This window comes from Faecalibacterium sp. IP-3-29, assembly GCF_023347335.1.
Taxonomy (GTDB): domain Bacteria; phylum Bacillota; class Clostridia; order Oscillospirales; family Ruminococcaceae; genus Faecalibacterium; species Faecalibacterium duncaniae.
In genome coordinates, this window is the sequence record NZ_CP094471.1 from 575,255 (window position 1) to 632,925 (window position 57,671).

Annotated in this window: 44 protein-coding genes, 4 tRNA genes, 3 rRNA genes and 1 other annotated feature (2 of these 52 running past the window's edge); of the genes, 32 read left to right on the top strand and 19 right to left on the bottom strand. The window is 57.7% G+C overall.

What is annotated here, in order from left to right:
- Positions 1-33, bottom strand: the 5' portion of a protein-coding gene (locus MTP40_RS02670) for an AraC family transcriptional regulator (RefSeq protein WP_154256248.1). 1,056 nt of this gene lie to the left of the window's left edge; the window shows 33 of its 1,089 coding nt (coding positions 1-33); the start codon lies at positions 31-33; the stop codon falls past the left edge of the window.
- Between the two features lie 234 nt (positions 34-267).
- On the opposite strand from MTP40_RS02670, the gene MTP40_RS02675 reads away from it, so the two are divergent.
- Both MTP40_RS02675 and MTP40_RS02680 read left to right on the top strand, forming a co-directional pair.
- The gene (locus tag MTP40_RS02675; RefSeq protein WP_249259768.1) at positions 268-1,659 is read left to right on the top strand and encodes a PTS transporter subunit EIIC; all 1,392 of its coding nucleotides are present in this window, start codon (positions 268-270) and stop codon (positions 1,657-1,659) included.
- An 88-nt stretch (positions 1,660-1,747) separates the two neighbouring features.
- Complete coding sequence (locus MTP40_RS02680) at positions 1,748-4,435, top strand: glycosyl hydrolase (RefSeq protein ID WP_249259769.1); 2,688 nt, start codon at positions 1,748-1,750, stop codon at positions 4,433-4,435.
- 399 nt (positions 4,436-4,834) lie between these two features.
- Here MTP40_RS02680 and MTP40_RS02685 read toward each other — a convergent pair whose 3' ends face one another.
- The 4 genes from MTP40_RS02685 to MTP40_RS02700 form a co-directional block, all read right to left on the bottom strand.
- A complete protein-coding gene (locus MTP40_RS02685; protein ID WP_249259770.1) occupies positions 4,835-6,274 on the bottom strand; it encodes a glycoside hydrolase family 1 protein in 1,440 nt (479 codons plus the stop codon).
- 72 nt (positions 6,275-6,346) lie between these two features.
- Positions 6,347-7,174, bottom strand: coding sequence for a rhamnulose-1-phosphate aldolase (gene rhaD / locus MTP40_RS02690; RefSeq protein ID WP_249259771.1), 828 nt, complete (start codon positions 7,172-7,174; stop codon positions 6,347-6,349).
- A gap of 27 nt (positions 7,175-7,201) precedes the next feature.
- A complete protein-coding gene (locus MTP40_RS02695; protein ID WP_249259772.1) occupies positions 7,202-8,620 on the bottom strand; it encodes an arabinose isomerase in 1,419 nt (472 codons plus the stop codon).
- A gap of 12 nt (positions 8,621-8,632) precedes the next feature.
- Entirely contained in the window at positions 8,633-9,940 is a 1,308-nt protein-coding gene (locus tag MTP40_RS02700; protein WP_154256237.1) for a rhamnulokinase, read from the bottom strand.
- A gap of 150 nt (positions 9,941-10,090) precedes the next feature.
- On the opposite strand from MTP40_RS02700, the gene MTP40_RS02705 reads away from it, so the two are divergent.
- Both MTP40_RS02705 and MTP40_RS02710 read left to right on the top strand, forming a co-directional pair.
- Positions 10,091-10,963 carry an AraC family transcriptional regulator gene (locus MTP40_RS02705; RefSeq protein ID WP_249259773.1) on the top strand — a complete coding sequence of 291 codons (873 nt, stop codon included), beginning with the start codon at positions 10,091-10,093 and terminating at the stop codon, positions 10,961-10,963.
- 107 nt (positions 10,964-11,070) lie between these two features.
- Positions 11,071-12,567: a recombinase family protein gene (locus MTP40_RS02710; protein ID WP_249259774.1), complete on the top strand. Its 1,497-nt coding sequence runs from the start codon at positions 11,071-11,073 to the stop codon at positions 12,565-12,567.
- A 43-nt stretch (positions 12,568-12,610) separates the two neighbouring features.
- Here the strand turns inward: MTP40_RS02710 and MTP40_RS02715 are convergent, their stop codons facing one another.
- On the bottom strand, positions 12,611-13,042 hold the full coding sequence (locus MTP40_RS02715; RefSeq protein WP_005936443.1) for an RrF2 family transcriptional regulator: 432 nt from the start codon (positions 13,040-13,042) through the stop codon (positions 12,611-12,613).
- 280 nt (positions 13,043-13,322) lie between these two features.
- Here MTP40_RS02715 and cysK point away from each other — a divergent pair, with 280 nt between their 5' ends.
- Positions 13,323-14,255 carry a cysteine synthase A gene (gene cysK, locus MTP40_RS02720; RefSeq protein ID WP_005936447.1) on the top strand — a complete coding sequence of 311 codons (933 nt, stop codon included), beginning with the start codon at positions 13,323-13,325 and terminating at the stop codon, positions 14,253-14,255.
- A gap of 90 nt (positions 14,256-14,345) precedes the next feature.
- Positions 14,346-15,287: a tRNA dihydrouridine synthase gene (locus MTP40_RS02725; protein WP_249259775.1), complete on the top strand. Its 942-nt coding sequence runs from the start codon at positions 14,346-14,348 to the stop codon at positions 15,285-15,287.
- 45 nt (positions 15,288-15,332) lie between these two features.
- Here MTP40_RS02725 and MTP40_RS02730 read toward each other — a convergent pair whose 3' ends face one another.
- Positions 15,333-15,578, bottom strand: coding sequence for an IreB family regulatory phosphoprotein (locus tag MTP40_RS02730; protein ID WP_005936452.1), 246 nt, complete (start codon positions 15,576-15,578; stop codon positions 15,333-15,335).
- A 187-nt stretch (positions 15,579-15,765) separates the two neighbouring features.
- Between MTP40_RS02730 and MTP40_RS02735 the strand changes: the two genes are divergently transcribed.
- A complete protein-coding gene (locus MTP40_RS02735) occupies positions 15,766-16,182 on the top strand; it encodes a holo-ACP synthase (protein ID WP_249259776.1) in 417 nt (138 codons plus the stop codon).
- 143 nt (positions 16,183-16,325) lie between these two features.
- Entirely contained in the window at positions 16,326-16,676 is a 351-nt protein-coding gene (locus MTP40_RS02740) for a type II toxin-antitoxin system PemK/MazF family toxin (protein WP_005936458.1), read from the top strand.
- Between the two features lie 53 nt (positions 16,677-16,729).
- Here MTP40_RS02740 and MTP40_RS02745 read toward each other — a convergent pair whose 3' ends face one another.
- Positions 16,730-17,116 carry a metal-dependent transcriptional regulator gene (locus MTP40_RS02745; protein WP_035395062.1) on the bottom strand — a complete coding sequence of 129 codons (387 nt, stop codon included), beginning with the start codon at positions 17,114-17,116 and terminating at the stop codon, positions 16,730-16,732.
- 403 nt (positions 17,117-17,519) lie between these two features.
- Between MTP40_RS02745 and MTP40_RS02750 the strand changes: the two genes are divergently transcribed.
- Positions 17,520-18,662 carry a ribose-phosphate pyrophosphokinase gene (locus tag MTP40_RS02750; RefSeq protein ID WP_097772746.1) on the top strand — a complete coding sequence of 381 codons (1,143 nt, stop codon included), beginning with the start codon at positions 17,520-17,522 and terminating at the stop codon, positions 18,660-18,662.
- Positions 18,663-18,758: 96 nt separating this feature from the next.
- On the opposite strand, the gene MTP40_RS02755 is transcribed toward MTP40_RS02750, so the two are convergent.
- The 3 genes from MTP40_RS02755 to MTP40_RS02765 all read right to left on the bottom strand — a co-directional run bounded on the left by MTP40_RS02755 (position 18,759) and on the right by MTP40_RS02765 (position 21,494).
- On the bottom strand, positions 18,759-19,310 hold the full coding sequence (locus MTP40_RS02755; RefSeq protein ID WP_207684805.1) for a Fe-S-containing hydro-lyase: 552 nt from the start codon (positions 19,308-19,310) through the stop codon (positions 18,759-18,761).
- A 156-nt stretch (positions 19,311-19,466) separates the two neighbouring features.
- Positions 19,467-20,306, bottom strand: a complete 840-nt coding sequence (locus MTP40_RS02760; RefSeq protein ID WP_207684804.1) for a fumarate hydratase — start codon at positions 20,304-20,306, stop codon at positions 19,467-19,469.
- A gap of 15 nt (positions 20,307-20,321) precedes the next feature.
- A complete protein-coding gene (locus MTP40_RS02765) occupies positions 20,322-21,494 on the bottom strand; it encodes an NAD(P)-dependent malic enzyme (protein WP_249259777.1) in 1,173 nt (390 codons plus the stop codon).
- 280 nt (positions 21,495-21,774) lie between these two features.
- On the opposite strand from MTP40_RS02765, the gene MTP40_RS02770 reads away from it, so the two are divergent.
- From MTP40_RS02770 to rfbB, 9 genes are all read left to right on the top strand, one after another.
- The gene (locus MTP40_RS02770) at positions 21,775-22,917 is read left to right on the top strand and encodes a trigger factor (protein ID WP_242700922.1); all 1,143 of its coding nucleotides are present in this window, start codon (positions 21,775-21,777) and stop codon (positions 22,915-22,917) included.
- Positions 22,918-23,155: 238 nt separating this feature from the next.
- On the top strand, positions 23,156-25,768 hold the full coding sequence (gene clpB / locus MTP40_RS02775; protein ID WP_249259778.1) for an ATP-dependent chaperone ClpB: 2,613 nt from the start codon (positions 23,156-23,158) through the stop codon (positions 25,766-25,768).
- 306 nt (positions 25,769-26,074) lie between these two features.
- Positions 26,075-27,394 (top strand): HlyC/CorC family transporter, encoded by a 1,320-nt coding sequence (locus MTP40_RS02780; RefSeq protein WP_249259779.1) that lies wholly within the window; start codon positions 26,075-26,077, stop codon positions 27,392-27,394.
- A 154-nt stretch (positions 27,395-27,548) separates the two neighbouring features.
- Positions 27,549-28,622 (top strand): sporulation protein SpoIID, encoded by a 1,074-nt coding sequence (locus tag MTP40_RS02785; RefSeq protein WP_249260081.1) that lies wholly within the window; start codon positions 27,549-27,551, stop codon positions 28,620-28,622.
- Positions 28,623-28,750: 128 nt separating this feature from the next.
- Complete coding sequence (locus MTP40_RS02790) at positions 28,751-31,180, top strand: glycosyltransferase family 2 protein (RefSeq protein ID WP_249259780.1); 2,430 nt, start codon at positions 28,751-28,753, stop codon at positions 31,178-31,180.
- Between the two features lie 4 nt (positions 31,181-31,184).
- Positions 31,185-31,976 (top strand): glycosyltransferase, encoded by a 792-nt coding sequence (locus MTP40_RS02795; RefSeq protein ID WP_005936487.1) that lies wholly within the window; start codon positions 31,185-31,187, stop codon positions 31,974-31,976.
- 287 nt (positions 31,977-32,263) lie between these two features.
- Entirely contained in the window at positions 32,264-33,151 is an 888-nt protein-coding gene (rfbA, locus tag MTP40_RS02800) for a glucose-1-phosphate thymidylyltransferase RfbA (protein WP_005936491.1), read from the top strand.
- Between the two features lie 19 nt (positions 33,152-33,170).
- Positions 33,171-34,085 carry a dTDP-4-dehydrorhamnose reductase gene (gene rfbD, locus MTP40_RS02805; protein WP_117534607.1) on the top strand — a complete coding sequence of 305 codons (915 nt, stop codon included), beginning with the start codon at positions 33,171-33,173 and terminating at the stop codon, positions 34,083-34,085.
- A 121-nt stretch (positions 34,086-34,206) separates the two neighbouring features.
- Positions 34,207-35,271 carry a dTDP-glucose 4,6-dehydratase gene (gene rfbB / locus MTP40_RS02810; RefSeq protein WP_117534608.1) on the top strand — a complete coding sequence of 355 codons (1,065 nt, stop codon included), beginning with the start codon at positions 34,207-34,209 and terminating at the stop codon, positions 35,269-35,271.
- A 299-nt stretch (positions 35,272-35,570) separates the two neighbouring features.
- Here the strand turns inward: rfbB and MTP40_RS02815 are convergent, their stop codons facing one another.
- The 4 genes from MTP40_RS02815 to MTP40_RS02830 form a co-directional block, all read right to left on the bottom strand.
- Positions 35,571-36,026, bottom strand: a complete 456-nt coding sequence (locus MTP40_RS02815; protein ID WP_097771809.1) for a DUF3592 domain-containing protein — start codon at positions 36,024-36,026, stop codon at positions 35,571-35,573.
- 87 nt (positions 36,027-36,113) lie between these two features.
- The gene (locus tag MTP40_RS02820) at positions 36,114-37,190 is read right to left on the bottom strand and encodes a 6-phosphofructokinase (RefSeq protein ID WP_097772736.1); all 1,077 of its coding nucleotides are present in this window, start codon (positions 37,188-37,190) and stop codon (positions 36,114-36,116) included.
- A 148-nt stretch (positions 37,191-37,338) separates the two neighbouring features.
- Positions 37,339-37,411: transfer RNA gene (locus tag MTP40_RS02825), tRNA-Pro, on the bottom strand.
- A gap of 34 nt (positions 37,412-37,445) precedes the next feature.
- Positions 37,446-37,519: transfer RNA gene (locus MTP40_RS02830), tRNA-Gln, on the bottom strand.
- A gap of 177 nt (positions 37,520-37,696) precedes the next feature.
- Between MTP40_RS02830 and MTP40_RS02835 the strand changes: the two genes are divergently transcribed.
- Complete coding sequence (locus MTP40_RS02835; protein ID WP_238078441.1) at positions 37,697-38,578, top strand: CPBP family intramembrane glutamic endopeptidase; 882 nt, start codon at positions 37,697-37,699, stop codon at positions 38,576-38,578.
- 86 nt (positions 38,579-38,664) lie between these two features.
- Complete coding sequence (locus tag MTP40_RS02840) at positions 38,665-40,149, top strand: C69 family dipeptidase (protein WP_249259781.1); 1,485 nt, start codon at positions 38,665-38,667, stop codon at positions 40,147-40,149.
- An 88-nt stretch (positions 40,150-40,237) separates the two neighbouring features.
- Here the strand turns inward: MTP40_RS02840 and MTP40_RS02845 are convergent, their stop codons facing one another.
- From MTP40_RS02845 to MTP40_RS02860, 4 genes are all read right to left on the bottom strand, one after another.
- Positions 40,238-40,792, bottom strand: coding sequence for a DUF4358 domain-containing protein (locus MTP40_RS02845; RefSeq protein ID WP_156059958.1), 555 nt, complete (start codon positions 40,790-40,792; stop codon positions 40,238-40,240).
- A gap of 158 nt (positions 40,793-40,950) precedes the next feature.
- Positions 40,951-41,391 (bottom strand): Lrp/AsnC family transcriptional regulator, encoded by a 441-nt coding sequence (locus MTP40_RS02850; RefSeq protein WP_097771813.1) that lies wholly within the window; start codon positions 41,389-41,391, stop codon positions 40,951-40,953.
- A gap of 601 nt (positions 41,392-41,992) precedes the next feature.
- Complete coding sequence (gene hflX / locus MTP40_RS02855) at positions 41,993-43,258, bottom strand: GTPase HflX (RefSeq protein ID WP_005936530.1); 1,266 nt, start codon at positions 43,256-43,258, stop codon at positions 41,993-41,995.
- Entirely contained in the window at positions 43,255-43,860 is a 606-nt protein-coding gene (locus tag MTP40_RS02860; RefSeq protein ID WP_249259782.1) for a GNAT family N-acetyltransferase, read from the bottom strand. The genes hflX and MTP40_RS02860 overlap by 4 nt, the downstream gene beginning before the upstream one ends.
- Positions 43,861-44,012: 152 nt before the next feature.
- Here MTP40_RS02860 and MTP40_RS02865 point away from each other — a divergent pair, with 152 nt between their 5' ends.
- The 12 genes from MTP40_RS02865 to rrf all read left to right on the top strand — a co-directional run.
- Positions 44,013-45,803 carry a bifunctional homocysteine S-methyltransferase/methylenetetrahydrofolate reductase gene (locus MTP40_RS02865; protein ID WP_249259783.1) on the top strand — a complete coding sequence of 597 codons (1,791 nt, stop codon included), beginning with the start codon at positions 44,013-44,015 and terminating at the stop codon, positions 45,801-45,803.
- Between the two features lie 31 nt (positions 45,804-45,834).
- Positions 45,835-46,066: a binding site (T-box leader), on the top strand.
- A gap of 56 nt (positions 46,067-46,122) precedes the next feature.
- On the top strand, positions 46,123-48,828 hold the full coding sequence (locus MTP40_RS02870) for a valine--tRNA ligase (protein ID WP_097772728.1): 2,706 nt from the start codon (positions 46,123-46,125) through the stop codon (positions 48,826-48,828).
- 4 nt (positions 48,829-48,832) lie between these two features.
- Positions 48,833-49,342 carry a VanZ family protein gene (locus tag MTP40_RS02875; protein WP_249259784.1) on the top strand — a complete coding sequence of 170 codons (510 nt, stop codon included), beginning with the start codon at positions 48,833-48,835 and terminating at the stop codon, positions 49,340-49,342.
- Positions 49,343-49,346: 4 nt separating this feature from the next.
- Positions 49,347-50,612 (top strand): folylpolyglutamate synthase, encoded by a 1,266-nt coding sequence (locus MTP40_RS02880; RefSeq protein ID WP_249259785.1) that lies wholly within the window; start codon positions 49,347-49,349, stop codon positions 50,610-50,612.
- 184 nt (positions 50,613-50,796) lie between these two features.
- On the top strand, positions 50,797-51,111 hold the full coding sequence (locus MTP40_RS02885) for an anti-sigma factor antagonist (protein ID WP_005936547.1): 315 nt from the start codon (positions 50,797-50,799) through the stop codon (positions 51,109-51,111).
- A gap of 2 nt (positions 51,112-51,113) precedes the next feature.
- Positions 51,114-51,554, top strand: a complete 441-nt coding sequence (gene spoIIAB / locus MTP40_RS02890) for an anti-sigma F factor (RefSeq protein WP_035395071.1) — start codon at positions 51,114-51,116, stop codon at positions 51,552-51,554.
- 19 nt (positions 51,555-51,573) lie between these two features.
- On the top strand, positions 51,574-52,242 hold the full coding sequence (locus MTP40_RS02895) for a sigma-70 family RNA polymerase sigma factor (protein WP_098923186.1): 669 nt from the start codon (positions 51,574-51,576) through the stop codon (positions 52,240-52,242).
- Positions 52,243-52,652: 410 nt separating this feature from the next.
- Positions 52,653-54,163 (top strand): 16S ribosomal RNA (locus tag MTP40_RS02900).
- 126 nt (positions 54,164-54,289) lie between these two features.
- A tRNA-Ala gene (locus MTP40_RS02905) sits at positions 54,290-54,365 on the top strand.
- 3 nt (positions 54,366-54,368) lie between these two features.
- Positions 54,369-54,445: transfer RNA gene (locus tag MTP40_RS02910), tRNA-Ile, on the top strand.
- A gap of 207 nt (positions 54,446-54,652) precedes the next feature.
- Positions 54,653-57,487 (top strand): 23S ribosomal RNA (locus MTP40_RS02915).
- A 125-nt stretch (positions 57,488-57,612) separates the two neighbouring features.
- Positions 57,613-57,671: ribosomal RNA gene (gene rrf / locus MTP40_RS02920) — 5S ribosomal RNA — on the top strand; it runs 58 nt beyond the window's last position.
- The 16S, 23S and 5S rRNA genes sit together here with 2 tRNA genes alongside, the layout of an rRNA operon.

Genomic DNA, 57,671 nt, shown 5'->3' on the forward strand with positions numbered 1-57,671 from the left:
GAGCATTTCCCGGAATGCCTCACGCGCCAGCATGGCAGATACCTCCCAAAAGGTTTGATTTTGTCAGTGAGTGTCTTAAACTTTGCCAGTATCGTTCGACGAAAAGTTTGATTTTGTCAGCACCGGAGTTTGCTTTTGAGATTGTGACACCGTGCCGGATACGGTACAATACAGGTACGATTTGGACACAAGCATACAATGAAATGCCAGCTGTGTCAAGTTTTTGTGCGTATTTTGGAAGATGTCAAAGAGAAGGAGAACAAGATCATGGCAAGAAAAGACTACGATCAATTTGCCGATGAGCTGATCGCGGCAGTCGGCGGCAAAGAGAACATTGTCAGTGTGACGAACTGCATGACCCGTCTGCGCTTTGTGCTGGCAGACGAGAGCATCGTCAAGGATGACGAGGTCAAAAAGATCAAAGGCGTGATGAGCGTTGTGCACGGTGCAGGACAGTACCAGATCCCCATCGGTACTTATGTCTCTGACCTGTGCCCCGTCGTCAAGGCAAAGCTGGGCCTGACGGAGGATGCCATGGCTGCCGGCAAGGCCAAGGCCGAAAGCATGCGTGTGGTCAAGAAGGACAGCTTCTTCAACAAGTTCTTCAAGGCCATTTCCGGCTGCATCCTGCCCATGATCGCACCCATGGCCGCCGGTGGTATCATCAAGGGCGTTCTGACCATCCTGACCACCTTCGGTGTGCTCACCAGTGACAACGGCATTTACCTGATCCTGTATGCAGCGGCCGATGCGTTGATGTACTTTATGCCCATCATCGTCGGTTTCTCGGCCGGCAAGGTCTTTGGCATGAATCCTTATACCGCTGCTGTCATCGGCGCAGCGATGCTGTACCCGAAGCTGGCTGCTTTCGTGGGCGCGGAGGAAACGCTTACCTTCTTCGGCCTCAAGGTCACGATGCTGGATTACTCCCAGACCCTGCTGCCCATCCTGCTGGCCGTCTTTGTGGCAAGCTGGATCGAAAAGGCTGCGAAAAAGATCATCCCGCAGATGCTGCAATTGATGTTCGTGCCGACTGTGGTGCTGGTCATCACGCTGCCGCTCACCCTGCTGGTGGTCGGCCCGGTCATGACAGGCGTTTCCAATGCTCTGGCTACCGGTGTCAACGCGCTGTACAATGCGGTGCCTGTGGTCTGCGGCGGTGTTCTGGGCGCGTTCTGGCAGCTGTTCGTCATGATGGGTGTCCATGCAGCCATGATCCCCATCATCCTCAACAACATTACCACCCTGGGTTACTGCCCGGTCAACGCCATCTTGGGCCTGACCGTCTGGGCACTGGCTGGTGTGGCTCTGGGCTACGCACTCAAGGTGAAGGATGGTGAGACCCGTGCAACGGCATTCGGCACCATGGCTTCTGCGCTGTGCGGCATCACCGAGCCGGTCATCTATACCGTGGCCCTGACCAACTTCAAGCGGTTTATCTGCGCCTTCGTGGGTGGCGGCGTTGCCGGTGTCATCGGTGGTATCCTGGGCATCAAGTTCTACACCTGGGGCGGTGACGGCATCTTCCGTATCCCGTCCATGATCAACCCCGCAGGTCTGGATATCAGCTTCTGGGGCTTCCTGATCTGTGCAGCCATTGCCTTTGTGGTTTCTGCAATCGGCAGTTATGCTGTGACCAGCGCGGACGAAAAAGCGTAATATTTCCCGCATGGCACCTGCCTCTTGCAAAAGGGACGGGTGCTGTGCTATGTTCAGAGTGAGTGAAACGGAAGGAAAGGACCCGAGCATGAAAAGCGTTTGTGATGTCCTGCATGGACAGACCCCCAATGCCCTGTATCCCTTTTTGTGGGTGCATGGCGTAGAGAGTGAAGAAGAACTGCGCCGCGAGGTGCAGAAGATCCGCGAAAGCGGCATCGGCGGCTTCTGTGTGGAAGCCCGTCCGCACAAGGATTTCAACGGTCCGGGCTGGTTCCGGGATCTGGCCCTGCTGCTGGACGAAGCAAAGCGCACGGGTATGGAGATGTGGATCTTGGATGACAGCCACTTTCCCACCGGTTTTGCGGATGGTGCGGTCAAGCGGGAGCACCCGGAGCTGTGCAAAAAGTTTCTCTGCTGCAAAACGCTGGATTATGCCGGCCCGATGGAGAACATGACCGCTGTTCTCAAGTATGCCCTCCGCGACCCGCGTGACAAAATCCTGGCTGTGACCCTGAGCCGCAAAACCGCGTTTGAAACCATTGACCCGACCACAACCATCGACTTGACGGACAAAGTTTATACTTTTGAAGATGCCCGTACGGGGGAGATCATGCTTTCCTCCATGGGCCAGCCGCTGCCCGGCAACCCCAAGGAAGGTCCCTGCGTGGCCGTGGATTTTGACCTGCCGGATGGACAGTGGACTCTGAACGTCATCACTGTCAGCTACAAGGGCGGCGAGAAACAGACGGAAGGCTATCTGAACCCGCTGGATTCGGCGGCGACCAAGGTACTGCTGGATACCGTCTATGAGCCGATCTATGCCCACTTCGGGGAGGAGTTTGGCAAAACGCTGTGCGGGTTCTTCTCGGATGAGCCGCGGCTTGGCAACATCCACGGGGCGGAGGATGCCGCCATCGGCCACAACAGCGCCATGAACCTGCCCTGGCGGGATGGCATGGAGAACCTGCTGGCCGGAAAGCTGGCCGGAACGGCTCTGACAGACCGTGCTGCCGGGAACATCCGTGCGTTGCTGCCGCTGTTGTTCCTGCACAGCAGCGATGAGAGCGCTCATGTGGCACAGTATACCTATATGGATCTGGTCAGCCAGCTGTACAGCGACAACTTTGATGGTGTTCTGGCGGCCTGGTGCCATGCCCACCACTGCGAGCACATCGGCCATACCATCGAGGACAACAATGCCACGGCTCGTCTGGGCTATGGTGCAGGGCACTTCTACCGCGCCATGGCGCATCAGGATATGTCCGGTATCGATGTGGTCATCCAGCAACTGCTGCCCGGTATGGATGAGGGAATGTTCAAGGGCATGCACAGCCCCGGCTGGGACGGCGAGTTTTTTACCTATATGTTGGGCAAGCTGGGGGCAAGTCTGGCCCACTTGGACCCTGCCAAGAAAGGCCGTGCCATGTGTGAGCTGTTCGGTGCCTATGGCTGGGGCGAAGGCAACCGCCTGTGCAAGTGGCTGTCGGACTATATGCTGGTGCGCGGCATCAATCAGTTTGTGCCGCACGCCTTCAACGCGGCACCCTTCCCGGACCCGGACTGCCCGCCGCATTTCTATGCCCACGGCCATAATCCGCAATATCCGGAATTCCGGCAGGTAGCCAACTACCTCAACCGGATGTCCGCAGTGCTGTCTGGCACCCATGTGGCTCCGGTGGCGCTGCTGTATCAGGCCGAAGCCGAATGGAGCGGCGAGTTTATGCTCACCCAGAAACCAGCGGCCCGGCTGGCCCGCAATGGTATCGACTATGAGCTGGTGCCCTGTGAGGTGTTGAAAGCGGACACCGCGAAGGATGGTGCGCTGCACCTGAACGGCATGCAGTTCCGCGCGCTGGTCATCCCGTACGCCGAGGCGCTGCCTGTTGCACTGCTGGAGAATGTACAGCGCTATCTGGATGCTGGGGTCAAAGTTTATTTTGTGGGCGGTCTGCCCATTCGCTGCTGTGAAGGCGGTCCGGCACCGGTACTGGAACATGCGGTCGTCACCACGCTGGATGCGCTGGTGGAGACGCTTACGGCAGACAGTATCCCTGCGCTGCATCTGAGCGCAGCGGCACCATATCTGCGATACTACCACGCTCGGCAGGCAGACGGTGATGTCTACTTCTTCACGAATGAGGGCACGCAGCCGCTTTGCACCACTGTGACTGGTGCAAAGCCCGGTGCAGCCTTTGTATACGATGCCTTTGCCAACGTTGTGACGGCAGCACCGGATGCCTTTGCTCTGACACTGGCTCCTTATGAATCCCGCTGCATTCTGGTGCCGGATGACCCGACTGCATTGCAGGTGCAGGCGGTGGCGGCTCTGCCTGCCGGTGTTCCGGCGGACTGCATTCATTTGACAGCATGCACTGTTTCGCTGGCCGATGCCGACACTGGCTGCGCCGAATATGGTGCCCCGCTCCCGCTGGAAAAACTGCTCTCTCTGCACCGTCTGCCGGGCTGCATCGCGTTTGCAGGCCGGGCACGGTATGCATTCCGCTTTACGCTGAACGAAGCACAGGCCGCACGGCCCGCCGTGCTGGCCCTGACGGCACAGGAAGGTGCAATCGTCCGAGTGAACGGGACGGACTGCGGTGTACGGATCTGCCCTCCTTACCGCTATGCAATCTCCGGTTCCCTGCACACCGGGGAGAATTTGTTGGAAATCGAGGTGAACACCACCCTTGGCCGCCGGATGAATGATTTTCTGGGGCAGTATATGCCCACCGAGCCACAAGGCTTGAAGAGTGAAGTAACCATACAGCTGTTCTAAAAAACTATAATCAACGATGCCCTTTGTTACTGACAAGGGGCATCGCTTTGTTTTGTGCGCGTTGAAAAGCAACCTTAAAATGTCAAATTCTTCCCACAGATTTTTCAACAGGATATTGCGGAGCAACTAAGGTTTGACGCATACGATCGTTCTGATTTTTTTCGTAGAAAAGGATGCGTTTTCAGTTTGTCTCGTTATAATTTGGAAAAGGACTTCTTCGGGTCAGAAGCCAGACAGAAAAGGTGGAATTTGATGCTGTTCTTGTCGTTTCTGTTTCATAACACTTTCAGAATGCGACTAAAAAATGAGACAGGCCAGCCTCTTTTCGGGCCGTCTATCTCATTTTTTTGGAAAAACTGTTTTACAACAATCGCGCGATATCAGAGATGATCCAGAAAATCAGGAGAGATCCTCGCCATTGGAGGCGATGACTTTCTTATACCAGTAGAAGCTGTCCTTCTTCTCCCGGCTCAGGTCGCCGGTGCCGTCATCAAATTTGTTGACGTAGATAAAGCCATAGCGCTTTGCCATCTCACCTGTGGACGCAGACACCAGGTCGATGCAGCCCCAGGGGGTGTAACCCATCAGATCCACGCCGTCCTTCACGGCCTCGGCCATCTGCTCGATGTGCTGGCGCAGGTAGTCGATGCGGTAGCTGTCGTGGATCTTGCCGTCCTCGCTCTTCACATCGTAAGCGCCCAGGCCGTTTTCCACTACCATCATGGGCAGATGATAGCGATCGTAGATCTCGTTCAGGGTGTAGCGCAGGCCAATGGGGTCGATCTGCCAGCCCCAGTCGGAAGCCTTCAGGTAGGGGTTCTTCTTTCCGGCAACGATGTTGCCGCCCACATCCTCGGTATCTTTATGGGTTGTGATGCAGTTGGACATATAATAGCTGAAGGTGTAGAAATCCACCGTGCCTTCTTTCAGGATGTCAGCGTCCTCGGGCTGCTGCAGGATGGTGATACCGTTCTCGGCGAACCAGCGCTTCATATAGCTGGGATACTCGCCGCGCACCTGCACATCGGAGCAGAACCAGTTGGTAATCTGCATCTTCTGCTGGTTGGCGATCACATCGGCAGGGTCACAGGTCAGCGGATAACTGGTGATGAAGCAGATCATGTTGCCCATCTTGAACTGGGGATAGTTGTCGTGGGCGTACTTGACCGCCTTGGCGCTGGCCACGAACTGGTGATGAAGTGCCTGAAAACGCTCCTGCTTGTTGTCGGGCACATCGGCGGTGGAGCCTTCAAAGCCTTTGATCGTGCCGGTCTCGAGGATCGCGCCCATGGGCATGGTGCCGCAGTTAATCTCGTTGAAGGTCAGCCAGTACTTTACCTTGTCCTTGTAGCGCTCAAAGATTGCCTTGCAGTAGTTCATGTAGAACTCAATCAGTTCCCGGGAAGCCCAGCCGTTGTACTTTTCCACCAGAGCATAGGGCAGCTCGTAATGGCTGATGGTGACCAGCGGCTCGATGCCGTGCTTCTTGCAGCAGTCGAACACGCGGTCGTAGAACTCCAGACCATTCTCATTGGGTTCCGTTTCCCAGCCGTTGGGGAAGATGCGGGTCCAGTTGATGGAGGTGCGGAAGGTCTTGAAGCCCATCTCCGCAAACAGAGCAATGTCCTCTTCGTAGTGGTGGTAGAAGTCGATGGCTTCATGACTGGGGTACAGGCGGTCCGGGTGGATGTGGGTGGTCACCCACTTCGGGCTGGTGTGGGAGCCGTTGGTACACATATCCGGTACGCTGGGGCCTTTGCCGTCCACGTCCCAGGCACCCTCGAACTGGTTGGCTGCACATGCACCGCCCCACAGGAAATCATCGCGGAAAACACTCATAATCTCTTATTCTCCTTCTTATCGATCAATCGTTTCTTGTTCTTGAAAGGCTCATCACTGTAATTAAGAAAATCAGTCGAGGAACTCCTCGTTCAGGGTCACGCCAAAGTCGCGGGCGATGGCGCGCAGGTCATCATCGGTGATGGTCTGACGGATGAGGCCGCCGCTCATGCTCAGCACCTTGACATAGATCTCGGCACTCTTCTCGATGGTGTGAGCCAGACCAAAGGCGATGTCAAAATCCGGGCCGGAAACGAACAGGCCGTGCTGTGCCCAAATGGCTGCCTGATATTTCTTCATCAGTTCGCTGGTGGCCATGGCGATGTCTGCACCGCCGGGCACCATCCAGGGGCAGACGCCCACACCTTCCGGGAAGACCACCGGGCACTCGGTGGCGCTCTGCCACAAAGCACGGGAGAAGTCGCGGTCGGTCAGGGGCAGAATGTAGGTCAGAGCGATGACATTGGTGGCATGGCAATGGTAGATGACGCGGTTTGCGCCGTTCGTGGCCGCCTTGCGGACGCTGTGGTTCATGAAGTGGCTGGGGAACTCGGAAGTGGGCTTTGCGCCGCCTTCCAGGCCCCAGACGATGCGCCAGCTGTCGCCCTTGTCGTTGATCTCCACGATGCCGATGCTGTGGATGGGGTCCGGCTCCACATTGCGGAAGAACTTGCCGGAACCGGTGGTGATGAAATACTCCCCGGCCAGGTTGTCGGCCTGCACGCCCATGTTGACCCATTCACCGGGCTGTGCATTGAAGAAGGGACGGCACTCGGCCACTTCCTCTTCCTTCATACGGTAGGTCAGGTTGCCGCCGTTGCGCTCGTGCCAGCCCTGCAGCCAGCCGTCGTTGCACATGCGGATGTAGCCCTTGACGATTGCAATATCCAGAATGCCCATGATAAAATACCTCTCTTTTCTCTCAGCTTATCGGGTGATGACGTCCACCGGAATATTGAAGATCTTTGCCACCTTCAGGATGGTATCGATGTGGCGGCCGGTGGCAGCAGCCATGTGATGGGTGGGGCCTGCCTCGCTCCAGCGGTTGCAGAACTCCCGTGCCCCGCAGGTAAAGCGGGTGCGCATGTTGGTGTCACCAAAGGTGAAGATGGGGCCAGGCTCGTTGACGCCCTCGGCCACCACGAACTTGAAGTGACCGTCCTTGTCCTGCGTGATGCCCAGATAGGTCACGGGGCCAAGGTGCGGATAGAACTGGGTCAGATAGCCGCCGCCGGTCTTGCCGTGGAACACCGGCACGATCTTCATGGTGGGCTTCTTCTCGGAAATGTCGGCATCGCCGGAACCGGAATGGCCGATGATGCAGATATCCTCGTCAAAGTCGATGGAGTACATCTCACTCAGCTGGCCGCAGCCTGCAATGGTCTTGAGGATGGACATGGCCATAGCCACCTTGATGTCACCCTCCACGGCACAGGCAACGCCCTGCTTGATAAGCATGGAGAAGGCCGGGATCAGCATGCTGTCCAGCACACCGGCCTTGCCCTTGGCAAAACCATCGTAATGCGACGCGATGAAGGCGATCTTCTCGTCCTTGACCCACTGCTCAAAGGCGACGACATACTTTGCCATCTCCCAGACCTTTTCCACCGTGCCGCCGCCTTCGATATCGAAGGTATTCAGGATATCCTCTGCCTTGGCACGGATGGCAGCTTCGTCGGTGATGTTGTCGGCGATGGCCCACATCTTTTCCCAGTCGAACTGCTTGGTATACAGCCACATCCGGTTGTAGAGATTCGTTTCGTCGATGTACAGGTCCATCATACCGGGATACGGGCGGCCGATCTGGGCCAGATTGGTGTCGCGGAAACGGCGGCGCACCTGAGCCGCACGGCACCAGTCCTCGATCTCGGCCTGCACCTGCGGGTCGCCGCCTTCTACCACACCGGTGATGACGGCATGACGCTTGCCGGCACGCTCCAGATCGGCCACCATCTCGCCCACGGCACCGCAGGCGTACAATTCACCCAGCCAGGTGGGCGTATCGGTGTTGGCGTAGTCCGGGGCTTTCTTCTTCTGGACGTTCACCAGCACGACCGGGACATCCAGATCCCGCACAGCAGGCAGCATGTTGTAGGAAGTGGCGTAGGTCAGCAGCTGCAGGATCACCAGGTCCACATCTGCAGCGCGGAACTTATCACCCGCCGCCATGGACAGCTCTTTGGTGGTGACGATGCCGCCGTCGATGACCTCCACGGTGTCCGGGATGGTCTTTTTGAAGGCAGCGTACTGCTGCTCAAATTCGGGCACGAGGGTCGGGAACTGGGGCAGGTAGGCACCCAGCGCAATGGCGAACACGCCAACGCGGGCTTTGGTTTCAACCAGCATAATTTGTCCTCCTTAGTGGATGTTCATCTGTATTTTCAGGTTGCCGATGGCGGTCGCCTCAATGGGCAGGGCCACGACCTGTTTTCCGGTATAATGGGCGGTCAGCTCGTTCAGGGTGGCATTCTTGGCGCCGCCGCCTGCAATGTAGAGCTTGTCCCAGTGCTGCCCGGTGACGGCTTCCATCTCACGGTAGGCTTCGCCGTAGCAGTACGCCAGCGAATGATAGATGCAGTTGATGAGGTCAGCGTCCGTGGCAGGCGGTGCACCGGTCTCAGCAAGGGCAGCTCTGATTTCCGCGCTCATATCCTGCGGAGCCGAGAAACGCGCATCGTTCACATCAAAAATGCGGGTGTAGGTGCTGGCCTTTGCCAGCTCCACCATCTCCGCAAAGGAGATGCCCAGCTGCTTCTGCACGCACTGGATGATCCACAAGCCCATGATGTTTTTCAGATAGCGGATGTAGCCCACGCCGCCTTCATTTGTGAAATTTGCTTTGCAGCTTTCTGGAGTGGTGACCGGCTGTGCCAGTTTGACACCCAACAGGCTCCAGGTGCCGGAAGAAAGGAACGGTGCCTCCCCCTGCTCCATCGGGATGCCCTCCACCGCGCTGGCAGTGTCGTGGGTGGCACACAGCACCACGTTGGTCTGCCCGCCCACCTCGGAGGCGATCTCCGGCTTCAGCGGACCCAGCACCGTGCCGGGTGCGGTCAGCGGCGGGAACATGGTTTCCGGCAAGCCCAGCGCAGAGAGGATCTCCGGGTCGTATTCTCTGATCTGGGCGTTGACAAGGCCGGTGGAGGTGGCGTTGGTGTACTCACGGGCCTTGACGCCGCAGAGTTTCCAGAGTAGATATTCCGGAATCATCAGGAAATCGTCTGCCTGCGCCAGCCGCCCGGCTTTTTTGTCCGCATACAGCTGATACACCGTGTTGAATGGCTGAAACTGGATGCCGGTGCGCTCGTAGAGCTTCTCAAACGGGAGGATGCCGTGCACCTCATCCAGAACGGCCTGTGTCCGGCCGTCGCGGTAAGCATAGACCGGATAAAGGGGCTGTTCCTTTTTCAAAAGTACGTAGTCCACCGCCCAGGTGTCGATGGACAGGCTTTTGATGGCGGGGTACTTTGCAAAAGCCGCTTTGATGCCCTGTTTCACGTTGGCAAACAGGCTGTCGATGTCCCATTCCAGGTGGCCGTCCACCCGCCGGACACTGTTCGGGAAGCGGTAGACTTCCTCGGTCTGCAAGGTCCCGTCCTCCATCCAGCCGATGATATGCCGCCCGGACGATGCGCCGATGTCGATGGCGAGAAATTTTTCGTGCATAGTGCGCCTCCTTCTGTCTCTTTCCGGTACCAGTATAGCGGCCCGGAAAGGCGGATTCCATCCGCAAAGGTGACGCATTCTTTGTGAAAAGTCCACTCTTGCATCACAGGGTAAAAGCCGCTATACTGGAAGCAGAAAGGCGGGAGAAAAATGCTGACTTACAACATGGATGTGACCCCGGAAAGCATCTGGAAGCGCACGACGCTCAGCGAAGCGGAGCGTGCACAGCCCTATTCCTGCACCGAGGCGGGGCTATTCTATGCACAACAGCGGTTCTCCACCGCCCGCACCGATAAAGAAAGCTATATCCTGTTCTACACCCTCCGGGGTGCCGGTCTCATCGAGCAGGATGGGAACCATGTCGTGCTGGAGACCGGGCAGGCACTGCTGCTCAACTGCCGCACGGCACAGAGCTACTGCACCGCACCGGGGCAGAGCTGCTGGCACCACTACTGGGTGCATCTGGACGGTGCCGGTGTTGCGGCCATGGAGCCGCTGCTTCTGCCGGACAAAAAACTGACCCCGGTCCAATTGACCGGGGTCAGGATGCAGGAATTGTTTGAACTTGTTCTGGAGCAGATGGAGCTTGGCACGGTGGACAGCATGGTGCAGACAGGTCTTGCCCTGCACGAGATGCTTGCCCTCTGTGCACAGAGCCTGTTTGCGCAGGCGGAGATGACCACCAACCGCCAGCTGATCCTGCAGGCGGCAGAGACCCTGCGCAAGAACTACCGGCAGGAACTTTCCCTTGCCGATCTGCTGTCAAGTGCGCACATGAGCAAGAGTTATTTTCTGCGCCTGTTCCGGCGGTACATGGGCACAACGCCGTACAATTATCTGGTCAACTTCCGCATCACACAGGCAAAAGAGCTGCTGGTGCTCACCGACCACAGCATCAGTGAGATCGCACAGGAAGCAGGCTTCGGGGATGCCAGTAACTTCTCCACCCGCTTTGCCAAGGCCACCGGCCAGAGCCCGATGCAGTATCGGAAGAGCACATTAAAGAGCAAAGAATCCAAGTAAAAACACAGCTTGCATTCCCTTGCAAAATATGGTATATACATTATACGAAGAACAGCCTTGAATAAACGTACATTCGTTCAATGATGTGTAAAAGTGAGGTGCTTTCCATGAATGCTGTGATCTACGCTCGCTATTCCAGTGACAACCAGCGTGAAGAATCCATTGAGGGCCAGATTCGGGAATGCACAGCATATGCTGAAAGAAACGGCATTACAGTGGTCAGGCACTATATCGACCGTGCACTTTCTGCCAAAACAGACAATCGACCGGATTTTCAACAGATGATTCGGGACAGCAATAAAAAGTTGTTTGAAATCGTTTTGGTTTGGAAATTTGACCGTTTCGCTCGGAATCGCTTTGACAGTGCAAACTACAAGATGATTCTGAAAAAGAACAATGTCCATCTGATATCGGTCATGGAGCCGATTGCAGAAGGCTCGCAGGGCATTCTGGTGGAGACGCTGCTGGAGGGTATGGCAGAATACTATTCGGCGGAACTTTCCGAAAAAGTCATTCGTGGCCAGACCGAAAATGCGCTGAAAGGCAAATGCACAGGCGGCACAGGAACGATTGGCTATAAAATCGACGCAGATAAGTTCTATCGCATCGACCCGCTGATTTCACCGCTTGTATTGGAGGCTTTTCAGCGGTACGACAACGGTGAAAAAATCGTTGAGATCATGAACTACCTCAACGAAAAAGGGGTTCGTAATATGCTGGGTGGAAAGCTGACGTGCAGCAGCATGAACACCATGTTAAAGAACCGCCGCTATATTGGAGAACTTTCTTTCCGGGATACCGTTGTCCCGGATGCAATTCCAGCCATCGTTCCCAAGGATTTGTTTGACCGTGTGCAAAAACGTATGGAGAAAAACAAACGTGCTCCGGCTCGCGGAAAGGCAGATGAGGAATATTTGTTGACCACAAAGCTGTTCTGCGGTAAGTGCGGGGCATTGATGTTCGGCGAGAGCGGAACAAGTGCTACCGGGCGAACCTACTATTATTATAAATGTGCCACTGCCAAAAAGAAGAAAGGCTGTAACAAGAAAACCGTACAGAAGGAGTGGTTGGAAAATCTGGTCGTTCAGGAGACGATGAAGCTGATTCAGGATGATGCAGTGATTGAACGAATCGTTCAGCTGGTCATGGATTTCCAAAATCAGGAGAATACCGCGATCCCTCTGCTGGAAAAACAGCTCCGGGAAGTGGACCGAAAACTGGACAACCTGATGAAAGCAATCGAGGAAGGCTTGTTCACACGGACGACCAAAGAGCGTTTGGATGCGCTGGAAGCGCAAAAGGATGAACTGACCGCCAAAATTGCTGACGAAAAGCTAAGAAAGCCTTCCTTTAATGCTGACTTCATCCGATTCTGGTTGATGAAATTCAGAAAGTTCGATGTATCGCAGCAAAAGCAGCGCAAGGCACTGATTGAGATCTTTGTGAACGCCATTTTCCTCTACGATGACAGAATGCTGATCACGTTCAATTATAAAGACGGCTCTCAAACCGTCCGCTTCGAGGATACTTTGGCTGCCGATGAATTGGCAGGAAATAGTTCGGATTTGTCCAGCTCTGCTCGACCACGAGAAAAGCCACGATAAACCGTTTATAAGCGCGGTTTTGTCGTGGCTTTGTTTCTGTCATTTAGATGATATAATCATTCCCCGCCTGATCGGGTGCGGCGAGGTCGGCCAGAGTGATCTTGCCAAAGTAGTCGGCGATCATGTCGTTCAGGCCCTTCCACATCGTATAGGTTCGGCAGTTGGGCAGCCGTTCGCAGGCGGGAGCACCGGGCACAAGGCAGCTCACGGGGGCAAGGCTGCCCTCGGTCAGCAGCAGGATCTCTGCCACGGTGTACTGGTCGGGGGTGCGGGTCAGCCGGTAGCCGCCGCCCTTGCCGCGCAGACCTTCCAGAAAGCCGTTCTGCACCAGCACCTTCAGGATGTTTTCCAGATATTTTTCCGAGATCTCCTGCCGTTCGGCGACCTCCTTCAGCGGCACATACCGCTCCGCCTGGTGTTCGGCCAGGTCGATCATTACGCGCAGTGCATAACGGCCCTTGGTTGAAACGATCATAGCTTTTCTCCTTATCAACCCCTCAGACGCTTTGCGCCAGCGGCCCAGTCAGGGGCGGCAATGCGCAGGCATGGATAGCGGGGTTGCCTCTTCTCATTAACAAACCTATTATACAACAGGGTTTGTAACTTTTCAATCGCTTTTTCGTTTTTCCATTGACAAAGGGGGAAAAGAGGACTATAATACCATCAAACCTACAAACCATGTTGGTTTACAGGAAATATGGAATGCGTCAGAATAACATCCCGGGCTCTGCGCCCGCAGAGGGAGGACTTTTACTATGAGCAAGATTTACACTTCCGCAGATCAGCTGATTGGCCACACTCCGCTGCTGGAGCTGACCCATATTGAGAAGGAAGCCGACCTGAAGGCCACCGTTCTGGCCAAGCTGGAATACTTCAACCCCGCCGGCTCTGTCAAGGATCGCATTGCCAAGAAGATGATCGACGATGCCGAGGCCACCGGCAAGCTGAAGCCCGGTTCCGTGATCATTGAGCCTACCTCCGGCAACACCGGCATTGGTCTGGCCGCTGTGGCCGCTGCCAAGGGCTACCGCATCATCATCGTGATGCCCGAGACCATGAGCGTGGAGCGCCGCCAGCTGATGAAGGCTTACGGCGCAGAGCTGGTCCTGAGCGAGGGCGCAAAGGGCATGAAAGGTGCCATTGCCAAGGCGGATGAGCTGGCAAAGGAGATCCCCAACGCCTTTATCCCCGGCCAGTTCGTGAACCCTGCCAATCCGCAGGCACACATCGAGACTACCGGCCCTGAGATCTGGGAGGACACCGATGGTCAGGTCGATCTCTTTGTGGCTGGCGTTGGCACCGGCGGCACTGTTACCGGCGTGGGCAAGTACCTCAAGAGCAAGAACCCCAATGTCAAGGTCGTGGCTGTGGAGCCTGCTTCCTCTCCTGTGCTGAGCAAGGGCGTTGCAGGTGCGCACAAGATCCAGGGCATCGGCGCGGGTTTTGTGCCGGATGTGCTGGATACCAAGGTCTACGATGAGATCATCACCGTGACCAATGAGGATGCCTTTGCGACCGGCCGCCTCATCGGCCACAAGGAAGGCGTTCTGGTGGGTATCTCTTCCGGTGCTGCTGTCTGGGCTGCGCTGGAGCTGGCAAAGCGCCCCGAGAACGCAGGCAAGAAGATCGTTGCTCTGCTGCCCGATACCGGCGACCGTTACCTGTCCACCCCGCTGTTTGCTGAATAAGCTATAACCCCACAAGCCGCTGCGCAGAAATTTTTGCGCGGCGGCTTTTTTTGTGCTACAATAATCCCATCAATTCCAAGGAGAACTGTTATGAACTACTACGCCGCCCCGATGGAGGGGCTGACAGACCGCATTTGGCGGCAGGCCCACCAGCGCTGGTTCGGTGCACCGGAGGCACCGGTGCGGTACTATGCGCCGTTTCTCTCGCCGCCGGAGAACCGGGTGCTCATCAAAAAGAAGATGGCTGAGCTGGAACCGGCGGCCAACCCGGGGGTGCAGGTCATCCCGCAGCTGCTGGCAAAGGACGGTGAACTTGCGGCCTGGATGATCGGGGAACTGCGCCGGATGGGCTATACCGAGGTCAACCTGAACTTCGGGTGTCCCTCCGGCACCGTGACAGCCAAGGGCAAGGGTTCCGGAATGCTCCGGGACCCGCAGAAGCTGGATGCCTTTCTGGACGCTGTCTTTTCGCAGGCAGGCGGGCCGGTGTCGGTCAAGACCCGGTTGGGCGTGGCCCGGGCGGAGGAGTTCGGGGAGATCCTGAACGTTTACAACAAATACCCCCTCTGCGAGCTGACCATCCATCCCCGGGTGATGAAACAGCTCTACCGCGGCCAGGCCGACCGGGAAGCCTTTGCTGCCTACCTGCCCGCCTGCACTGCTCCGGTCTGCTACAACGGCGATGTGACCACTGTGGATGACCTGCGGGCACTGGAAGCGGCATTTCCGGGACTGTCGGGCATCATGGTGGGCAGGGGCCTCATTGCAGACCCTGCTCTTTTGCGCAAGGCTGTGGGCGGCTCTGCCGCTTCCCGGGAAGAACTGCGCGGCTACCATGATGAACTCTATCACGGCTACACCGAAGCCTTTGGGATGGCCAGCTGTGCCGTGAGCCGGATGAAGGCCCACTGGTTCTACCTCATCCACCTTTTCGATGGGGCCGACGCACTGGAAAAGCCCCTGCGCAAGGCCCGGGAAGGCTGGGAGTATGAGACGGTGGTGAACCAGATCTTTGCCTGCTGGCCAAAATAAAAGCCCGCCACCTCCTGCGAGGCAGCGGACTTGTGTAAGCGCGGCTCAGACGTTCAGGTAGCTGCGGAGCATGGCCTGCAGCAGATCGTCACGGTCAACTTTGCGGATGAGGGAGCGGGCTCCCTTGTATGTGGTGATATAAGTGGGATCTTCGGACAGGATATAGCCCACCAGCTGATTGACCGGATTGTAGCCCTTTTCCTTTAATGCATCGTACACCTGCTGTACGATCTCGTGAATCTCGTAGTCCTTTTTGTCGTGGATCGAAAAAATAGCAGTCGCGTCGCCCACGCAATGCACCCCCTTCGGTATCCCTCTCGCATTCCGTTCCGAGAGGTCATTGGAACTTATAGCCCATTGTACACGAAATGAACGCTGACTTCAAGATTCCAAGCTGGAATTTGCACACTTTGCCTAAAAATTTTTGAAAATTTGAGTAAAAAGAACGGAGCGAATTTTCCCGTTCAGGAGGTTTTTCATGGTCTACGGAATCGGCTGCGACCTGTGCAGCATTGCGCGGATGGAAAAGAGCCTGCTGGGCCCCCATGGCGCGGTCTTTGCACGCCGGGTGTTCGGCCCGGCTGAGCAGGCGGCACTGAGCCTGCCTCTGGCAGAGGAAGAGGGCACGGCCCGCCGCACCGCCCATACCGTGGCCAGCGCGGCGGCGGATTTTGCGGCCAAGGAGGCTTTCCTCAAGGCGGCGGGCACCGGTCTGCGGGAGCCCTTCTCCCTCTGCGAGATCGAAGCCGTCCGCCTGCCCGGCGGGGCACCGGCCTATCACTTTTCCGGCCGGAGCGCCCAGTGGGTGGAAGCACGCGGCCTGCGGGCGCATCTCTCCCTGAGCCATGAAGACGGCATGGCCATGGCATACTGCATCCTGGAAACGGAAACCTGAACTTCTCAGCTGCATACAATGGAATAAGCCCGCGCGTGCATAGCGGCCCTGCAGTCGGCTCATACTAAAGGCAGAGCGACTGAGGATGCGCAAAACGCACCACATAGCGGGCGCATCCTCCAAGATCAGGGAGGGAAGATTCCATGGAGGTACACAGAGGAGAAGTTTTTTACGCCGATCTTTCACCGGTGGTGGGCTCGGAACAGGGCGGCATCCGGCCGGTGCTCATCGTCCAGAACGAGATCGGCAACCGGCACAGCCCCACCGTGATTGCAGCGGCCATTACATCCCGGCTGGACAAAGCCCGCCTGCCCACCCATATCAACATCCGGGCGGCAGATACCGGCCTTGCCAAGGACAGTGTGGTGCTGCTGGAACAGATCCGCACACTGGATAAGCACCGCCTGCGCGAGCGGGCCGGGCAGATCACGCCTGAGGATCAGCGCCGGGTGAATCAGGCACTGGATGTCAGCCTTGGGCTGGACAGCTACTGACAAAAAAATGAGACTGCCAAGGCCTGGCAGTCTCATTTTTTTGATGATTTCGGTTATTTTACGCTGTCCTGCGCGTCGTGGAGCAGGGCATATTCGCGGATCTTTTCCAGCGTCTGCTCACTCAGGATATGCTCTGCCTTGCAGGCATCCTCGGCGGCGACCTCCTCGTCCACGCCAAGTTGCACAAAGAAGTGGGTCAGCAGGCGGTGGCGGCTGTAGATGCGCTCTGCGATCTCGCGGCCCGGTTCCAGCAGGGTCAGGTTGCCCTCACCGTCCACCGCGATATAGCCGTTCTCCCGCAGCTTTTTCATGGCAATGCTCACGCTTGCCTTGGTATAGCCCAGCTCATTGACCACGTCGATGGAACGGACACGGCCCATCCTCTGGTTGAGCATCAGGATCGTTTCAAGATAATCTTCTGCGGATTGGTGGATCTGCATGGTATCGGCCTCCTGCCTTCTTGATTCCCGGCCCGGGGCTGAAAACGCACGTCGGTTCGGTTTGTTATAGAATACCACATTCTCCCGGGGGATGCAAGCAATCCCTAAAAGTTTGTTAAAACAAACCGACTGAAACATGAAAAATCTGTGGGTTTGTGCGCAGGAACCACCGGGCAGCAGGCAGGGGGAAGGGGAAGAGGAAGGTAAAAGGATGGTTTTTTGTGTGAAACTCACAGTCTCCAACGTGTTTTTGAACAACAGCTGTGCAAGCCGCAGAAAATGGCTCCAAGACAGAAATTAGGTGTGTCGAAATCTGTTTTTTGTGATAAAATAAAAACAGATATGCGCTTTCAGCATCTGATTTCATCGTCAAGACAACAGGAACATTGAAGGAGTTGTAAGTATGTCCAACGAGATCAATCCGATGGCATTTTTCCAGGAACCCAGCGTGGCAGACCTGCGTCTGTTGGCCTGCCCCGGTGCAGAGGAACTGACCAAGCTGATCGACCAGCATCTGGTGGAATGGGCAAAGTCCGCAGGCGTGGAGAAGGATAGCTTTATCATCCCCTGCGAGTGCCCCCGCTTCCAGAGCGGTGACGCAAAGGGCCTGGTCAGGGAGTCTGTGCGCGGCGACGATATCTTTATCGTTATCGATCCGGGCAATTACAGCGTTACCTACAACCTGTTCGGTTACGAGAACCACCTCTCCCCGGATGACCATTTTGCCAACCTCAAGCGCCTGATCCAGGCAGTGGCCGGCAAGGCACACCGTGTGTCCGTTATCATGCCCAGCCTGTACGGCGGCCGTCAGCATCGCCGCGTGGTTCGCGAGAGCCTGGACTGCGCTGTGGCTCTGCAGGAGCTGCAGACCATGGGCGTGCGCAACATCATCACCTTTGATGCCCACGATCCCCGCGTTCAGAACGCTGTGCCGCTGCTCAGCTTCGACAATGCAATGCCCACCTATCAGGTGCTCAAGAGCCTGCTGAAGAAGAACCCCGAGATCAGTTTTGATAAGGAGAAGTTCATCGTGGTCAGCCCCGACGAGGGTGCCATGAACCGCAACATGTACTTCTCCAGCGTGCTGGGCTGCAACCTGGGCATGTTCTACAAGCGCCGCGATTACACCCGCGTGGTGAACGGCCGCAACCCCATTGTGGCACACGAGTATCTGGGCGATTCCGTTGAGGGCAAGACTGTTTTCATCGCCGACGATATCATCGCTTCCGGCGAGAGCATGCTGGAGGTTGCCGGCAACCTGAAGGAGCGCGGTGCTGCCCGCATCATTGCCAACGCAACCTTCCCGCTGTTCACCAGCGGCCTGAAGAAGTTCGATCAGGCAGTTGCCGATGGCAAGCTGGACTACGTTGTGGGCACCAACCTGACCTACCGCCAGCCCGAGCTGCTGACCCGCGACTGGTATGTTGACGTGGATGTCTCCAAGTATGCTGCCTACTTTGTGGTAGCACTGAACCACGATATGTCTGTTTCCAGCATCATCGATCCCATCAAGAAGATTGAGGCTCTGCTGGCAAAGCGCAGCTGATCAGAAAGAATGCAATGCAAAAGGAGCTGTACTCCCGCGGGGGTACAGCTCCTTTTCGTATGTACAGCATTCAGCAGAAGCCGGGGCTGCTGTTCCTCAGCGGTTCCGGTAGGCCTCCGGGCCTTCCAGATACAGATCCCCGCCGTGGGCATCCAGGATGACAGTCAGGGGCATATCCTGCACGGTCAGGCGGCGGACGGCCTCACAGCCGAGGTCGGGCCAGGCGATGACCTCCAGCGTCTGGATGCGTTTGGCCATCAGGGCACCGGCACCGCCCAGAGCGGCCAGATAGACCGCGCCGTTGCGGACAACGGCTTCCTTGACAGCGGCATCCCGCTTGCCCTTGCCGATCATAATTTTGTTGCCCAGGTCCAGCAGGCGGGGGCTCATGGCATCCATCCGGCCGCTGGTGGTGGGGCCGGCAGAGCCGATGACCTCACCCGGGCGCTCCGGGGTGGGGCCGACATAGTAAATGGCGCTGCCCTCAAGATCGAAGGGGAGCGGTTCGCCCCGGTCCAGTGCTTCGATCATCCGCTTGTGGGCCTGATCCCGGGCGGTGTATACCACGCCGGAGAGCAATACGGTATCGCCTGCCCTGAGGGGGGCCAGATCCTGGGCGGTGCAGGGGGTGGTTAAGGTATATTGCATAGGTTTCTCCTTTGTACAACCTCTCAGTCGGGCTTGCGCCCGCCAGCTCCCCTGGTAGGGGAGCCTCTGGCGTATCCAGCAAGCTTTACCCGGCTGCCAAGGCCTCTCCTACTAGGAAAGGTGGCAATGCGAAGCATTGACGGAGAGGTTTGACCCTTATAAAGTCGCGCTGGCGCGGCGGGTGACATGGCAGGAAACGTTCACGGCCACGGGCAGGCCCGCCACATGGGTGGGCATCTGCTCAATGGCAAGGCCCAGACAGGTGGTCTGGCCGCCAAAGCCCTGCGGGCCGATGCCCAGCTCATTGATTGCGGTCAGCAGCTCCCGCTCCAGACCGGCATAGTAGGGATCGGGGTTGGGAACATCCAGCGGGCGGAGCAGCGCCTTTTTGGCCAGATAGGCCACCTTGTCAAAGCTGCCGCCCACGCCGATGCCCAGCACGATGGGCGGGCAGGGGTTGGAACCGGCCAGCTGGACGGTCTCCAGCACGAACTTCCGGAAGCCCTCCACGCCGTCGGCGGGCTTGAGCATCTGGATGCGGCTCATGTTCTCGCTGCCAAAGCCCTTGGGGGCCACGGTGATGGTGCAGCCGTCGCCGTCCACCAGATGAACGGTGATGGCTGCGGGGGTGTTGTCGCCGGTGTTGCCCCGGCGCAGCGGGTCAGCCACGATGCTCTTGCGCAGGTAGCCGTCGGTGTAGCCGCGGCGCACGCCCTCGTGGATGGCGGCTTCAAAGCTGCCGTCGATGTGGACATCGGTGCCCAGCTCCACGAACACGCAGGCCATGCCGGTGTCCTGGCAGATGGGCAGGTCTTTTTCTCTGGCGGCGCTCAGGTTAGACCACAGCAGGTCCAGGGTATTCTTTGCCAGCGGCCAGGGCTCTTCCTGCCGGGCCTTGTCCAGTGCCGCCTGCACATCCTGCGGCAGGCGGGTATTGGCCTCGATGCAGAGCCGGGCTACGGCATCGGTGATGGCTTGTGCGGAGATGTTCCTCATCTCGTGTTCCTCCCTTTACAGGCGGGCAACGCCGGTCTCGCGGGCAGCCTTTGCCACAGCAGCAGCCACGGCCTCGGCCACACGGGGGTCGAACGCGCCGGGGATGATGTTCTCCTCGCTGCGGTCGGCAGCGGTGATTAGGTCAGCGATGGCATAGGCTGCGGCCAGCTTCATCTGGTCGTTGATATCGCGGGCGCGGACGCTCAAAGCACCCTTGAACAGGCCGGGGAAGCAGAGCACATTGTTGACCTGGTTGGGGAAGTCGCTGCGGCCGGTGGCCATCACGCGCACGCCGCCTGCCTTGGCTTCGTCCGGCATGATCTCCGGGGTGGGGTTGGCCATGGCAAAGACGATGGCATCCTTGTTCATGGTCTTGCACAGCTCGGTGGTCAGGATGCCGGGGCGGGACACGCCGATGAACACGTCGGCTCCCTCGATGGCTTCCTTCAGGCCGCCCTTGATCTGGCGGGGGTTGGTCACCTCGCCCAGCCAGTTCTTGTGGGCCTCGGCGCTGTTGCAGCCCTTGTACAGGGTGCCGAACTGGTCCACGGCCACGATATCCTTTGCGCCAGCGGTCATCAGCATCTTGATGATGGCAGTACCGGCAGCGCCAGGGCCGTTCAGGACGATGTGCACGTCCTCCATCTTTTTGCCCACCACGCGCAGGGCGTTGATGAGGGCAGCGGTCACCACGATGGCGGTGCCGTGCTGGTCATCGTGGAACACGGGAATATCCAGCTCCCGCTCCAGCGTCTCTTCGATCTCGAAGCACTCGGGGCTCTTGATATCCTCCAGATTGATGCCGCCAAAGGTGGGGGCAATGGCCTTGCAGGCCGCGATCACACTGGCGGCATCGTGGGCATCGATGCAGATGGGGAAGGCATCCACGCCGCCGAACTCCTTGAACAGCACGGCCTTGCCCTCCATCACAGGCAGACCAGCCTCGGGGCCGATGTCACCCAGGCCCAGCACGGCGGTGCCGTTGGAGACAACGGCCACCATGTTGCCCTTGAAGGTGTACTTATAAACATCGTCGGGGTTTTCCTTGATCTTGCGGCAGGGCTCGGCAACGCCGGGGGTGTAGGCGGTAGACAGGTCATCACGAGTCTTGACCTCCACCTTGCTGGTAATGCCCACCTTGCCGTGGTGGGTCTCGTGCATTTCAAGGGCGGCTTTGTTGTAATCCATGGGGTGTTCCTCCGTTTGTATCGGGCGCTTCCCGCGGAAGGAAGCGCCCGGGGTTTCTCGTATCTCCTTTATTTTAACAGAACCGGGCGGGCATTTCCACCGGAAAAGCCGCTTTTTCGGTCGGTGCCCCGCAAAAGTCGGACAAACCCGGCGCTCTATTTGTGGAATTTCTGCAAAATTCTTTTCTTTTTCACTTTTGCCCTTTATAATAAGGTCTGTACTATGCGACCCGAATCTGAACCCGGCGGGATGCCGGTGTTCCAACAGGAGGAACTTTATTTTGAAAAAGATCATCACAAAGGCGGTCTGCCTGCTCTGCGCCGGTGCGCTGGTGCTGGGCGCAGCAGGCTGCTCCAAGTCCGCTGATTCTTCTTCTGCCGCTTCCAGCACAGCCGCCGCTGTTTACGGCAGCGCGGAAGATTACGATTACGAGAACTTCTCCTACAGCAGCGGTCTGGACGAGAATGGCTACTGGGAGGGCGTGAAAGCGCTTGACTATGTCACCCTGCCCGAGAACTTTGCAAGCCTTACCTTCAAGCGTTCTGAGATCGAGCCCACCGAGGAGGAGATCCAGAGCGAGATCGACAGCCTGCTCAGCGACCACGCCACCGAGAAGCAGGTGACGGACCGTGCCGCAGCGGACGGCGATACCGTCAACATCGACTATGCCGGTTCCGTGGATGGCGTTGCGTTCAGCGGCGGCACTTACAGCGGCTACAGCCTGACCCTGGGCAGCGGTACTTTCGTCGATGGCTTTGAGGATCAGATCGTAGGCCACACCCCCGGCGAGACCTTTGATGTCACCGTGACCTTCCCGGAGGGATACAGCGATTCTACCGATTCCGAGGGCAACACCGTTGTCCTGAGCGGCAAAAAGGCTGTGTTCTCCGTTACCCTGAACTACATCAGCGAGAAGGTCCTGCCCGAGCTGACCGACGCGTGGGTGGCCGAGAACTACGGCGAGAGCGATGATGTTCACACCGTGGAGGAGCTGAAAGCGCTCTACCAGAAGATGCTTTACAACACCAACCTGCAGAACGCCATCATGGACGACCTGCTGGCAAACTCCACCTTCAAGGAGCTGCCCAAGGAGGTCACCGATTATCAGGTGAACCAGTGCCTGAACTACTACTACACCATGGCCAACTACTACGGCTACGATCTGGACAGCTTTGTGCAGACCGCCGCTGGCTATGAGAACGCCGATGCCCTGCTGGAGGGGATGAGCGACAGCATCACCACCTACTCCAAGGAGGCCCTGCTCTATCAGGCAGTGGCCGAGACACTGGACATCGTGCCCACCCAGGAGCAGATCGATACCTATTCCTCCTACACCGGCACCTACGGTGAGAACTACTGCACCATGGTTGCCCTGATGGATGCCGTCACCGATGCGCTGACGGAAAGCGCAGTGGTGAGCTGAGTGTCCTGCCCCCCATATCAAGAGAACTTGTGCCGCTTCGGGTCTGCCGGGGCGGCATTTTTGTCTTGTTTGCAAACAATTTGTGAATTGTTGCCGTACCATCGAAAACCCTATTGACAAAGTGGGGTGTTTGGAGTATAGTTTTAGCAGTCGAACAGATAGAGTGCTAAAAATGAAATGGCAATCGATCTGAAAGACTGCTGAAATAACATTTCCGGTACGAATGGAGGTCGATTCTATGAATACCAATCAATATACGCAGAAAACGCTGGAAGCTCTGCAGGCTGCCCAGCAGCTGGCGGTGGAGTACCAGCACAACGCTTTGGAGCCGGAACATCTGCTGCACGCCCTGGCTTCGCAGGAGCAGGGCCTGATCCCGCAGCTTCTGCAGAAGCTGAACGTGGACCCGGGCAGCTTTGCCGCTGCTGTGGCCGAAAAGCTGTCAGCCCTGCCCCGGGTGTCCGGCTCCGGCCGTGACCCGGACAAGGTCTATATCTCGCAGGCAACGGATAAAGTCCTGAGCGCCGCCGCCCGGGAAGCCAAGGCCATGAAGGACGAATACGTCAGTGTGGAGCATGTGTTCCTGGGCCTGCTGGATGAGCCGACCCAGAACACCACGGAGCTGTTCCGCGACTTCAACATCAAGAAGGATGCGTTCCTGCAGCAGCTGACTGCCGTGCGCGGCAACCAGCGCGTGACCAACGACAACCCCGAGGATACCTACAACGCTCTGCAGAAATATGGCCAGGATCTGGTCGATCTGGCCCGGAAGCAGAAGCTGGACCCCGTGATCGGCCGTGATCAGGAGATCCGCAACGTCATCCGTATCCTGTCCCGTAAGACCAAGAACAACCCCTGCCTGATCGGTGAGCCCGGCGTTGGCAAGACTGCCATCGCCGAGGGTCTGGCCCAGCGGATCGTGCGCGGCGATGTGCCCGAGAACCTGAAGAACCGCACCGTGTTCAGCCTGGACATGGGCGCGCTGGTGGCCGGTGCAAAGTACCGCGGCGAGTTTGAGGAGCGCCTGAAGAGCGTCCTGAATGAGGTCAAGAAGAGCGAGGGCAAGATCATCCTCTTCATTGATGAGCTGCACACCATCGTGGGTGCGGGCAAGACCGACGGTGCCATGGATGCAGGCAACCTGCTCAAGCCCATGCTGGCCCGGGGTGAGCTGCACTGCATCGGCGCGACCACGCTGGACGAGTACCGCCAGTATATCGAAAAAGACCCCGCTCTGGAGCGCCGGTTCCAGCCGGTGCAGGTGGATGAGCCCACGGTGGAGGACACCATTTCCATCCTGCGTGGCCTGAAGGAGCGCTATGAGGTGTTCCACGGCGTGAAGATCAGCGATAATGCGCTGATCGCCGCCGCAACCCTCTCTGACCGCTATATCACCGACCGTTTCCTGCCGGATAAGGCCATCGACCTGGTGGATGAAGCCTGCGCCATGATCAAGACTGAGATGGACAGTATGCCCAGCGAGATGGATGATCTGGCCCACCGCATCACCCAGCTGCAGATCGAGCAGGTCAGCCTGAAAAAGGAGACCGATGCCCTGAGCCAGAGCCGCCTGCATGAGCTGGAAAAGGAACTGGCCGAGCTGCAGGATAAGTTCCGCAGCATGAAGGCAAAGTGGGAAAACGAGAAGAACGCCATTGGCAAGGTACAGACCCTGCGTGAGCAGATCGAGCAGACCAATGCCGCCATTGAGAAAGCCCAGCGTGAGTATGACCTGAACAAGGCTGCTGAGCTGAAATACGGCAAGCTGCCCGAGCTGCAGAAACAGCTGGAAGCGGAGGAAAAGCTGGCCAACGAGAAGAAGGAGGACAGCCTCCTGCGTGACCGTGTGACCGACGAGGAAATTGCCCGCATCGTGGCCCGCTGGACCGGCATCCCGGTGGAGAAGCTGGTGGAGGGCGAGCGCGAGAAGCTGCTGCACCTGGACGATGTGCTCCACAAGAGAGTCATCGGTCAGGACGAGGCCGTGACCAAGGTGAGCGAGGCCATCCTGCGCAGCCGCGCCGGGATCGCAAACCCCAACCGCCCCATCGGCAGCTTCCTCTTCCTCGGCCCCACCGGTGTGGGCAAGACCGAGCTGGCCAAGGCGCTGGCACAGGCTCTGTTTGACGATGAACGCAACATGGTGCGTATCGATATGACGGAGTATATGGAGAAGTTCAGCGTCAGCCGCCTGATCGGCGCGCCTCCGGGATACGTGGGTTATGAGGAGGGCGGCCAGCTGACCGAGGCTGTCCGCCGCAAACCCTACAGCGTGGTGCTGTTCGATGAGGTGGAAAAGGCCCACCCCGATGTGTTCAACATCCTGCTGCAGGTGCTGGACGATGGCCGCATCACCGACAGCCAGGGCCGTACCGTGGACTTCAAGAACACGGTGATCATCCTGACCTCGAATCTGGGCAGTGACATCATTCTGAACGATCTGGAGCAGCGCCGGGCACAGGGTTCCAACGAACTCAGCGACGAGGCAAAGCATCAGATCGACCTGCTGCTGAGGAGCAAGTTCCGCCCCGAGTTCCTGAACCGTCTGGACGAGATCGTCTACTACAAGAGCCTGACCAAGGACGAGATGCGCAAGATCGTGGATCTGCAGCTGGCAGACCTGCGCAGCCGCATGGACGAGGGCAAGCATCTGAATTTGGACGTGACCACCGCCGCCAAGGACTACATCATCGATTCTGCCTACGACAGCGTCTATGGTGCCCGCCCCATCAAACGGTTCATCCAGAGCCGGGTGGAGACTTTGATCGCCAAGGCGATCATTCAGGGCCGCTATGCCGAGGGCAGCACCCTGACCGTGGATTACGACGGAAATGCCCTTGTGCTGAAATGATTTTCCACAGTTTTACCAGTTTTGTACCTCTGTGCCGGCTGTAATGCTTGCATGGGGGTGCGGAATATGATATTATAACAAGTAACATTGATGTGCTTTTCATCGCGGAACAGCCACGGTGGAAAGCACATTTTTGTATCCCTAGGAAAGAACTCCTTCCGTCATCGCTGCGCGATGCCACCTCCCTCGGTGAGGGAGGCTGACCGTGCGGCAAGGCTCCCTCTTTGAGGGAGCTGGCTGCGAAGCAGACTGAGGGAGTCCGTTCTTTAATAAAAAACAGAAAGTTGAGTGTGATTTTCCTTTATTATGGACGATGGCAGTATGACGCTCTGGGCAGCGCTGGTGATCCTGGTGGGTTTCTCCGCCTTTTTCTCCGCATCCGAGACCGCATTTTCCTCCCTGAATCAGATCCGCCTGAAAAGCCGCGCCGAGGACGGCGATTCCTCTGCCGCCCGGGTGCTGGCCATGGCGGAGCAATACGATAAGCTGCTTTCCACCATCCTCATCGGCAACAATATCGTGAACATCGCCGCCGCTTCCATCGGCACCATCCTGTTTACCCAGATGCTGGGTGCCGAGCGGGGCGCAACGATGTCTACCATTGTGCTGACGATCATCGTGCTGATCTTTGGCGAAGTGACTCCCAAGAGCCTGGCCAAGGAGATGCCGGAAAAGGTGGCCACGGCAGTCTCGCCCTTCCTTGTGCTCCTGATGGCCCTGATGACCCCGCTGACCTGGCTGTTCACCCAGTGGAAAAAGCTGCTGGGCCACTTTGTCCACAGCGGCGAGGCCGATACCATCACAGAGGGTGAGCTGATGACCATGGTCAGCGAGGCTGAAAATGACGGCGAACTGACCGACCGGGAAAGCGAGCTCATCCGCAGCGCCATCGAGTTCGATGACGTGGAGGTGGAGGAGATCCTGACCCCCCGTGTGGATGTGGTGGCTGTGGAGGATGATATCCCGCTGGAGGAGCTGGCCCAGACCTTTGCGGAGTCCGGTTACTCCCGTCTGCCTGTCTACCACGGTACCATTGATAACATCATTGGTGTGGTACATGAAAAGGATTTCTATATCGCCCGCCTGAAAAAGGCGACCAAGATCGATGATCTGGTGGTGCCCACCCTGTATACCACGGGCTCCACGCAGATCTCCCAGCTGCTGCGCACCCTCCGGGAGCAGCACCACCACCTGGCCGTTGTTGTGGACGAATACGGCGGCACCGAAGGTATCATCACGCTGGAGGATATCCTGGAGGAGCTGGTGGGTGAGATCTGGGATGAGCACGACGAGGTCACTGAGGACTTCCGCAAGCAGTCGGACGGCAGCTGGCTGGTGTCCGGCTCTGCCAGCGTCGATGATCTGTATGAGGAGCTCGACCTGCCGGAGGAAGAGGATATCGATTCCAATACCGTCAACGGTCTGGTGCAGGAAAAGACCTGCCATCTGCCCAAGGTAGGCGACCGCTTTACCCTGGGCGAGTACGATGGTGTTGTTACCCGCACCGCCAAGCGCCGCGTGACGGAGGTGCGCCTGACCCCCGCCGCCCCGGCTGAGGATGCCGAGAAGGACGACGAAAAGGAGAAGCGCTTCTCCCGCCTTGCACAGCGCGGGGAGAGCCGCTGACAGGAAGCGTAAGATAGAAACAGTGAAACGCCGCCGGGTGGAGCTTTTGGCTCTGCCCGGCGGCGTTTTCTTGATTCAAGTCCTTGCCCGCGGCCCTGCACTGTGCTAAACTGAATAAAATACAGAACGCAGGAGGACAAGGAACTTGAAACGGATGTCGAAGTTTGCGCGCCGGTGTGCGGCGCTGATGCTGGCGGTGGTGCTGCTCTGCATGGCAGTGCCTGCCGCCTTTGCAGCGGAAGGGGACACCCTGCCCGCCGGTGCCACCACCATGGGCGGTGCCAACACTACTCTGATCCCGGACGAGGAGGAAAACTGCCTGAGCTGGCTCTTCGGCTCCGGCGATACCATCACCATGCCCTACCTGAACATCAAGGGGCAGGGCCTGCGCCGGAATGTGACCCTGGATCTTGAGGACTGTCTGGTGGGCATCACCTACACCGAGCTGGGCTCCATCGGCAGCTATGTCAGTGACGCGGCGGCACAGCAGGCGTGGAAAGCGCAGGCGGTGGCCATCCACTCCTATCTGGAATACCACAAGAAATACGGCTCTTCGGCCAACGCGCTGGTGTACACCCCCGTGGATCAGATCCCTTCCTCTGCCCGCAGCGCCATCCGCAGGGCAGTCTCTGAGGTTAAGGACGAGGTGCTGACCTGCAACGGCAGCGTCATCGATGCAGTGTGGTCGGCCAGCGCGGGGTACAACACCCAGACCGGCGTGTACGGCACCTGCTCCGGTCTGGATGCCTGGGGCACCGATGTGCCCTATCTGCAGAGCGTGGAAAGCCCCTACGAGGAGCAGTATCACAACCTGATGCGCCGGATCATCGGCAAGGATTACCGCTACATCGAGTATAACGACAGTAAGACCGGCCAGCCCTACGAGAGCGCCGACACCACCCATAAGGATCTGGGCGGCTTTGTCCAGTACAATACCTTTGTCTCGAACGGAAAGAGCTACCGCTACATCGGCCAGTTCGTTTCCTCCCGTTATTGCTTTGATTTCAGCGCGGACGAGAACGGAACCCCCTGCATGAACTACTATGGCTTCGGCCACGGTGTGGGCATGAGCCAGTGCGGCATGGTGGGCTATGCGCAGGAGCAGGGCATGGGCTACCGGGACATCCTGCGCCACTACTATACCGGCGTGTCCTTTGGTACGGTGGGCAGTGGCAGCTCGAACGGCGGCCTGTTCGGCTGGCTGTGGAGCCTGCTGGGACTGCAATAAATTTTGCACCGGAAAGCGCAGGAAATGCGGAAAAGCGCTTCTCAAACGGGACGAAATCTGGTATACTATTATAGTTTGTAAAAATGCGTCTGGGCGGCGGAATGGCCCAGTGAAGTGGAGAAGTCGGAATGCAGTTGGAGAAAGCAAAGGAAACAAAGCAGGACATGGAGCGCTGCCGCCTGCTGGCACAGCGCATTGCGGAGGAGCTGGCCCCGGCAACAGCTGCGGTGCTGAACGCCGAGACCCCGGCACTGGAAAAGGCCCTGCACCGGGCGGGCGTGGATGCCAACCCCTTTACAGTGGCTGCCCGGCAGGCAGACCTGCTGGTGGTGGAGGACCCCGCCTGGGTGGAGATGCCCGCGCAGCTGCCCGGACAGGTGCTGCTGGTGTTTACCGGCAGCAACGTGGCTGAGGGCTGGGCCGAGGAACTGGCCCGCCGGGGCTACTACCGGGATTTCTGCTGGCGCAGCCGGGGCCGTGCCCAGCAGTCGGCTCTGTACTGCACGGTCCAGCCTGCCACCGCCGAGATGATCGCGGGCTATGAGAAGGAGTTGGATCTCCTGCGTGACCGGATGGTGCGTGCCGAGCGCACCTGCAACGAGGAGGCTGCCCTCATTGAGCGGCTCCGCAGCGATCTTTCCCTGAGCCGCAGCCATGCCAAGAACCTGGAAAAGACCCTGAACGAGGTGACCAGCTCTACCTTCTGGAAGCTGACCTGGCCCATGCGGTATGTTGTCAGCAAGAGCCGCCAGATCTGGCACACCTTCCCGCTTTTCGTCCTGCTGGGGGAGCTGCGCCGGGACGGCATCTCGGGAGTGCGGGAGCACGCCCGCGCCAGGCGGGAATATGCCGCCCTCTTCCCGGGGAACCTCCTGCGGGCCGACCGCTTTGCCCCGGTGGAGCTGCTGGTCAGGCAGGCAAACGATCAGCCTGCCGGTCCCAAGATCAGCATCGTGGTGCCCCTGTACAACACCCCGCTGGATTTCCTGGACGAGATGCTGGATTCCGTGGTGAACCAGACCTACAAGAACTGGGAGCTCTGCTGCGTGGATGCCGGTAAGGACGAGGCCGTAGGCCAGCATGTGCAGGCCCGTGCGAAGGCCGATGCACGCATCCGGTATCAGAAGCTGGAAAAGAATGAGCTGATCCCCGGCAACACCAACAAGGGCTTTGAGATGGCCACCGGTGAGTATATCGCCCTGCTGGACCACGATGACCTGCTGCATCCCTGCGCCCTGTGGTACGCGGCCAGGGCCATTGCCGAGCAGAAGGCCGACTTTGTCTACACCGACGAGGCGACCTTTGAGGGGAAGCCGGAGCATGTGGTGCTCTACCACTTCAAGCCCGACTTCATGCTGGACAACCTCCGCTCCAATAACTACATCTGCCACCTGACCGTGTTCAGCCGCGCCCTGATGGAGCGGGCCGGCGGCGGCGAGCGGATGGAGTACAACGGCAGCCAGGATTACGAGCTGTTCCTTCGCCTGACGGAGCAGGCTGAGAAGATCGTTCACATTCCCCATGCCCTGTATTACTGGCGCTCCAGCCCCGGCAGCACGGCGGCGGATATCTCCGCCAAGACCTACTGCATCGACGCAGGCATTGCGGCCCTCAAGGCCCACTATGCCCGCTGCGGGATCGCTGTGGACGATGTTGCCCTCATCCCCGGCACCCCGGGCTATTACAAGACCGATTACACCATTGAGCACCCGGGCCGGGTGAGCATCCTCATCCCCACCTGCGACCACATCCGGGATCTGGAGCTCTGCGTGGATTCCATCTATGCCCGCACCACCTACCCGGATTTTGAACTCATCCTTATCGAGAACAACAGCAAGCAGCCCGAGACCTTCCGCGCCTACGAGCGGATGCAGAAGGAACACCCGGACAACCTCAAGGTCGTGACCTGGGAGGGCAAGGGCTTCAATTACAGCGCCCTGAACAACTTTGGCGAGCAGTATGCCACCGGCGAATACCTGCTGCTGCTCAACAACGATACTGAGGTCATCACCCCCAACTGGCTGGAGGAAATGGTCATGTACGCCCAGCAGAAGCGGGTGGGCTGTGTGGGTGCAAAGCTGCTTTACCCCGATGACACCATTCAGCACGCTGGCATCGGCTTTGGCATCGGCGGCGTGGCGGGCCACCTGCACAAGTATTTTCCGGCGGCATCCGATGGCTACATGGGGCGGCTGAACTATGTGCAGGATGTTTACGGCGATACCGCCGCCTGCCTGCTCATCCGCAGAGAGATCTATGATGAGATGAACGGCCTGGACGAGAGCTATGCCGTGGCCTTCAACGATGTGGATTTCTGTGTCCGTGTGCGGGAGGCGGGCTACACCAACGTGTTTACCCCCTTTGCCCAGCTCTACCACTACGAGAGCAAGAGCCGCGGCACCGAGGACAACCCCGAAAAGCAGAAGCGCTTCCAGGGCGAGGTGCTCCGCTTCCAGGCCCGCTGGGGAGACCTGCTGGCCGCGGGTGATCCCTGCACCAACCCCAACTTTGATATCCAGCGTGAGGACTTCGCGCTGAAGATCCTGCCTTTGGAGTGAATTGATGAAACTCTCTGCTTGTATTGTTGTTTACAACGGCTATGACGAGGCGCTGAAGGCGGCGCAGACGGTGCTACACTGCACACGCCGCTACCCGGTGACCCTGTATCTGGTGGACAATGCCAGCCCGGACGGCAGCGGCAAAAAGCTGGAGCAGGCCGTGGCGGACGGCCTGCTGGCAGCAGGTCCGGGCCAGCAGGTGGTGGTGCACTGCCGCACCGAGAACGGCGGCTTTGGCACCGGCCACAATATGATCCTGCCCGAGCTGGACAGCGATTTCCATTTTATCCTCAATCCGGATATCCAGCTGACCGCTGATACCCTGAGTGATCTGGCCGACTGGATGGCCGCCCACCCGGATGCCGTGATGGCCCGGCCCTCGCTGGTGTTCCCGGACGGTAAGCCCCAGCAGCTGCCCCTGCGCCGGTGCGCCCTGCGGCCCATGCTCTACCGCCAGCTGCCCCGGCTCAGCTTCTGGAAAGGCCAGAACGACCACTACCTGATGCTGGATGAGGACCTGACCAGGCCCATCGAGATCGAGTTCTGCACCGGCAGCTTTTCTGGTGTGCGCACCAGCACCTTCAAGGCGGTGGGCGGCTTTGACGAGAGCTACTTCATGTATGTGGAGGATGCGGACCTTACCCAGAAGATGCGCACCCGGGGCAAGGTGTATCTGGTGCCCCAGTATACCGCCATCCACGCCTGGCACCGCGCTGCCCACCGGGATCTCAAGCCCGCCCTCTGGCAGACGGGAAACCTGCTGAAGTATTTCCATAAGTGGGGCTTCAAGTGGTAAGAAACGCTCCACCATCGCGATGTGCTGCCGCCGTGGGCGGCTGAACGGTTCTGTTTGACGGACTGTTCCGGAAAAAATTCTGGAACAGGCCGTTTTTTCTTGCTTTTTTTTCGATTTGAGAGTAGAATAAGGTGTAAAACTATCTGATGCCGCCCCGCGCGGCCAGAACTTTTACCCTGTAACTTTGTTGACAGCGGACGCAGCTCCGCTTTGAATATTACGAGGTGAGCGTTTCACCCCGTATAGCTGCACAACTTTTTCAATACAAATAAAGGAGTGCACAAATTATGAAAGGCATTATTCTGGCCGGCGGTGCCGGCACCCGGCTTTATCCGTTGACGATGGTCACCAGCAAGCAGCTGCTGCCTGTCTACGATAAGCCCATGATCTACTATCCTCTGTCCACCCTCATGCTGGCGGGCATTCAGGATATCCTGATCATCTCCACCCCCACTGATACGCCGCGCTTTGAGGCGCTGCTGGGCGATGGCAGCCAGTATGGCATCCATCTGCAATATAAGGTCCAGCCCTCTCCCGATGGTCTGGCACAGGCCTTTATTCTGGGCGAAGAGTTCATCGGCGACGACTGCTGCGCCATGATCCTGGGCGACAACATCTTCTACGGCAACGGCTTCTCCAAGATCCTCAAGACTGCCGCCGCCAATGCAGAGACCAAGGGCCGCTGCACTGTGTTCGGCTACTATGTGCAGGACCCCGAGCGCTTCGGCATCGTGGAATTTGACCAGAACGGCAAGGTGCTGAGCGTGGAAGAAAAGCCCGAGCACCCGAAGAGCAATTACGCCATCACCGGCCTGTACTTCTACAACAAGGAAGTGGTCCAGATGGCAAAGCAGGTCAAGCCCTCTGCCCGCGGTGAGCTGGAGATCACGACCCTGAACGATATGTACCTGAAGAAGGACGAGCTGGATGTCCAGCTGCTGGGCCGCGGTTTTGCATGGCTGGACACCGGCACGATGGAGAGCCTGGTGGATGCCGCCGACTTTGTCCGCATGGTCGAGAAGCGTCAGGGCATCAAGATCAGCGCCCCCGAAGAGATCGCCTTCAAGTACGGCTGGATCGACCGCGAGACCCTGCTGGAGAGCGCTTCCCGTTATGGTAAGAGCCCCTACGGCCAGCACCTCAAGAACGTGGCCGATGGAAAACTGAGATATTGATGCAGGAGGGGAATCACCCATGAAAATCATCGTCACCGGCTGCAAGGGCCAGCTTGGCACCGAGATCATCAAGCAGCTGCGGGAGGGCCGCAGCGAGATCGGCCCCATTCCCGAAAAGCTGATGAACGCCACCGTGATCCCGGTGGATCTGCCGGAGCTGGACATCTCCAACTATAAGATGGTGGATGACTTCATCCGCCGCCAGCGCCCGGATGTCATCATCAACTGCGCCGCCTACACCAACGTGGACGGCTGCGAGGTAAACCACGACGCAGCCTTCAAGGCAAACGCTCTGGGCCCCCGCAATCTGGCACAGGCCGCCGAAAAGACCGGTGCCCGCCTGGTGCATGTCTCCACGGACTATGTGTTCTCCGGCCGTGAGAACGGCGGCATTGCACAGGACGAGGCCACCATCCCCGGCCCCATCAGCGCCTACGGCTCCACCAAGCTCATGGGCGAAAAGTATGTGGAGCAGTTCTGCCACCGCCACTTCATCGTCCGCACGGCATGGCTGTACAGCTACTACGGCAAGAACTTCGTCAAGACCATCGTCAACGCCGGCCGGAAATTCGGCAAGCTGGAGGTGGTCAACGACCAGTGCGGCAACCCCACCAACGCGGTTGACCTGGCCCATGAGCTGCTGCAGCTCTGCGTGACCCATGAGTACGGCCTGTATCACTGCACCGGTGAGGGCATCTGCTCCTGGTACGATTTTGCTTCCGAGATCATCCGCCTGTCTGGTGTGGATGCCTCTGTGGCTCCCTGCACCAGCGAGGAGTACAAGGCAAAGCATCCCGAAAGCGCCGACCGCCCCAAGTGGAGCGCACTGGACAACCGGATGCTCCGCTGCACCGTGGGCAACGATGTGCGGGACTGGAAAGAGGCCCTGGCCTGCTTCTTTGAGCACTGGGACGGCGAGAACGGAATGAAGTAAAGGTCAATTAAACCCCTCAGTCTCGCTTCGCTCGACAGCTCCCCTAATAGGGGAGGTGGCAATGCGAAGCATTGACGGAGAGGTTGTACAGAGGAAAAAGTCTGAAATGCAGGAGAGTAGTATGAAAAAATATCTGATCACCGGCTGCGCCGGTTTTATCGGCTCCAACTTTGTCCACTATATGCTCAAGAAGTACCCCGAGATCCTGCTGGTCAACCTGGATAAGCTGACCTATGCCGGCAATCTGGAGAACCTGAAGGACGTGGAGGGTGACCCCCGCCATGTGTTCGTGCAGGGCGACATCTGCGACAAGGAGCTGGTGGAGAGCCTGTTTGCAAAGTACGATTTCGATTATGTCATCAACTTTGCCGCTGAGAGCCATGTGGACCGTTCCATCAAGAACCCCGAGATCTTTGTCCAGAGCAACGTCATGGGTACCGTGAACCTGCTGCAGCGTGCCAAGGAAGCCTGGTACGATGCCGATGCCAAGACCTGGAAGGAAGGCAAGAAGTACCTGCAGGTCTCCACCGATGAGGTCTACGGCGCTCTGGGTGCCGAGGGCTTCTTCATGGAGACCACCCCGCTGTGCCCCCACAGCCCCTATTCCTCCTCCAAGGCCAGCGCTGATATGTTCGTTATGGCATTCCACGATACCTACGGTATGCCCATCAACATTACCCGCTGCTCCAACAACTACGGTCCCTATCAGTTCCCTGAAAAGCTGATCCCCCTGATGATCAACAACGTCAAGCACCACAAGCAGCTGCCTGTCTACGGTGACGGTATGCAGATCCGCGACTGGCTGTACGTTGAGGATCACTGCAAGGCCATCGATATGGTCTGCAACGGCGGCAAGATCGGCGAGGTCTACAATGTGGGCGGCCACAACGAGCGTCCCAACATCTTCATCGTCAAGACCATCATCGAGCAGCTGCACGACCGCCTGAAGGACGACGGCATCAGCGAGGATCTGATCAAGCACGTTGCCGACCGTTTGGGCCACGACCGCCGCTACGGCATCGACCCCACCAAGATCAAGAACGATCTGGGCTGGTACCCCGAGACCCCGTTCGAGAAGGGCATCGTCCTGACCATCGACTGGTATCTCGACCACGAGGAGTGGATGGAGCACATCACCAGCGGCAACTATCAGAAATACTACGAGGAAATGTACAAGAATAAGTAAGTTCTTGTTCGGTATATTGAAAAAGAGGGAACGTCCATCCGCAGACTGTTCGTAAAACAGTATTCAACAAATGACACGGCAACTGGATGTCAGGATTGGTTACGGTTCACTCCGCTGGGTCTAAAAAGCAAAAAGTCCCATGCCCGCACCGCCAAAGTGCTGGGCATGGGACTTTTTGCGTCTGGGAACGGTACACCTCTATCGAGGTGTAACATACTGGACTTTGTACCAAAATCGTGTGCCAAAGGAGATTGTGCTCCTTTGGAATTTCCGTCATCATAGAGGAAAGAAACAATCTATTAACTTTCCCATGCAGCAACAATGCTTCTTTCTGGGTTTTGAGGATCAATAGTCACCTTTATAGGTGTTCCCTTGCTCACGAGAGGATTGAACCAAAACCAATGGGACTGTCCATAATAAGTGTCTTTTCCAATCTTATATTGGTACCGGATCACCCAAGGATAAATTACATCTTCATCAGCAAGGTGATAGGTACTCATGTGGAATTTTATGTGAACCCTTTTTACTGCAGTAACTTTTCCGGAAACAATCTTTCCGTTTTTCAGCAGGTCTGCTTTGCGGATGTCTGTAATCCATGCTACCCCGATAATTGCGATAGCAATAAGCCACGCAGCTATGAGTGCCCCGATTCCAACTTGCTTATAGGCGATAGAAATCAGAAAAGCAACAAAAATCCCAACAGCACCAAGAATATGGAGCAAATCTTTAGAAAAGAACTTATGGATTTTTTTCATGGAGAGACACTTCCTTCCACGAGGTTTTGTTACACTTGGAATACGGATAAACCGGGAAGAAGATTGCGGTCATGCCGGAAAGATTTCTCAGCCCAAACTGATCCCCATGCGTTTTGCAACGGTGAGGAGCTCGCAGCCCTCGGGGATATTGCGGGTCTTACCGGCGATATCCTCCAGACGGTTGGAGATAACGTGATTGTTCACGAGAGCCACCGTAACGCCGTACTGCTCGATCTCCACCAGCTTGGCGGCGTAGCTGCCGAACTGGGTAGCCAGCACGCGGTCATAGGCGCTGGGGCTGCCGCCGCGCTGCATGTGGCCCGGGATGCAGACCCGGGTCTCCATGCCGGTCTTTTTCTGGACGGCGGCGGCAATGCGGTTGGTGGCGGTGGTGTAACCGGCCTCGGCGCGCTTGGCGGTCCACTCCTTGCGCTTCAGCTTGGCCTCGTCCACGTTCATGGCACCCTCGGCCACAGCGATGATGGAGAAGTTGGAGCCGCGCTTTGCCCGGCGCTCCACGGCCTCGCAGACGCGGTCGATGTCGTAGGGCTGCTCGGGCAGCAGGATGATATCCGCGCCGCCTGCAATGCCGGAGTAGAGGGTCAGCCAGCCGGCCTTGTTGCCCATGATCTCGATGCACATCACGCGGCTGTGGCTGCCGGCGGTGGTGTGGATGCGGTCGATGACTTCGGTGGCAATGTCCACAGCGGTGTGGAAGCCAAAAGTCACATCGGTGCCGTAGATATCGTTGTCGATGGTCTTGGGCAGACCGATGATGTTCAGGCCCTCCTGCGAGAGCAGGTTGGCGGTTTTATGGGTGCCGTTGCCGCCCAGGCAGAGCAGGCAGTCCAGCTTTGCGTCCTTGTAGGTCTTTTTCATGGCCGCGACCTTATCAATCTTGTCATCCTCGACCACGCGCATCAGCTTGAAGGGGGTGCGCTTGGTGCCCAGAATGGTGCCGCCCAGTGTCAGGATGCCGCGGAAGTCATCCTCGCACATCTCCTTGTATTCGCCGTTGATCAGGCCGTGGTAGCCGTTCAGGATGCCCACGATCTCCACATTATCACCCATCCGGGCATACAATGCCTTTGCCACGCCGCGAATGGTTGCGTTCAGGCCCGGGCAGTCGCCGCCGGAGGTCAGGATGCCAACACGTTTTTTCATCTCACAAATCCCTCGTTTCCTCTTGATCTTTCCCGCCGCAGAGCAGGGGATATCTGGTACTATAAGAGTATTCCCAAAGGGGAAATGTGTCAAGAAAAAATTTTGTAAAAAGAAAAAAGAGACACACCGAAGTATGTCTCTTTTTCGATCGGAGCAGCGGGATTTGAACCCACGGCCTCCTCGTCCCGAACGAGGCGCGCTACCAACTGCGCTATGCCCCGAAAATACCGCAGCCGGAAGGCGACTGCGGTTTTCTGGTTGGGGATGAGAGAATCGAACTCCCACAAGTAGAGTCAGAGTCTACCGCACTACCACTATGCAAATCCCCATCATTCTGTTGTCGTCAGCTTTGAACCTCGCCGCTGACAAGGGATATTATACTATACGGCCCGGGTCTTGTCAACACTTTTTTTGAGATTTTTCGCCTGAGCAGAAAATGCCAAAAACTTTCTCTTTCCGGCAAAGTATGTTAGAATAGAGCCACTAAGATTCAGGAGGATATTTTTATGCTGAAACGTCTGCGCGCAAAGCATCCCGTCGGGTTCTGCGTTTTATCCGAGGTGCTGTTTCTGGGCAGCCTGCTGCTGGCATCCTATCTCATTGTGTTTGCACTGGTGCTTTTGGGGGTGGATCTGGAACGGGTGGACTCCTACTTCCTCAGCGCCGTGCAGGAGGCGGTGGGCATGGTGGTGGCGTTGGTCATTCTGGGCCGCACCGGTAAGATGTACCTGCTCCGCCGCCGGGGCAGCGGCTTTTTCAATGGGCTGCTGGTGGGAATGTATCCGCTGGTGCTCATCGGTTACAGCCTGTATACCAAGCTGATGTTCGGGATGCCCGAGGATGGCCAGCTGCAGCCTGCGTTCAGCATCTTCAGCTTCTTTTTGAGCATGGCACTGGTGGGCGTGGCGGAGGAGTTCATCTTCCGCGGGGTCATTGCCCAGAGCCTGCTGGAGCGTTTCGGCACCGGCAGGGCGGGGGTCTGGAAAGCCTGTCTGCTGTCGGGCCTGCTGTTTGGCGCGGCCCACCTGACCAATCTGCTGTCCAGCGCTCCCTTCGGTGTGCTGATGCAGTGTGTCTTTGCGGCATCGCTGGGCACGCTGTTCGCAGCCATCTATTTCCGCACCGGCAACCTGTGGGTCACGGTGTTCCTGCACGGGGCCATGGACATTGCCTCTATGCTGGTGGGCGGCCTGTACGGCACGGAGGACGTGGCCGAGAGCATTTCGGGCTATGATGCCAGCATGATGCTCTCGATCCTGATCTATCTTATCCCGACTCTCTTCCTGCTGCGCAAAAAGAAGATCGGCGAGGTGGCGCTCTACTTTGGCCGGGACTGCGCCCCGGCAGCTGCTCCGGCCCCGGAGGAAAACGGGGAACGGCTCCGGTAAGCCCTCTTGCCTTTTGAAACAAAAAGGATTACAATCAGTCAAGGCAAACCGAGAGACAAATACTTCGATTCGGAGGAGAAGATATTATGGCATGTACAACGCTTCTGGTTGGTAAAAACGCATCCTATGACGGCTCCACCATGATCGCCCGCAACGACGATTCCGGTTCCGGCCATTTCACAGCAAAGAAATTCGTGGTGGTCCAGCCCGAGGAGCATCCGGCGGTCTACCGCTCGGTGCTGTCCCATGTGGAGATCCCGCTGCCCGGTGACCCCATGCGGATGACCGCCATGCCCAACGCCGTGGAGGGCAAGGGGATCTGGGCCGCAGCCGGTGTCAATGCAGCCAATGTCGGCATGACCGCCACCGAGACCATCACCTCCAACCCCCGCGTGCTGGGCGCTGACCCGCTGGTGGTGTACCAGCCTGCCAGGGGGGAGCAGCCCGAGGTGCCCGGCGGCATCGGCGAGGAGGACATCGTCTATCTGGTGCTGCCCTACATCCACACCGCCCGCGAGGGCGTGGAGCGGCTGGGCAAGCTGCTGGAGACCTACGGTACTTACGAGATGAACGGCATTGCGTTCCAGGATGTGAACGAGATCTGGTGGCTGGAGACCATCGGCGGCCATCACTGGATGGCACGCCGTGTGCCCGATGACAGTTATGTGGTGATGCAGAACCAGCTGGGCATTGATGCCTTTGATCTGGACGATGCCTTTGGCGCGCAGGAAAACTATCTCTGTTCGGCTGACCTGAGGGAGTTCATTGCAAAGTATCACCTCGACCTGGCACAGGACGGCGTGTTCGACCCTCGTGCCGCCTTTGGCAGCCACACCGATTCCGACCACGTTTACAACACGCCTCGCGCCTGGTACATGCTGCGTACCCTGAACCCCACCACCTGGGTCTGGGATGGCCCCGATGCCGACTATACCCCGGCTTCCGACGACCTGCCCTGGTGCATGGTACCGGAGAAGAAGATCACCCCCGAGGATGTGAAATATGTGCTGTCCAGCCATTATCAGGGCACGCCGTACGATCCGTATGCAAGCTACGGTGCCAGAGAGAACCGGGGCGTTTACCGCTCCATCGGCATCAACCGCAACGACTTTGTGGCGCTGATTCAGCTGCGGCCTGATCTGCCCGCCGACCTGCAGGCAGTGGAGTGGGTGGCCTACGCCTCCAATGCCCTGAACGCCATGGTGCCCTTCTACGCCAATGTGGAGACGACCCCGGCCTATCTGGCCGGCACCACCGGTGAGGTGTCCACCGACAGCTTCTACTGGGTCAGCCGGATGATCGCTGCGATGGCGGATGCTTCCTATGGCAAGTCGGTGTTCCATGTCGAGCGCTATGAGCTGGGGGTGCTCTCCGCCTGCCGTGCCCTGCTGAATCAGTATGACGCAAAGCAGCTGGCCGAGACCGATCCCGCCCGCCGCGCCGCCCTGCGCCAGGAGGCCAACGAGGCCCTGGCCGCTGAGGTCAAGGCCCGCGCCGCCGACACGCTGGATAAGGTGCTGTTTGAGCTGAGCAGCAATATGAAGAACGCATATTCCCGTTCGGATATGTGATATTTGAACGATATAATCCATCTGGTAGAAATAAGAATGCCCTGTACCATGCAAAACGGTACAGGGCATTGTTGTTTTGAAAGATAATTTAAGCGGCCAGAGCGGTCTTGATGGCGTTCATCACGGCATCGCTGTTCTCACAGCACACCATGACCACTTCGCCGGTGGGGACAGTGGCCACCTTGGCGGAGGCGGCGATCTGATACTGATCCTCGAGGTAGTGCTCCATCGTCTGCTGCTGGTTCTGGATATAGGCATCCATTGCGTCCACGACCTCCTGCGTCTTGCCCTCAGCAGGCTTGACGATGGCAACGCCGTAGCTCTGCACCATCATGGCAGAGAGGGAGGCGGCAAGATCGGTGTAGCTGCCCTCGGGCAGGTCCAGCAGGGGGAGCAGCATGTTCTGGATCTCATCGTTCAGGTCCTCCGCCGGATAGCTGGCGCTGTAGCCGTACTGGGCGGTGAACTTGCCGTCCTCTGCCGGGGAGAAGATCATATAATAATCATTGTCCTCGGCTTCCCGGGCATCGTGGATGATCTGGGTGTAGTCTTTGGGGGTGGTATCTTTTTTGCTGCCGCAGCCGGTGAACACCAGCAGGGCACAGCCAAGAGCCAGCAGCGCGGCAAGAATGCGTTTTTTCATGGTCGTAGTTCCTTTCGTCTGACAAAGGCAGGGTGATCGTGATCAGTCTGCCCGCCTTTGGGGGCGTTTATGCAGCCGCTGAACGGCGGCCTTGTATCAGGAATACGGCCCGGTCGGCCGGAAGATTGCACGGCAGTTGTAACAGTTCTGTGAACGGCTTACAGCTGCAGCGCTTCCAGATCACCATGGTTGACCGGAGTAGAAAGGATGATCTGGGTGCTGGTGGTGCCCAGCTTCTGGAACTGCAGGATCAGGTGCTCCAGCTGGGGCATGCTGCCGCAGCTGACCTTGATGAGGAAGGTGTAGGCACCGGTAACATGGTAGCACTGCAGCACCTCCTTGCTGTTCTGCATCAGCTCCACCAGCTCGTCCCGATGGCTGGGTGTGACGGACAGGCTGATGAGCGCGTCCACATAGACACGGTCTGCCGGGCGGTTCAGCACCACGGTGTAGCCGCTGATGATGCCGTCGGTCTCCAGCTTGTGGATGCGGCTGGAAACAGCCGGGCTGGTCAGTGCCACCTGCTCGGCGATCTCCTTGACGGGCATCCGGGCATTTTTTGCGAGAAGGGAGAGGATCTTGCGGTCTAAATCGTCCATGAGAAAGGTCTCCTTTTATGTTTTTGTTGAATTGTACAAAAATTTTTAAAAGTAAAGTTTTACTGTTGTCGCAATCGCATAAACTGCGGAAAAACTCGCTTTTGTGTTTTCTGTGTTAATTATATAAAGTTTTGATCGAAATGTAAAGTGCTAAATTAAAGCAAATGCCAAAAATTTTGTTTGACAAGAAAAGAAAAAAGCGTATAATACATATCGCAGGGCACGGTAAGCGCCAAAGACTGCGCAAAAACACGTTGTTTCTCAAGTGCCTGCATTTGAATTGCGATTCCCAACTTTATATACTTTCCCACCCCTCTATACACAAAAACCCGCTGCCAGGCGGGTTTTTGTGTTTGTTGGGGATTTTTTTATTTGTTCGAGACGATAGGACGGCGGGGAGTTTCCCAAAGCAAGTGTCCGGAGGGTGGGACCCGACTGCCGTCAGGCAGTTGGGCGGGGGATGGAATGCCCTGCAACGGCAACGACCGCCGCCAGTGGCGGATACAGGGAGTTGCTGTTGGGGCCGCGGCCAGCAAGACGCAAGCAACGCGCAGCGGATGCTGGGAGCCGCAACCCGAATTCGCGTCCGGAGAGCAGATGCTTAAACTAAATATCCTTCAAAACAGTGCAGGTCCTCGGTTTTGACGATGCCTTCCAGATAGAGCCCGTCCTCCCGGTACTCCTCCACCTGCACGCTGCCCCGCTCCCGCATGGGGGCGGCCAGGCCCAGCTTATCATAGGGCAGCAGCACCCGGATGGTGTGCACCCGGTCACTGAGCAGCTCGTCCAGCTTTTTCAGCAGGGCATCCAGACCGTAGCCGGTCTTGGCGCTGGTCAACAGGATGTCCGGGTCAAAGTTCAGGGCATTGGGCTTGTCACACTTGTTGTAAACGGTCAGGCGGGGGATGTCGGCACAGTCCAGCCCGTCCAGGACCTCATCGGTAACGGCCAGCTGCTCTTCCCGCTGGTCGTCGCCCGCGTCCGCCACCCGCACGATGACATCAGACCATGCGGCTTCCTCCAGCGTGGATTTGAAGGCCTCCACCAGATTGTGGGGCAGGCGGGAGACAAAGCCGACCGTGTCCACCAGCAGAACGGCCATGCCGCTGGGCAGAACCAGCTTCCGGCTGGTGGGGTCCAGGGTGGCAAACAGCATGTCGGCCTCGGCTACGCTGGGGCCGCACAGGGCATTCATCAGGCTGGATTTGCCCACGTTGGTGTAACCCACAAGGCTGACCACCGGCATTCCGGTCTTGGCCCGGGCCTTGCGGCTCTCGCCCCGGCGCTTTTCCATCTCGGCCAGCTTTTCGGCCAGTGCGTCGATGCGGGCGTGGACGTGGCGGCGGTCCAGCTCCAGCTTGGTCTCACCGGCACCACGGCGGGCACCACCGCCGCCGCCGCCACCGCCGCCCTGGCGGCTCAGGCTCTCGCCCATTCCCTGCAGGCGGGGCAGACGGTAGCGCAGAAGCGCCAGCTCGGTCTGCAGCTTGCCCTCGTTGGTCACGGCGCGGCTGCGGAAAATTTCCAAAATCAGCATGGTGCGGTCAATGACCTCCATGCCGCCCAGCGCCGTGGAGATGTTGCGGATCTGGCTGCCGGTCAGCTCGCCGTCAAACACGGCACACTCGGCACCCAGCTCCCCGGCGGCAGCGGCGGCCTCCTCCAGCTTGCCGCTGCCCAGCACGATGCCGGTCTCGGGGGTCTGCCGCTTCTGGGTCACGGATGCCACAGCCTCCATGTGGTTGGCCTCGCAGAGTGCAGCCAGCTCGTTCAGGCTGCGCTCACAGTCCCATAGCCCCTGATCCAGGGCCAGTAAGATGACCTTTGTGGGGGGCGTTTCTACTAAAATGTCATAAAGTTCGCTCAAAATAAACCTCTCAGTTCTTCGTAATGTTCTCTTGTCAATGCGTAGCACCTGCAGGCAACCGGTGTGCCGTCAAATTTGTGGTAGACAGAATCGTGGTCGTAGACAAAGCCGGCTTTCTGCTGGACCCGGCCGCTGGCAGGATTTTCAAACGCATGGCAGCAGGCTAGCCAGCTACTATCTGTATTTTTGAACCAGTATTCTACAACTGCTTTTAGCGCTTCGGTGGTAAAGCCTTTGTTCCACCAGGCCTTGCCGATGCAGTAGCCGACCTCCCACACGCCGTTCGTGTGATCGAAGCCGGGCCAGGGGTCACGCTCCGGCTCGGCGGAACTGGATGTGAACACGCTGATGGAGCCAAACACTTGCCTGGTGGATTTTTCCACGATGGCCCACTGGTAGTAATCTCCATTGGGGTAGAGCAGTGCCCATGCGGTCAGCAGTTCCCGGGTCTCGTCCACGTTTTTGTGGGGCTCCCACCGCAGCCAGCGGGTTACGTCCGGGTCGTTGGCCCAGTTGGCGTACATCATGGGGGCATCCTCCGGGGTCAGCGGGCGCAGAAGCAACCGCTCCGTTTCGATCGTTTGTGTGCCTGCATGGCGCATGATACATCTCTCCTCACATGTAAAAGTTACGCATAGGATAGCACAAAACTGCCCTGCCTGCAAGCTGTGGCACGAAAAAACGCTTGACAAGAGGCGAAACTTTATTAAACTGAAGAATATAGAGCTTATTTGTGAGATGCGAGGAAGTATATATGATGAACATCCGCGAACTGTTACAGACCCGCCCCCTGCTTTTTGATGGTGCCATGGGTACTTATTATAAGGCGGCTCCCGGGGCGGAGTGCGAGCAGGCCAACCTGACCGACCCGGCGGGGGTGCTGGCTGTCCACCGGGAGTATCTGGCGGCAGGGGCTGATGCCGTCAAGACGAATACCTTCAGCTTGCCCCGGCTGGCGGCGGCACACGCGCCCGGCTGGGAACAGCTGGCGCAGGCAGGCTGGCAGCTGGCTGTGCAGGCTGCAGAGGAGACGGGTGCCGCCGTTTTTGCCGACCTCGGTCCGGCTCCGGATACCGAGGCAGTTCCGGCGGGGCAGGTATATACGGCTGTGGCAAAGCAGTTCGCGGCGCTGGGGGCCAGAAATTTCCTGTTCGAGACCCTGAGCTCCGATGCGGGCCTTCTGGATGCCGTGGGGGCCATCAAGGCGGAAGTGCCGGATGCCTTTGTGATGGTGTCCTTTGCGGTCCTGCCCGACGGCTACACCCGGGAGGGCATGTACTGCAAAGACCTTGCCCGGCGGATGCAGGAAAGCGGCATCGTGGATGTCGTGGGCCTGAACTGCGTGTCGGCACCCGGTGCCATGCGCACACTGGCAAAGCAGCTGGGGGGCACGCTGCCCCTGTCGGTCATGCCCAACGCGGGTTATCCCGTTGTCACCCGGACGCAGGTGAAGTATCAGGGCAGGCCGGAGTACTTTGCAAGGGAGCTGGGCCGTCTGGCCGCCGAGGGCACGGTTCAGATCCTGGGCGGCTGCTGCGGCACCACTCCTGCCCACATTGCCGCCCTGCGGGCAGAGTTGGACAGCCTGCCCGTGGTGGAAAAAACGACTCCGACAGAAGAGTTTTCCACCGTGAAGGAACAGACGGTGGAAAACGAGGACGCTTTTCTGCGCAAGCTGAACGCAGGGGAAAAGGTCATTGCCATTGAGCTGGATTCTCCCCGCAATGCGGACCTGACCGGTTATCTGGAAGGGGCAAAAAAGCTGCAGGCGGCGGGCGCTGATCTGCTGACCATTGCCGACTGCCCCATTGCACAGGCCCGGATGGATTCCTCTCTGGTGGCCTGCCGGGTCCACCGGGAGCTGGGGCTGTGCACCCTGCCCCACATGACCTGCCGCGACCGCAACCTGAACGCCACCAAGGCCCTGCTGCTGGGCCTGTATGCCGAGGGCGTGCGGGAGATGCTGGCCATCACCGGTGACCCCATCCCCACGGCAGAGCGGGACGAGGTGAAGAACGTTTACCAGTTCAACTCCCGCAAGCTGGCCCAGTACATCGTCTCGCTGGCAGGGGAAGGCCGGGAGATGCCCGGCCCTATGACCGTGTTCGGTGCCCTGAATCTGAACGCCCGCAACTTTGATGTGGAGCTGCGCCGGGCAAAGGAGAAGCTGGAAAACGGCATGAGCGGCTTTCTGACCCAGCCGGTGCTCTCGGCACAGGCGGTGGAAAACCTGAAAAAGTCCCGGGAGACGCTGGGGGCCGATGCGAAGATCCTGGCCGGTATCATGCCGGTGGTCAGCCAGCGCAACGCCATCTTCATGGAGAACGAGATCAACGGCATCCATGTGGAGGACTGGATCATTGAAAAGTTTGCCGGGCTCGACCGTGCCCAGGGCGAGGAGCTGGGTCTTGCCATCTCGCTGGAAATGGCAAAGGCCGCCCTGCCGTATGCGGACGGCCTCTACCTGATGACCCCCTTCAACCGGGTGGCCCTGATGGAGCGGCTGATCGGCAGATTGAAGCAGGAAGTTCTCGGAGCATATTGACAAAACGCCAAAAAAACGTTATATTCTTTGTATAAATGCAACGAGAAAGAGTGTGCGCGGCAAACCGCCTTGCAGAGAGCCGGGGGCAGGTGAGAGCCCGGCAGGTAAGCGCTGCGCACTGTCGCTTTTGAGCAGGGGCGGTGAAGCCAGTAGCCGCCCTCGGAGCTGCCCCACGTTACCGGGGCATCAAGGGGCACGGGCTGTGTTTGCAGCCGGTGCAATTTGGGTGGTACCGCGGTATGTAGTTTACAGCCGTCCCATGGAACGTTCCGTGGGGCGGCTTTTTTCGTCCCACTCATCACATTTTTGGGAGGATACAATGAAAGAACTCGCAAAACAGTACGATCCCAGCCAGGTGGAAGACCGCATCTACCAGTTCTGGCAGGACGGCGGCTACTTCCACACGGAAGCGGACCCCGACAAGAAGCCTTACACCATCGTCATGCCCCCTCCGAACGTGACCGGCCAGCTCCACATGGGCCATGCGCTGGATAACACCATGCAGGATGTGCTCATCCGCACCAAGCGGATGCAGGGCTATGCCGCCCTGTGGGTGCCCGGCACCGACCACGCATCCATCGCCACCGAGGCCAAGGTCGTGGAGGCCATGCGTGCCGAGGGCCTGACCAAGGAGATGGTGGGCCGCGACGGATTCCTGGAGCGCGCCTGGGACTGGAAGACCAAGTACGGCAACCGCATCGTCAGCCAGCTGAAAAAGCTGGGCACCAGCTGTGACTGGCAGCGGGAGCGCTTTACCATGGACGAGGGCTGCTCGGATGCCGTCAAGGAAGTGTTTGTGCGCCTGTACGACAAGGGCCTGATCTACCGCGGCAACCGGATGGTCAACTGGTGCCCCCACTGCAACACCTCCATCTCGGATGCTGAGGTGGAGTACGAGGAAAAGGACGGCAATTTCTGGCACCTGCTCTACCCGGTCAAGGAGACCGGCGAGATGCTGGAGCTGGCAACCACCCGCCCCGAGACCATGCTGGGTGATACCGCTGTTGCCATCAACGGCGAGGACCCCCGCTATGCCCATCTCCACGGCTGCCATGTTGTCCTGCCCCTGCTGAACAAGGAGATCCCCATCGTCTGCGACGAGCACGCTGATATGACCAAGGGCACCGGTGTCGTCAAGATCACCCCCGCCCACGACCCCAACGACTTTGAAGTGGGTCTGCGCCATGATCTGCCCATCGTCCGGGTGTTTACCTACGACGGCCACATGACCGGTGCTGCCGATAAGGCCGCTGCCGATGCACTGTTTGCCGCAGGCAAGAACACCGTGAATGAGCCCGAGGTGCTGGACTGCGGCAAGTACGCCGGCATGACCACCCTCGAGGCCCGCAAGGCCATTCTGGCAGACCTGAAGGAGGGCGGCTTCCTGAAGGAGATCGAGCCCCTGAAGCACGAGGTCGGCACCTGCTACCGCTGCCACTCCACCATCGAGCCCATGGTCTCCAAGCAGTGGTTCGTCAAGATGGAGCCTCTGGCAAAGCCCGCCATCGAGAGCGTGGAGAAGGGCGAGATCAAGTTCGTGCCCGAGCGCTTTACCAAGAACTACCTCAACTGGATGAAGGGTACCCGCGACTGGTGCATCAGCCGTCAGCTGTGGTGGGGCCACCAGATCCCGGCCTTCTACTGCGATGACTGCGGCGAGACCGTGGTCGCCAAAGAGATGCCCTGCACCTGCCCCAAGTGCGGCGGCAGCCACTTTACCCAGGACCCCGATACGCTGGATACCTGGTTCTCCTCCGCTCTGTGGCCCTTCAGCACTCTGGGCTGGCCCAACGAGGACAGCGCGGACCTGAAGTACTTCTACCCCACCAACACGCTGGTCACCGGCTATGATATCATCGGCTTCTGGGTCAGCCGCATGATCTTCTCCGGCCTGGCCTACACCGGCAAGGCTCCCTTCGACACTGTCTGTATCCACGGCATCGTCCGCGACAGCCAGGGCCGCAAGATGTCCAAGAGCTTGGGCAACGGCATCGACCCGCTGGAGGTCATTGCCCAGTACGGCGCGGATGCACTGCGCTTCATGCTGCTGGACGGCTCCACCCCCGGCAACGATATGCGTTACAGCGAGAAGAAGGTGGAGGCTGCCCGCAACTTTGCCAATAAGCTGTGGAACGCCACCCGCTTTGTCCTGATGAACCTGCCCGAGGACTTCCAGCCCGGCCTGCCCGAGGAGAGCAAGCTGGACATGAGCGACAAGTGGGTGCTGACCAAGCTGAATCAGGTGGCCGGTGCCATGACCGACAACCTCGACCACTTCGAGATGGGTCTGGCCGCTGCCAAGATCAACAGCTTCATCTGGGATGTCTACTGCGACTGGTTCATCGAGATCGCAAAGCCCCGCCTGAACTCCGGCGATGCAGAGCAGGCAGATACCGCCCGCCGTGTGCTGGTGTATGTGCTGGACAAGGCCCTCAAGCTGCTGCATCCCTTCATGCCCTTCATCACGGAGGAGCTGTATCAGGCCCTGCCCGGCTCCGCCGAGACCATTATGACCCAGAGCTGGCCCACCTTTGACGAGGCACACAACTGGGCCGAGGAAGAGGAAGCCTTTGAAAAGGTCATGGACTACATCAAGGCAGTCCGCACCATGCGCACCGAGATGAATGTCCATCCTGCCAAAAAGACCAGTATGATCATCGAGACGGCTGATCCCGCTCCCTTCCGGAATGCAGAGGTCTATCTGGCAAAGTTTGCCTTTGCCACCGACGTGACCTTTACGGAAAAATACGAGGGCAGCACCGATGGCATGGTGCAGGTGTCCACCCACACCGCCCGCGGCTTTATCCCCATGATGGAGCTGATCGACCGCGAGAAGGAGCTGGCCCGCCTGAACAAGGAAAAGGCCAAGGCCGAGAAGGAACTGGCCATGTTTGAGAACCAGCTGGCCAACCCCAAGTTTGTGGAGCGTGCTCCCGCCGCTCTGGTGGAAGAGATCCGCGCAAAGCGCACCAACAGCCAGAGCAAGCTGGCCAACATCGAGCAGAGCATCAAGGCTCTGGGCTAAGCGGATGCAGGAACAGAATCAACGCACCTCCCCGTGGCTCATCGCGTGGCGGGTGATCTTTACTTTTGCCCTCATCGGCTGCATCGTGTTCATCTTCTCGAACTCTCTGCAGATCGCGGATGTGTCCGAGGGGGCCAGCGGCCGGGTACTGGGGATACTGCAGGGCATCCTGCGGCATCTGGGCCTTCCCGGTGCCGCCGACCGGCTCACCATGCACATCGTGCGCAAGCTGGCGCATTTCTGCGAGTATCTGCTGGAAGGCTTCCTGCTCATGCTCTGCCTGCGGGTGTACACCCGGCACTTCTTCAAGCATGTGTCCTGGCCCATGCTGTGCGGCCTGCTCACAGCCCTGACCGATGAGACCATCCAGCTCTTTGTGCCGGGCCGCAGCGGCCAGGTCACCGATATCTGGATCGATTTTTCCGGTGTGATGACCGGCCTGCTGGTGGGGCTCATCCTGCTGGGGCTTGTCCGGATGTGCATCATTCTCTATCAACATCGAAACGAGGTTTGACGCAATGACCATTGAACAGGCAAATGCCTATTTTGCATCTCTGCCCGAGGGCTTTGCCCCGGCCCGGCAGCTGCAGGAAGCCCTCTCTGCCAAGGCAGGGCGGGTGGATTATCTGGGCGTAGCCGGTACGGCTGGCAAAACGACTGCCGCCGCCCTCACGGCGGCGGTGCTCAGAGCTGCCGGTCTCGTTACCGGCAGCTACCACGCAGGCTGTGAGCCGCTCTCTGCCCGCATCCGGGTGAATGGGGAGCCTGTGGCACCGGAGCTGCTTGCACAGGCCGCCGAGACCCTGAGCGCCCGGGAGACCCTGCCCCGTGCTGCCGCCGAGCTGGCTGCCGCTGCCCGCTGCTTTGGCGAGGCAGGCTGCGCGCTGGCCGTGGTGGAGCTGCCCGATGCGGGACTTGCCGAGGCCCTGCCCAAGATGCCGGTCTGTGCGGTCACCTCCATCGGCCCGGACGGCATCAGTGCCTCACTGGAGCGCTCCGCCGCGCTGGCGGCCGGTGTCATGCGCAAGGGCAGCATCTGCGTCACCGCGCCTGAGCAGCCCAAGGCTGTGGTCAGTGAGCTCGTTGTGGCCGCCGGTAAGGCAGACTGTGAGCTGGTCGTGCCGGACCCCGATGATATCACCTTCCTCGAAGCCGAAAAGTTTGCCAGCCGTGTGGACTACGGCGGCTATACCGTGCCGCTGGCCTTCCTGGGCCGTCACGCGGCGGGCAGTGCCGCCATTGCGGTGGAACTGGCCCTGGCCCTCTGCAAAAAGGGCTATGACATCCCCGATGAAGCCATTCTGGAAGGTCTGGCCGCTGTGGAGAACCGCAGCAGCATCCGGGTCCTCTCCCAGCGCCCGCTGGTGGTGCTGGATGCCTGCCGCACCCCGCAGCAGGCCATTGCCCTGCTCCGCGTCCTGAACATGGCCAAGGTGCGCCACCTGAGCGCTGTCATCGGTCTGGCAGAGGAAGAAGGAGCCGAGGCCTTCTTCTCCGCGCTGGAAAGCGGCTTGACGGCTGAGACCCAGAAAAAAGACCGTACCACCATGCCCGGCATGAGCGAGAATCCCTTTGATAAGGTGTTCCTCGTTCCCACGGCGGGTACGGATGCCGCCATGACCGAGCGCCTGCTGGAAAAGGCACGCTACCACTTTGATGCCGAGCTCTGCGGGAGCCTGGCCGAAGCCGTGGAGCTTGCCCGGGCCAACAGCCGCCGCGGCCTGCTGATCTGCGGCGGCGAAGCCATCGCACTGGAAGCTGCCGATCTGCTGGCTGAAAAGTAAGCGACACCCTTTTCTAAAATATGCCCGGAAGAGCCTGTACACTGATGAAAACGTGTACAGGCTCTTTTATTTTGGTTTAGAGGAAACCGCTCGGGCTATGCTTCGCTCTGCCGACCTCCCGGAAAGGGGAAGCCTTCGGCAGACCGGACAAGCCTGAGCGATTCACGCAAGGAAAGGACAGAAAATGGCAACAGTTACATTCAGTGCGGCGGACGATCTGCTCTATGCCTATCTGGCAGGTGAGATCGACCACGATGCCGCACAGAACCTGCGCATCCAGCTGGACGATGCCCTTTTGGCCCGCACCCCCAAAACACTGGTGCTCGATCTGGGCGGGGTTGGGTTTATGGATTCGTCCGGGGTGGGGCTGATTCTGGGCCGCCAGCGCTGCGCCCGCAGTCTGGGCGGAACCCTGCGTATCCAGCACGCCCCGGAGCAGCTGCGCCGCGTTCTGCGGCTGGCCAATATCCCCTGCACGGATGCAGGACAGGAGGAATGAAGATGAAAGCGGAAAACACGACCAGGATCCAATTTGATTCCCTCAGCGTCAACGAAGCGTATGCCCGCGGTGCGGCAGCGGCTTTTCTGGCCCGGTATGACCCCACCGTGCCCCAGCTGGCTGACCTGAAAACGGCGGTATCCGAAGCCGTCACCAACTGCATCGTCCACGCCTACCCCGACCGGGTGGGGCCCATCACCATGACAGTCTCCGTTTATCCGGGGCGGGTGGTCAGGATCGTGATCGCAGACAAAGGGGTCGGCATCCCGGATATCCCCAGAGCGATGGAGCCGCTCTTCACCACCGGCAACCCGGAGGAGCGCTCCGGTCTCGGTTTTGCGGTCATGCAGAGCTTTATGGATAAAGTCAGTGTGCGCTCCGCTCCCGGCCGGGGCACCCGGGTCATTCTGACAAAGCATCTGGAGGAAAAGCCCTCTACATAAAAGGAAATGAGGGAATACCATGGTAACGGACAAGACCCGGCGCAGTGCATTCATTGAACAGAACCTCGGGCTGGTACACGCCTGTGCCGGACGCTTCCGGGGCAGGGGCATTGAATACGATGATCTCTACGGCGCTGGCTGCATGGGACTGGTCAAGGCGACCGACGGCTTTGATGAAGGACGCGGGGTCTGCTTTTCTACCTATGCAGTACCAGTGATCCTGGGCGAGATCAAAAAGCTTTTCCGGGAGGGCGGCACAGTCAAGGTCAGCCGCTCCTTAAAAGAACTGGGGCTGCGGGTCAATGCGGCGCGGGAACATCACAGGAAGCTCTGCGGCACCGAGCCGACCCTTTCTCAACTGGCAGAAGAGCTGGGGGAGAGCGTGGAGAACATCACGCTTGCGATCCAGGCTGCACAGCCCGCCCTGAGCCTGACCCCGGAAGGGGAGAACAATGACCGGCAGATAGATATCCCGGTGGAATCTCCGGAGGAAGAACTTGCGGATAAGATCGGCCTGGCCGAGGTGCTGGAAAGTCTGCCGGAAGAGGACCGGCTCCTGATCCGCCTGCGGTTCTATGCCAACCGCACCCAGAGTGAGACGGCAAAAGTGCTGCATACCACGCAGGTACAGATCTCCCGGCGGGAGCGCAAGATCCTGCGCAAAATGCGGGAGCGGTTATTGGAATGAGCCGTGCAAAAGAAAATAGGGCTTTTCTTGAAAAATGTAAAAAAAGGGCTTGCTTTTTGTCTGAGTCTGTGCTAAAATACATTACTGTCAGGCGGATGTCTGACACAAACGCTTCAGAAAAAACGGATGAAAAGTGACGAAGGTCGATTGGTTCTTCCAAGAACTTCAAAAATCTTCAAAAAAGTGCTTGACATTCTAACACAAACGTGCTAAAATGTATAAGCTGTCAGCCGCTAAGGCTGAGGCGTACAGGACCTTGAAAATTGAACAATATCGAAAAACTTGTAACGGAACCTATTTTCGTGTTGGAAAAACACGTTAAACAATTCCAAACAAAGTAATTCACACAGGACGCAAGCGATTGCGTGCTGAGCGAAGAAGATTTAACACTTTTTAAGTGATAAATATCATTTATAAAGAGTTTGATCCTGGCTCAGGACGAACGCTGGCGGCGCGCCTAACACATGCAAGTCGAACGAGCGAGAGAAAGCTTGCTTTCTCGAGCGAGTGGCGAACGGGTGAGTAACGCGTGAGGAACCTGCCTCAAAGAGGGGGACAACAGTTGGAAACGACTGCTAATACCGCATAAGCCCACGGGTCGGCATCGACCAGAGGGAAAAGGAGCAATCCGCTTTGAGATGGCCTCGCGTCCGATTAGCTAGTTGGTGAGGTAATGGCCCACCAAGGCGACGATCGGTAGCCGGACTGAGAGGTTGAACGGCCACATTGGGACTGAGACACGGCCCAGACTCCTACGGGAGGCAGCAGTGGGGAATATTGCACAATGGGGGAAACCTTGATGCAGCGACGCCGCGTGGAGGAAGAAGGTCTTCGGATTGTAAACTCCTGTTGTTGAGGAAGATAATGACGGTACTCAACAAGGAAGTGACGGCTAACTACGTGCCAGCAGCCGCGGTAAAACGTAGGTCACAAGCGTTGTCCGGAATTACTGGGTGTAAAGGGAGCGCAGGCGGGAAGACAAGTTGGAAGTGAAATCTATGGGCTCAACCCATAAACTGCTTTCAAAACTGTTTTTCTTGAGTAGTGCAGAGGTAGGCGGAATTCCCGGTGTAGCGGTGGAATGCGTAGATATCGGGAGGAACACCAGTGGCGAAGGCGGCCTACTGGGCACCAACTGACGCTGAGGCTCGAAAGTGTGGGTAGCAAACAGGATTAGATACCCTGGTAGTCCACACCGTAAACGATGATTACTAGGTGTTGGAGGATTGACCCCTTCAGTGCCGCAGTTAACACAATAAGTAATCCACCTGGGGAGTACGACCGCAAGGTTGAAACTCAAAGGAATTGACGGGGGCCCGCACAAGCAGTGGAGTATGTGGTTTAATTCGACGCAACGCGAAGAACCTTACCAAGTCTTGACATCCTGCGACGATGCTGGAAACAGTATTTTCCTTCGGGACGCAGAGACAGGTGGTGCATGGTTGTCGTCAGCTCGTGTCGTGAGATGTTGGGTTAAGTCCCGCAACGAGCGCAACCCTTACTGTCAGTTACTACGCAAGAGGACTCTGGCAGGACTGCCGTTGACAAAACGGAGGAAGGTGGGGATGACGTCAAATCATCATGCCCTTTATGACTTGGGCTACACACGTACTACAATGGCGTTAAACAAAGAGAAGCAAGACCGCGAGGTGGAGCAAAACTCAGAAACAACGTCCCAGTTCGGACTGCAGGCTGCAACTCGCCTGCACGAAGTCGGAATTGCTAGTAATCGTGGATCAGCATGCCACGGTGAATACGTTCCCGGGCCTTGTACACACCGCCCGTCACACCATGAGAGCCGGGGGGACCCGAAGTCGGTAGTCTAACCGCAAGGAGGACGCCGCCGAAGGTAAAACTGGTGATTGGGGTGAAGTCGTAACAAGGTAGCCGTAGGAGAACCTGCGGCTGGATCACCTCCTTTCTAAGGAGTCAGGCAGATGGAAGAACATCGAAGATGGTCAACATCTGGAACAGGTGACAGATACAAGCAGAGTAGATATTGTTCGATTTTGAGGGCCCTGAAAAGGGGTTACTCAAAACCTTATGTGGGGGTTTAGCTCAGCTGGGAGAGCACCTGCTTTGCAAGCAGGGGGTCAAGGGTTCGATTCCCTTAATCTCCACCACATGGGCCAATAGCTCAGCTGGCTAGAGCACACGACTGATAATCGTGAGGTCGATGGTTCGAGTCCATTTTGGCCCACCATGTGATGAAAATCAAAGTTCCGGGAGACTGGGCTTTGAGGAACATCACCAAGACGTACCTTGAAAACTGAATAATAACTGCGAAACAAAGATTATAGTAAGTTCTTTTAAGAAATATTGCAATTTCAAAAGGAAGGGTAACAATAATCTTCGTTGGCAATAAGAGAGAATCAAGAGGATACCAAATGTTCTGAAAGAACGTTTGAAAGGTCAAGCGAACAAGGGCGCAGGGCGAATGCCTTGGCACTGGGAGCCGATGAAAGACGTGATAAGCTGCGATAAGCTTCGGGGAGCTGCAAATAAGCATTGATCCGGAGATCTCTGAATGAGGAAACTCACCTGGGTTCATACTCAGGTACAATACACTGAAATTTAAAATAGGTGTATTGAGGGAACCGCCTGAACTGAAACATCTAAGTAGGGCGAGGAAGAGACATCAAACGAGATTCCGTAAGTAGTGGCGAGCGAACGCGGAAGAGGGCAAACCGAGAGTAGAAATACTTTCGGGGTACGGACTGCTTTTAAGACTCAATCTGTTAACCGAACGGCATGGGAAGGCCGGTCAGAGAGTGTGAGAACCACGTAGGTGAAAACGGAGAGAGCTGCGCAGGATCCAGAGTACGGCCAGACACGTGAAACCTGGTCGGAATACGGGGGGACCATCCTCCAACCCTAAATACTACCCAGTGACCGATAGCGTATAGTACTGTGAAGGAAAGGTGAAAAGCACCCCGGGAGGGGAGTGAAAAAGAACCTGAAACCCTGTGCCTACAAGCACCTAGAGCGCGTCAAAGCGTGATAGGGTACTTTTTGTAGAACGGTCCGGCGAGCGATTGTATGCAGCAAGGTTAAGGACTTAAGGTCTGGAGCCGAAGCGAAAGCGAGTTTGAAAAGGGCGTTAAGTTGCATATAATGGGCCCGAAACCGGGTGACCTACCCATGGTCAGGTTGAAGTGGAAGTAAAATTCCATGGAGGACCGAACCGACCTCCGTTGAAAAGGCGGCGGATGAACTGTGGGTAGCGGAGAAATTCCAATCGAACCCGGAGATAGCTGGTTCTCCCCGAAATAGTTTTAGGACTAGCCTCAAGTTAGATACCTGGAGGTAAAGCACTGAATAGCCTAGCGGCCGAGAGGTTAGCGAAGCTTATCAAACTCAGAATGCCAGAGTATTGATGCTTGGGAGTCAGACAGTGTCAGATAAATGTCATTGTCAAAAGGGAAACAGCCCAGATCTACAGCTAAGGTCCCAAAGTCAGGTTAAGTGGAAAACGATGTGAAGATACGCAGACAACCAGGATGTTGGCTCAGAAGCAGCCACTCATTCAAAGAGTGCGTAATAGCTCACTGGTCGAGCGTCTTTGCGCGGAGAATTTAACGGGGCTAAACCTGACACCGAAGCTTAGGCAATACAGAAATGTATTGGGTAGGGGAGCGTTGTATACGCGGAGAAACAGTAGCGCAAGCGGCTGTGGAGTGTATAGAAGTGAGAATGCCGGAATGAGTAGCGCGAATGCAGTGAGAATCTGCATGGCCGAAAGCCTCAGGTTTCTGGAGGAAGGTTCGTCCGCTCCAGGTTAGTCGGGAGCTAAGGTGAGGCCGGAAGGCGTAGCCGATGCACAGACGGTAGAGATTCCGTCACCACCAAAAGAGTTAAGCACAGGGACACATATGAAGTCTCAGAGCCGGGTGTTGGTTCCGGTAGAGATCGAGGGAAATTAGTACCGAAGTCTGAGATGGAAGATGGCGAGAAAAGCTGTGTGTATTTCTGAGGTGCCCGTACCGCAAACCGACACAGGTAGGTAGGAAGAAGATTCTAAGGCCAACGGGAGAAGGGTTGTTAAGGAACTCGGCAAATTGACCCCGTAACTTCGGGAGAAGGGGTGCTCCAGAGATGGAGCCGCAGAGAATCGGCCCAAGCAACTGTTTACCAAAAACACAGGTTTGTGCTAAATCGAAAGATGACGTATACGAGCTGACGCCTGCCCGGTGCTGGAAGGTTAAGAGGAGATGTGCAAGCATTGAATCGAAGCCCCAGTGAACGGCGGCCGTAACTATAACGGTCCTAAGGTAGCGAAATTCCTTGTCAGGTAAGTTCTGACCCGCATGAAAGGCGTAATGATTTGGGCACTGTCTCAACAGCCCGCCCGGCGAAATTGTAGTACCGGTGAAGATGCCGGTTACCCGCGACAAGACGGAAAGACCCCATGGAGCTTTACTGTAGCCTAATATTGGGTTTCGATGTTGCATGCACAGGATAGATGGGACTCTTGGAAACCAAGGCTTTGGCTTTGGCGGAGAGGCCGTTGGGATACCATCCTTGCGATATTGGAATTCTAACCTGCGGCTCTGAATCGAGTCGGGGGACATTGTTAGGTGGGCAGTTTGACTGGGGCGGTCGCCTCCTAAAGAGTAACGGAGGCGTTCAAAGGTTCGCTCAGCTTGAACGGAAATCAAGCAAAAGAGTGCAAACGCAGAAGCGAGCCTAACTGCGAGACTGACGGGTCGAGCAGTAACGAAAGTTGGAGTTAGTGATCCGGTGGTATGTGAGTGGAAATGCCATCGCTCAACGGATAAAAGTTACCCTGGGGATAACAGGCTGATCTCCCCCAAGAGTCCACATCGACGGGGAGGTTTGGCACCTCGATGTCGGCTCATCGCATCCTGGGGCTGTATTCGGTCCCAAGGGTTTGGCTGTTCGCCAATTAAAGCGGTACGCGAGCTGGGTTCAGAACGTCGTGAGACAGTTCGGTCCCTATCTGTCGTGGGCGCAGGATATTTGATGGGAGCTGTCCCTAGTACGAGAGGACCGGGACGGACGTACCTCTGGCGCACCAGTTGTTCCGCCAGGAGCATAGCTGGGCAACTACGTACGGATCGGATAAACGCTGAAAGCATCTAAGCGTGAAGCCGACCCAAAGATAAGATATCCCACTGATTCAATCAGGTAAGATCCCTTGTAGACTACGAGGTTGATAGGCACGATGTGTAAGTGGAGTGATCCATTCAGCAAGTGTGTACTAATAGATCGAGGGCTTGACCACAATTCGCTTGAATTCTCAAGTCAATGACAAAATGTAAGCAGTGATTATTCAGTTTTGAAGGCACGTCCTTCTAAGAAACACTGGACAAAGTAGAACAGAAATGTTATACTGAGCCAGTCATATTGGTCGGTGACGATGACGGTGAGGTTCCACCTGTTCCCATTCCGAACACAGAAGTTAAGCT

What these genes read in the sequence shown, in the direction of transcription:
- MTP40_RS02815 (WP_097771809.1), bottom strand. Translation starts at nt 36,026, where the DNA reads ATGAAAAAAATCCATAAGTTCTTTTCTAAAGATTTGCTCCATATTCTT.
- MTP40_RS02840 (WP_249259781.1), top strand. Translation starts at nt 38,665, where the DNA reads ATGGCATGTACAACGCTTCTGGTTGGTAAAAACGCATCCTATGACGGC.
- MTP40_RS02710 (WP_249259774.1), top strand. Translation starts at nt 11,071, where the DNA reads ATGAATGCTGTGATCTACGCTCGCTATTCCAGTGACAACCAGCGTGAA.
- cysK (WP_005936447.1), top strand. Translation starts at nt 13,323, where the DNA reads ATGAGCAAGATTTACACTTCCGCAGATCAGCTGATTGGCCACACTCCG.
- MTP40_RS02865 (WP_249259783.1), top strand. Translation starts at nt 44,013, where the DNA reads ATGATGAACATCCGCGAACTGTTACAGACCCGCCCCCTGCTTTTTGAT.
- MTP40_RS02755 (WP_207684805.1), bottom strand. Translation starts at nt 19,310, where the DNA reads ATGCAATATACCTTAACCACCCCCTGCACCGCCCAGGATCTGGCCCCC.
- rfbB (WP_117534608.1), top strand. Translation starts at nt 34,207, where the DNA reads ATGAAAAAATATCTGATCACCGGCTGCGCCGGTTTTATCGGCTCCAAC.
- MTP40_RS02735 (WP_249259776.1), top strand. Translation starts at nt 15,766, where the DNA reads ATGGTCTACGGAATCGGCTGCGACCTGTGCAGCATTGCGCGGATGGAA.
- MTP40_RS02780 (WP_249259779.1), top strand. Translation starts at nt 26,075, where the DNA reads ATGGACGATGGCAGTATGACGCTCTGGGCAGCGCTGGTGATCCTGGTG.
- MTP40_RS02850 (WP_097771813.1), bottom strand. Translation starts at nt 41,391, where the DNA reads ATGGACGATTTAGACCGCAAGATCCTCTCCCTTCTCGCAAAAAATGCC.
- spoIIAB (WP_035395071.1), top strand. Translation starts at nt 51,114, where the DNA reads ATGAAAGCGGAAAACACGACCAGGATCCAATTTGATTCCCTCAGCGTC.
- MTP40_RS02875 (WP_249259784.1), top strand. Translation starts at nt 48,833, where the DNA reads ATGCAGGAACAGAATCAACGCACCTCCCCGTGGCTCATCGCGTGGCGG.
- rfbA (WP_005936491.1), top strand. Translation starts at nt 32,264, where the DNA reads ATGAAAGGCATTATTCTGGCCGGCGGTGCCGGCACCCGGCTTTATCCG.
- MTP40_RS02835 (WP_238078441.1), top strand. Translation starts at nt 37,697, where the DNA reads ATGCTGAAACGTCTGCGCGCAAAGCATCCCGTCGGGTTCTGCGTTTTA.
- MTP40_RS02745 (WP_035395062.1), bottom strand. Translation starts at nt 17,116, where the DNA reads ATGCAGATCCACCAATCCGCAGAAGATTATCTTGAAACGATCCTGATG.
- MTP40_RS02820 (WP_097772736.1), bottom strand. Translation starts at nt 37,190, where the DNA reads ATGAAAAAACGTGTTGGCATCCTGACCTCCGGCGGCGACTGCCCGGGC.
- MTP40_RS02790 (WP_249259780.1), top strand. Translation starts at nt 28,751, where the DNA reads ATGCAGTTGGAGAAAGCAAAGGAAACAAAGCAGGACATGGAGCGCTGC.
- MTP40_RS02765 (WP_249259777.1), bottom strand. Translation starts at nt 21,494, where the DNA reads ATGGATTACAACAAAGCCGCCCTTGAAATGCACGAGACCCACCACGGC.
- MTP40_RS02785 (WP_249260081.1), top strand. Translation starts at nt 27,549, where the DNA reads ATGTCGAAGTTTGCGCGCCGGTGTGCGGCGCTGATGCTGGCGGTGGTG.
- MTP40_RS02725 (WP_249259775.1), top strand. Translation starts at nt 14,346, where the DNA reads ATGAACTACTACGCCGCCCCGATGGAGGGGCTGACAGACCGCATTTGG.
- MTP40_RS02700 (WP_154256237.1), bottom strand. Translation starts at nt 9,940, where the DNA reads ATGCACGAAAAATTTCTCGCCATCGACATCGGCGCATCGTCCGGGCGG.
- rfbD (WP_117534607.1), top strand. Translation starts at nt 33,171, where the DNA reads ATGAAAATCATCGTCACCGGCTGCAAGGGCCAGCTTGGCACCGAGATC.
- MTP40_RS02715 (WP_005936443.1), bottom strand. Translation starts at nt 13,042, where the DNA reads ATGATCGTTTCAACCAAGGGCCGTTATGCACTGCGCGTAATGATCGAC.
- clpB (WP_249259778.1), top strand. Translation starts at nt 23,156, where the DNA reads ATGAATACCAATCAATATACGCAGAAAACGCTGGAAGCTCTGCAGGCT.
- MTP40_RS02750 (WP_097772746.1), top strand. Translation starts at nt 17,520, where the DNA reads ATGTCCAACGAGATCAATCCGATGGCATTTTTCCAGGAACCCAGCGTG.
- MTP40_RS02760 (WP_207684804.1), bottom strand. Translation starts at nt 20,306, where the DNA reads ATGAGGAACATCTCCGCACAAGCCATCACCGATGCCGTAGCCCGGCTC.
- MTP40_RS02860 (WP_249259782.1), bottom strand. Translation starts at nt 43,860, where the DNA reads ATGCGCCATGCAGGCACACAAACGATCGAAACGGAGCGGTTGCTTCTG.
- MTP40_RS02695 (WP_249259772.1), bottom strand. Translation starts at nt 8,620, where the DNA reads ATGCTGGTTGAAACCAAAGCCCGCGTTGGCGTGTTCGCCATTGCGCTG.
- MTP40_RS02845 (WP_156059958.1), bottom strand. Translation starts at nt 40,792, where the DNA reads ATGAAAAAACGCATTCTTGCCGCGCTGCTGGCTCTTGGCTGTGCCCTG.
- MTP40_RS02870 (WP_097772728.1), top strand. Translation starts at nt 46,123, where the DNA reads ATGAAAGAACTCGCAAAACAGTACGATCCCAGCCAGGTGGAAGACCGC.
- MTP40_RS02680 (WP_249259769.1), top strand. Translation starts at nt 1,748, where the DNA reads ATGAAAAGCGTTTGTGATGTCCTGCATGGACAGACCCCCAATGCCCTG.
- rhaD (WP_249259771.1), bottom strand. Translation starts at nt 7,174, where the DNA reads ATGGGCATTCTGGATATTGCAATCGTCAAGGGCTACATCCGCATGTGC.
- MTP40_RS02895 (WP_098923186.1), top strand. Translation starts at nt 51,574, where the DNA reads ATGGTAACGGACAAGACCCGGCGCAGTGCATTCATTGAACAGAACCTC.
- MTP40_RS02705 (WP_249259773.1), top strand. Translation starts at nt 10,091, where the DNA reads ATGCTGACTTACAACATGGATGTGACCCCGGAAAGCATCTGGAAGCGC.
- MTP40_RS02885 (WP_005936547.1), top strand. Translation starts at nt 50,797, where the DNA reads ATGGCAACAGTTACATTCAGTGCGGCGGACGATCTGCTCTATGCCTAT.
- MTP40_RS02675 (WP_249259768.1), top strand. Translation starts at nt 268, where the DNA reads ATGGCAAGAAAAGACTACGATCAATTTGCCGATGAGCTGATCGCGGCA.
- MTP40_RS02795 (WP_005936487.1), top strand. Translation starts at nt 31,185, where the DNA reads ATGAAACTCTCTGCTTGTATTGTTGTTTACAACGGCTATGACGAGGCG.
- MTP40_RS02880 (WP_249259785.1), top strand. Translation starts at nt 49,347, where the DNA reads ATGACCATTGAACAGGCAAATGCCTATTTTGCATCTCTGCCCGAGGGC.
- MTP40_RS02685 (WP_249259770.1), bottom strand. Translation starts at nt 6,274, where the DNA reads ATGAGTGTTTTCCGCGATGATTTCCTGTGGGGCGGTGCATGTGCAGCC.
- MTP40_RS02740 (WP_005936458.1), top strand. Translation starts at nt 16,326, where the DNA reads ATGGAGGTACACAGAGGAGAAGTTTTTTACGCCGATCTTTCACCGGTG.